45 protein-coding genes, 1 other RNA gene and 2 pseudogenes are annotated in these 43617 nt (G+C 64.1%); 33 read left to right on the top strand and 15 right to left on the bottom strand.

All coding sequences use genetic code 11. The features are described from left to right. Positions 1 to 102 precede the first annotated feature (102 nt). Together ABW22_RS08205 and ABW22_RS08200 are read right to left on the bottom strand one after the other, a co-directional pair. Positions 103 to 696, bottom strand: coding sequence for a phosphoheptose isomerase (locus ABW22_RS08205; RefSeq protein WP_059754643.1), 594 nt, complete (start codon positions 694 to 696; stop codon positions 103 to 105). 8 nt (positions 697 to 704) lie between these two features. Next, positions 705 to 1055, bottom strand: a complete 351-nt coding sequence (locus tag ABW22_RS08200; protein WP_059754670.1) for a YraN family protein — start codon at positions 1053 to 1055, stop codon at positions 705 to 707. Between the two features lie 18 nt (positions 1056 to 1073). Here ABW22_RS08200 and rsmI point away from each other — a divergent pair, with 18 nt between their 5' ends. Both rsmI and pyrC read left to right on the top strand, forming a co-directional pair. Beyond that, positions 1074 to 1952 carry a 16S rRNA (cytidine(1402)-2'-O)-methyltransferase gene (gene rsmI, locus ABW22_RS08195; RefSeq protein ID WP_059754641.1) on the top strand — a complete coding sequence of 293 codons (879 nt, stop codon included), beginning with the start codon at positions 1074 to 1076 and terminating at the stop codon, positions 1950 to 1952. Further along, on the top strand, positions 1949 to 2980 hold the full coding sequence (gene pyrC / locus ABW22_RS08190) for a dihydroorotase (RefSeq protein ID WP_059754638.1): 1032 nt from the start codon (positions 1949 to 1951) through the stop codon (positions 2978 to 2980). Before rsmI ends, pyrC begins: the two co-directional genes overlap by 4 nt. Positions 2981 to 3091: 111 nt before the next feature. Here pyrC and ABW22_RS08185 read toward each other — a convergent pair whose 3' ends face one another. Next, the gene (locus ABW22_RS08185; protein ID WP_059754635.1) at positions 3092 to 3604 is read right to left on the bottom strand and encodes a hypothetical protein; all 513 of its coding nucleotides are present in this window, start codon (positions 3602 to 3604) and stop codon (positions 3092 to 3094) included. Between the two features lie 96 nt (positions 3605 to 3700). Here ABW22_RS08185 and rnpB point away from each other — a divergent pair. The 19 genes from rnpB to ABW22_RS08090 all read left to right on the top strand — a co-directional run bounded on the left by rnpB (position 3701) and on the right by ABW22_RS08090 (position 23530). Beyond that, an RNA gene (rnpB, locus tag ABW22_RS08180) (RNase P RNA component class A) lies at positions 3701 to 3989 on the top strand. A gap of 276 nt (positions 3990 to 4265) precedes the next feature. Then, on the top strand, positions 4266 to 4712 hold the full coding sequence (gene mraZ, locus ABW22_RS08175; protein WP_059754631.1) for a division/cell wall cluster transcriptional repressor MraZ: 447 nt from the start codon (positions 4266 to 4268) through the stop codon (positions 4710 to 4712). Beyond that, positions 4712 to 5644: a 16S rRNA (cytosine(1402)-N(4))-methyltransferase RsmH gene (rsmH, locus tag ABW22_RS08170; RefSeq protein ID WP_059754629.1), complete on the top strand. Its 933-nt coding sequence runs from the start codon at positions 4712 to 4714 to the stop codon at positions 5642 to 5644. Before mraZ ends, rsmH begins: the two co-directional genes overlap by 1 nt. Further along, the gene (gene ftsL / locus ABW22_RS08165) at positions 5641 to 5913 is read left to right on the top strand and encodes a cell division protein FtsL (protein WP_059754626.1); all 273 of its coding nucleotides are present in this window, start codon (positions 5641 to 5643) and stop codon (positions 5911 to 5913) included. Before rsmH ends, ftsL begins: the two co-directional genes overlap by 4 nt. Next, entirely contained in the window at positions 5910 to 7649 is a 1740-nt protein-coding gene (locus tag ABW22_RS08160; RefSeq protein WP_059754623.1) for a peptidoglycan D,D-transpeptidase FtsI family protein, read from the top strand. Before ftsL ends, ABW22_RS08160 begins: the two co-directional genes overlap by 4 nt. Continuing rightward, positions 7649 to 9133 carry a UDP-N-acetylmuramoyl-L-alanyl-D-glutamate--2,6-diaminopimelate ligase gene (locus ABW22_RS08155; RefSeq protein ID WP_082708636.1) on the top strand — a complete coding sequence of 495 codons (1485 nt, stop codon included), beginning with the start codon at positions 7649 to 7651 and terminating at the stop codon, positions 9131 to 9133. The genes ABW22_RS08160 and ABW22_RS08155 overlap by 1 nt, the downstream gene beginning before the upstream one ends. A gap of 2 nt (positions 9134 to 9135) precedes the next feature. Then, on the top strand, positions 9136 to 10518 hold the full coding sequence (locus ABW22_RS08150; RefSeq protein WP_059754667.1) for a UDP-N-acetylmuramoyl-tripeptide--D-alanyl-D-alanine ligase: 1383 nt from the start codon (positions 9136 to 9138) through the stop codon (positions 10516 to 10518). 1 nt (position 10519) lies between these two features. After that, a complete protein-coding gene (gene mraY / locus ABW22_RS08145; RefSeq protein ID WP_059754619.1) occupies positions 10520 to 11605 on the top strand; it encodes a phospho-N-acetylmuramoyl-pentapeptide-transferase in 1086 nt (361 codons plus the stop codon). Positions 11606 to 11741: 136 nt separating this feature from the next. After that, positions 11742 to 13148, top strand: a complete 1407-nt coding sequence (gene murD, locus ABW22_RS08140; protein ID WP_059754616.1) for a UDP-N-acetylmuramoyl-L-alanine--D-glutamate ligase — start codon at positions 11742 to 11744, stop codon at positions 13146 to 13148. Further along, positions 13148 to 14305, top strand: coding sequence for a putative lipid II flippase FtsW (gene ftsW / locus ABW22_RS08135; RefSeq protein WP_059754615.1), 1158 nt, complete (start codon positions 13148 to 13150; stop codon positions 14303 to 14305). The genes murD and ftsW overlap by 1 nt, the downstream gene beginning before the upstream one ends. A gap of 103 nt (positions 14306 to 14408) precedes the next feature. Next, on the top strand, positions 14409 to 15539 hold the full coding sequence (gene murG, locus ABW22_RS08130; protein ID WP_059754612.1) for an undecaprenyldiphospho-muramoylpentapeptide beta-N-acetylglucosaminyltransferase: 1131 nt from the start codon (positions 14409 to 14411) through the stop codon (positions 15537 to 15539). After that, positions 15536 to 16927, top strand: a complete 1392-nt coding sequence (murC, locus tag ABW22_RS08125) for a UDP-N-acetylmuramate--L-alanine ligase (protein WP_059754609.1) — start codon at positions 15536 to 15538, stop codon at positions 16925 to 16927. Before murG ends, murC begins: the two co-directional genes overlap by 4 nt. Further along, on the top strand, positions 16917 to 17891 hold the full coding sequence (murB, locus tag ABW22_RS08120) for a UDP-N-acetylmuramate dehydrogenase (protein WP_059754606.1): 975 nt from the start codon (positions 16917 to 16919) through the stop codon (positions 17889 to 17891). Before murC ends, murB begins: the two co-directional genes overlap by 11 nt. A gap of 5 nt (positions 17892 to 17896) precedes the next feature. Continuing rightward, positions 17897 to 18835: a D-alanine--D-alanine ligase gene (locus tag ABW22_RS08115; RefSeq protein WP_059754662.1), complete on the top strand. Its 939-nt coding sequence runs from the start codon at positions 17897 to 17899 to the stop codon at positions 18833 to 18835. Positions 18836 to 18938: 103 nt separating this feature from the next. Further along, positions 18939 to 19703, top strand: a complete 765-nt coding sequence (locus ABW22_RS08110; protein WP_059754603.1) for a cell division protein FtsQ/DivIB — start codon at positions 18939 to 18941, stop codon at positions 19701 to 19703. Between the two features lie 12 nt (positions 19704 to 19715). Continuing rightward, positions 19716 to 20951 (top strand): cell division protein FtsA, encoded by a 1236-nt coding sequence (gene ftsA, locus ABW22_RS08105; RefSeq protein ID WP_059754598.1) that lies wholly within the window; start codon positions 19716 to 19718, stop codon positions 20949 to 20951. Positions 20952 to 21087: 136 nt separating this feature from the next. Then, entirely contained in the window at positions 21088 to 22233 is a 1146-nt protein-coding gene (gene ftsZ, locus ABW22_RS08100) for a cell division protein FtsZ (RefSeq protein ID WP_059754594.1), read from the top strand. A gap of 203 nt (positions 22234 to 22436) precedes the next feature. Beyond that, the gene (lpxC, locus tag ABW22_RS08095; RefSeq protein ID WP_059754591.1) at positions 22437 to 23351 is read left to right on the top strand and encodes a UDP-3-O-acyl-N-acetylglucosamine deacetylase; all 915 of its coding nucleotides are present in this window, start codon (positions 22437 to 22439) and stop codon (positions 23349 to 23351) included. Next, positions 23348 to 23530, top strand: a complete 183-nt coding sequence (locus ABW22_RS08090; RefSeq protein WP_059754586.1) for a hypothetical protein — start codon at positions 23348 to 23350, stop codon at positions 23528 to 23530. The genes lpxC and ABW22_RS08090 overlap by 4 nt, the downstream gene beginning before the upstream one ends. A gap of 99 nt (positions 23531 to 23629) precedes the next feature. Here the strand turns inward: ABW22_RS08090 and ABW22_RS08085 are convergent, their stop codons facing one another. From ABW22_RS08085 to ABW22_RS08060, 6 genes and pseudogenes are all read right to left on the bottom strand, one after another. Next, a complete protein-coding gene (locus tag ABW22_RS08085; protein WP_162264480.1) occupies positions 23630 to 24172 on the bottom strand; it encodes a DsrE family protein in 543 nt (180 codons plus the stop codon). A 105-nt stretch (positions 24173 to 24277) separates the two neighbouring features. Next, complete coding sequence (gene ahr, locus ABW22_RS08080; protein ID WP_059754659.1) at positions 24278 to 25279, bottom strand: NADPH-dependent aldehyde reductase Ahr; 1002 nt, start codon at positions 25277 to 25279, stop codon at positions 24278 to 24280. A 275-nt stretch (positions 25280 to 25554) separates the two neighbouring features. Further along, positions 25555 to 26581, bottom strand: a pseudogene (locus ABW22_RS08075) (IS1595 family transposase). A gap of 127 nt (positions 26582 to 26708) precedes the next feature. Beyond that, entirely contained in the window at positions 26709 to 27719 is a 1011-nt protein-coding gene (locus ABW22_RS18325) for a c-type cytochrome (protein ID WP_059754576.1), read from the bottom strand. Then, positions 27712 to 28314 carry a c-type cytochrome gene (locus ABW22_RS08065; RefSeq protein ID WP_162264479.1) on the bottom strand — a complete coding sequence of 201 codons (603 nt, stop codon included), beginning with the start codon at positions 28312 to 28314 and terminating at the stop codon, positions 27712 to 27714. The genes ABW22_RS18325 and ABW22_RS08065 overlap by 8 nt, the downstream gene beginning before the upstream one ends. Positions 28315 to 28443: 129 nt before the next feature. Continuing rightward, on the bottom strand, positions 28444 to 28875 hold the full coding sequence (locus ABW22_RS08060; protein WP_059754655.1) for a DUF721 domain-containing protein: 432 nt from the start codon (positions 28873 to 28875) through the stop codon (positions 28444 to 28446). A gap of 122 nt (positions 28876 to 28997) precedes the next feature. On the opposite strand from ABW22_RS08060, the gene secA reads away from it, so the two are divergent. The 10 genes from secA to ABW22_RS08010 all read left to right on the top strand — a co-directional run bounded on the left by secA (position 28998) and on the right by ABW22_RS08010 (position 37567). Beyond that, on the top strand, positions 28998 to 31724 hold the full coding sequence (secA, locus tag ABW22_RS08055) for a preprotein translocase subunit SecA (RefSeq protein ID WP_059754567.1): 2727 nt from the start codon (positions 28998 to 29000) through the stop codon (positions 31722 to 31724). A gap of 9 nt (positions 31725 to 31733) precedes the next feature. Further along, positions 31734 to 31961 (top strand): hypothetical protein, encoded by a 228-nt coding sequence (locus ABW22_RS08050; protein ID WP_059754563.1) that lies wholly within the window; start codon positions 31734 to 31736, stop codon positions 31959 to 31961. 181 nt (positions 31962 to 32142) lie between these two features. Continuing rightward, positions 32143 to 32589 (top strand): hypothetical protein, encoded by a 447-nt coding sequence (locus ABW22_RS08045; RefSeq protein ID WP_059754560.1) that lies wholly within the window; start codon positions 32143 to 32145, stop codon positions 32587 to 32589. A gap of 27 nt (positions 32590 to 32616) precedes the next feature. Continuing rightward, positions 32617 to 33030, top strand: coding sequence for a hypothetical protein (locus ABW22_RS08040; RefSeq protein ID WP_059754557.1), 414 nt, complete (start codon positions 32617 to 32619; stop codon positions 33028 to 33030). A gap of 97 nt (positions 33031 to 33127) precedes the next feature. Beyond that, a complete protein-coding gene (locus ABW22_RS08035; protein WP_162264478.1) occupies positions 33128 to 33430 on the top strand; it encodes a hypothetical protein in 303 nt (100 codons plus the stop codon). 10 nt (positions 33431 to 33440) lie between these two features. After that, complete coding sequence (locus tag ABW22_RS08030; RefSeq protein ID WP_237763273.1) at positions 33441 to 34853, top strand: TolC family protein; 1413 nt, start codon at positions 33441 to 33443, stop codon at positions 34851 to 34853. 11 nt (positions 34854 to 34864) lie between these two features. Next, complete coding sequence (locus tag ABW22_RS08025; protein WP_059754552.1) at positions 34865 to 36250, top strand: multicopper oxidase family protein; 1386 nt, start codon at positions 34865 to 34867, stop codon at positions 36248 to 36250. A gap of 20 nt (positions 36251 to 36270) precedes the next feature. Further along, positions 36271 to 36777, top strand: coding sequence for a cupredoxin domain-containing protein (locus ABW22_RS08020; protein ID WP_202813928.1), 507 nt, complete (start codon positions 36271 to 36273; stop codon positions 36775 to 36777). Then, positions 36774 to 37085 carry a copper-binding protein gene (locus ABW22_RS08015; RefSeq protein ID WP_059754547.1) on the top strand — a complete coding sequence of 104 codons (312 nt, stop codon included), beginning with the start codon at positions 36774 to 36776 and terminating at the stop codon, positions 37083 to 37085. The genes ABW22_RS08020 and ABW22_RS08015 overlap by 4 nt, the downstream gene beginning before the upstream one ends. 134 nt (positions 37086 to 37219) lie before the next feature. After that, entirely contained in the window at positions 37220 to 37567 is a 348-nt protein-coding gene (locus ABW22_RS08010; RefSeq protein WP_059754649.1) for a hypothetical protein, read from the top strand. A 12-nt stretch (positions 37568 to 37579) separates the two neighbouring features. Here the strand turns inward: ABW22_RS08010 and ABW22_RS08005 are convergent, their stop codons facing one another. Genes ABW22_RS08005 through ABW22_RS07985 form a run of 5 tightly spaced genes read right to left on the bottom strand, consistent with a single transcriptional unit; the run spans position 37580 to position 41234 of the window. Continuing rightward, the gene (locus tag ABW22_RS08005) at positions 37580 to 38974 is read right to left on the bottom strand and encodes an ATP-binding protein (protein WP_059754546.1); all 1395 of its coding nucleotides are present in this window, start codon (positions 38972 to 38974) and stop codon (positions 37580 to 37582) included. Continuing rightward, complete coding sequence (locus tag ABW22_RS08000; protein ID WP_059754545.1) at positions 38971 to 39639, bottom strand: response regulator; 669 nt, start codon at positions 39637 to 39639, stop codon at positions 38971 to 38973. The genes ABW22_RS08005 and ABW22_RS08000 overlap by 4 nt, the downstream gene beginning before the upstream one ends. A gap of 9 nt (positions 39640 to 39648) precedes the next feature. After that, complete coding sequence (locus ABW22_RS07995; RefSeq protein ID WP_059754542.1) at positions 39649 to 40179, bottom strand: diheme cytochrome c; 531 nt, start codon at positions 40177 to 40179, stop codon at positions 39649 to 39651. A gap of 10 nt (positions 40180 to 40189) precedes the next feature. Beyond that, positions 40190 to 40603, bottom strand: coding sequence for a DUF1924 domain-containing protein (locus tag ABW22_RS07990; protein ID WP_059754539.1), 414 nt, complete (start codon positions 40601 to 40603; stop codon positions 40190 to 40192). Further along, positions 40596 to 41234, bottom strand: a complete 639-nt coding sequence (locus ABW22_RS07985; RefSeq protein ID WP_059754537.1) for a cytochrome b/b6 domain-containing protein — start codon at positions 41232 to 41234, stop codon at positions 40596 to 40598. Before ABW22_RS07985 ends, ABW22_RS07990 begins: the two co-directional genes overlap by 8 nt. A 209-nt stretch (positions 41235 to 41443) precedes the next feature. On the opposite strand from ABW22_RS07985, the pseudogene ABW22_RS07980 reads away from it, so the two are divergent. After that, positions 41444 to 42568, top strand: a pseudogene (locus tag ABW22_RS07980) (IS5 family transposase). Next, positions 42507 to 42659, top strand: a complete 153-nt coding sequence (locus ABW22_RS17280) for a hypothetical protein (protein WP_237763275.1) — start codon at positions 42507 to 42509, stop codon at positions 42657 to 42659. The pseudogene ABW22_RS07980 and the gene ABW22_RS17280 overlap by 62 nt, the downstream one beginning before the upstream one ends. Positions 42660 to 42681: 22 nt before the next feature. On the opposite strand, the gene ABW22_RS07975 is transcribed toward ABW22_RS17280, so the two are convergent. Further along, positions 42682 to 43434 (bottom strand): tetratricopeptide repeat protein, encoded by a 753-nt coding sequence (locus ABW22_RS07975; protein ID WP_059754534.1) that lies wholly within the window; start codon positions 43432 to 43434, stop codon positions 42682 to 42684. Between the last annotated feature and the right edge of the window lie 183 nt (positions 43435 to 43617).

Here is a 43617-nt window from a genome sequence, read left to right as displayed (position 1 = left end):
GCCCAACCGCCGTACCCGTGGCAGCACCGCCCACAACGACCGCGGCGCAACCATGTAATTGCGACAACGCCACACCCACCAGCGCGATTTTGATCAGTTTGTTCATTCCTCGACTCCTAATAAGACGCTGTCCACCGCATCGCACAGGCAATGGATGATCAGCAGATGGACTTCCTGAATGCGCGCCGTGGATTCGGCGGGCACGCACAGGAAGACGTCGTCCTCCTGCATTTGTTCCGCGAGGCCGCCGCCGCTGCGTCCGGTCAGCGCGATCACCGGCATGCTGCGCGTGTGGGCAGCGGCCACCGCCTGCAACACGCTGGGCGAATTGCCGCTGCTGGAAATCGCCAGCAACAGGTCGCCCGGCTGACCCAGCGCCTTCACCTGGCGCGCAAATACCTGCTCATAGGCGGAGTCGTTGGCAATCGAGGTCAGCGTGGACGTGTCGGTGGTCAGCGCAATCGCGGCCAGCCCCGGGCGTTCCTGCTCGAAGCGGTTGATCATCTTTGAGGCGAAATGCTGCGCATCCGCCGCCGCGCCGCCGTTGCCGCAGGCGAGGATTTTCCCGCCCTGCGTCAGGCAATGCACCATGTGGCGCGCGGCTTGTTCAATCGCCGGAGCAAGTGCCTCGGCAGCATTCAGCTTGGTCTGCGCCGAGGCCTGGAAGTGGCCGGATATTCTGTCGAGTAAGGGCATAAGGGAAATTATCCCATATCGTCAAACGCGTTTTTGATCCAGTCGGGCGGCGCCGTGCCGGTGAGCGCCACCACGTCGAATCGGCACGGTGGCAGCGTTTTCAGCGTGGTCAGGTACTGGCGCGCGGCGGCCAGCAGCTTCTTCTGCTTGGCCGGCGTCACGCTGGCGGCGGCACCGCCGAAATCGCTGCGGCTGCGCAGCCGCACCTCGACGAACACCAGGGTGGGGCCGTCCTGCATGATGAGATCGATCTCGCCGAAGCGGCAGCGCCAGTTGCGCGCTACGCGTTTCAGGCCGTGCGTTTTCAGGAAGGCTTCGGCGCGCGATTCGGCAGCGTGCCCGAGCAGGGATTTCAACATCTGCGACAATGGCGATCCATGAACGAATCAGCCCATCATACCCGCCTGCCGCCCGCGCTCTATATCGTCGCCACGCCGATCGGCAACCTGGGCGACATCACGCTGCGTGCGCTCGACACGCTGAAGTGCGTGGATCGCGTGGCGGCCGAAGACACCCGCGTGTCGGGTCAGCTGCTGGCGCATTTCAATATCAGAAAGCCGCTGGCATCCATCCGCGAGCACAACGAACGCGAAGCGGCCAACAAGATGATTGCGTGGATCGCCGCGGGCGAGGCGGTGGCCTATGTATCGGACGCCGGCACGCCGGCGGTGTCCGACCCCGGCGCGCGGCTGGTGGCTGCGGTGCGCGCGGCGGGCCAGGCGGTGGTGCCGATTCCCGGCGTCTCGGCGGTGACCACGGCGCTGTCGGCCGCCGGCATCGAGTCGGGGCAGTGGCTGTTCCATGGCTTCCTGCCGCCCAAGCCCGGCGCGCGCCGCGCACAGCTGCAAACGCTGGCAGCGCTGCCCTGTTCGCTGGTGTTCTACGAGGCGCCGCACCGCATCGAGGAGACGCTCGCCGACATGGCGGCGGTGCTGGACGATTCGCGCCCAGTGACGCTGGCGCGCGAACTGACCAAGCGGTTCGAATCCATCGTCACGCTGCCACTCGCCGATGCGCCGGCCTGGCTGGCTGCCGACCCCAACCATGTGCGCGGCGAATTCGTCGTCATCGTGCATCCGCCTGCGGCGGCCGCAGCGATGGTCGATACGGAAGCGATGCGGGTACTCGACGTGCTGCTGGGTGAGCTCCCCCCCACCCTGGCGTCCAAGTTGGCGTCCAAGATCACCGGGCGCAGCAAGGCCGAACTCTATAAAATGACCTTGGCACTCAAGCCGCAGGATCAAGGTGACGCATGACCGACACCCTCACGATTACCCGCCCCGACGACTGGCACATCCATTTCCGCGACGGCGCCGCCATGCAGAGCGTACTGCCCGACACCGCGCGCGTGTTCGGCCGCGCCATCGCCATGCCCAATCTGAAGCCGCCGGTGGTGAGCGTGGCCGACGCGGCGGCTTACCGTGCGCGTCTGCTGGCCGCTGCGGTTGGCACGTCGTTTGAGCCCTTGATGACGCTCTACCTTACCGGCAACACGCAGCCCGATGAAATCCGCCGCGCGCGGGCAAGCGGCTTCGTGCATGCGGTGAAATATTACCCGGCGGGGGCGACGACGAACGCCGACTCCGGCGTCACCGAACTCCCCCAGGCCTACCAGGCGATCGCGGCGATGGAGGAAGTCGGCATGCCGCTGCTGCTGCACGGCGAAGTGGTCGATTCCGAGGTTGACGTGTTCGACCGCGAAGCGGTGTTCATCGACCGGCATCTGACGCGGCTGCTGCGCGATTTTCCCAAACTGAGAATCGTTCTGGAGCACATCACCACGCGCCAGGCCGCAGAATTCGTGGCTGCTGCGCCGGCCAACGTCGCCGCGACGGTCACCGTGCATCACCTGCTGTACAACCGCAATGCCATGTTCCGCGGCGGCATCCGCCCGCATATGTACTGCTTGCCGGTGTTGAAGCGCGAGCAGCACCGCCAGGCGCTGGTGGCCGCAGCCATTTCCGGCAATCCCAAGTTCTTTCTCGGCACCGATTCCGCGCCGCATGCGGTGGGCGCCAAGGAAACCGCCTGCGGCTGCGCCGGCATCTATTCCGCGCACGCTGCGATCGAGCTGTATGCCGAAGCGTTCGAGGACGCAGGCGCGCTTGACAGGCTGGAGGCCTTTGCCAGTTTTTACGGCGCCGACTTCTACGGCCTGCCGCGCCACACCGACACCATTACCCTCAAGCGCGAAAGCTGGGACGCGCCGGCCAGCCTCAAGCTGGGCGACGAAACCCTGGTGCCGCTGCGTGCGGGCGAGACGATCCGCTGGCGCGTGGCGTGAAATAAAAAAAGGCAGACCGGGAAAGTCTGCCGTGGTGGAAGTCAGCCAGCGTTTATGCCCGCTGGGTGCTTCCAGGTGTCGCGCAGCATTGCGCTGCGCGGGAGGAGGGGGTTACGGGAACGCCGGAATGGTGGGTTCGACACCCGAACTCATGGCTTCGGGGTGGTGCGCGGCAACCAGCTTCTTGATTTCATCGACCCGCCCTGACGGCACGTCCACCATCATCAGGACATGGCCGGCGGCGATCGCCGACTCGAAGCTTTTCAAGCGCGAGTTGGGGATCGCGCTGGCGACCATGCTGGCGACCCAAGCGCCAAACGCGGCGCCGATCAGCGCGGTGAGCAGGATGGTGACGAGCTGCAGGTCAATGCCGGCGGGCGGGAAAAACACCGCCACCAGACCGGCAATGATGCCTATGCCCCCGCCCACGGCCAGGCCGGTTTCGGCGCCGTGAACAAAATCGGTTTTTTGCAGGACCGAGGCTTCGCGCAGGCCGTCAAGCGATGTGCCATCCTTGGCCATGACGTGAATATGGCCATCTTCGACGCGGGCGAGCAGAAGCTCGTCACGAATCTGGCGGGCGCTGCGGGTGTCCGGTACCATGAAATACAAACGTCTTCTCATGATGAATCTCCTGATAGGGGTCGTGATCCGGCCCGGATACCTTTGAATAGCAGATCGGCCGCTGCAGTCAAGTAAAGGCTTTATAATGCCAATGGGAAAGCCAGTTAGACAACCGCTGCCACGCAAGTGGGAGAGGAAAGTCCGGGCTCCACAGAGCAGGATGCCGGCTAACGGCCGGACGCCGCGAGGCGAGGAATAGGGCCACAGAGACGAGCGTATTCAGTTACGGTGAAACGCGGTAACCTCCATCCGGAGCAACACCAAATAGGCAGACGATGACGCGGCTCGCCGAGTCTGCGGGTAGGTGGCTGGAGCCGGTCAGCAATGACCGGCCTAGAGGAATGGTTGTCCACGACAGAACCCGGCTTATCGACCGACTTTCCCACTTTTCATGTAATTCAAATACTTAGCGTTTTTACCTAAAAAAATAAGCAGAATTAGCCGCTAAGCTCAGGTTTTTCCAGAAACTTATCCACAACTAAAAACCACCCCTAAGTCCTTGAGGCATAGGGGTTTTTTTACGTCTGTCGGCTTGACCCCCACAAAACTATCCCCTATAGTGGGTGCAGGTGGTGATTGGTGGGAGCGTGTGGGAGAATGCACCCGGCCAAACGCAGCCAAATTCGGCTGAATCGACATTCAATAAACTGGGGGGGAGCGCATGTTTCGGGGGGTCGCAACTGTCAATCTGGACAGCAAGAGCCGGCTCGTGGTGCCGGCGCGCTACCGCGACGCCCTTCTGGTCAATGGCGGCGGGCGCGTGGTGATCACCGCCGACCCCAGCCAGTGCCTGCTGCTCTATCCCCTGCCCGAGTGGGAGCCGATCGAGAAAAAGCTCAACGGTCTCTCCGATTTCAATTCCCGCACCCGCAGTCTCAAACAGTTGCTCGTCGGTTATGCGCACGACATGGACATGGACAGCGCCGGCCGCGTGCTGCTGCCGCCAATGCTGCGCAAGTTCGCCGAACTGGATAAAAGCGTGGTGATGGTGGGTCAGGGCAGCAAGGTGGAGTTGTGGAACGAGGCGCGCTGGGAAGCGCAGGTGGCCCAGGCGCTGACGTTCAGCGACGATGCGCTGCCGCCCGAACTGGAAGGCTTTACGTTGTGATGGAGACCGCCCATGTGCCGGTGCTGGCACAGGAGGCGGTGGCGGCACTGGAAATCAGGCCCGACGGCATCTATGTCGACGCCACCTTCGGGCGTGGCGGTCATAGCCGGCTGATCCTGGCGCAGCTGGGGCCGGCCGGGCGACTGATTGCGCTGGACCGTGACCCCGACGCCATCCGCGCCGGCGCGGCCCTGCAGGACGCCCGGCTGACGCTGGTGCAAAGCCCGTTTTCGCGGCTGGCTGCGGTGCTCGACCAATTGGGTGTGACGCAGGTGGATGGAATATTGCTGGATATCGGGGTGTCGTCGCCGCAGCTCGATGACGCGACGCGTGGATTCAGCTTCCGCTTCGATGCGCCGCTCGACATGCGCATGGATCCGGGAAACGGGCTGTCGGCGGCGGACTGGCTGGCGACGGCGGAAGAAGGAGAGATCAGTGAAGTCATCCGCACCTACGGGGAAGAGCGGTTTGCTAAATCGATTGCGCGCGCGGTTGTTGCGGCACGCCAGGAAGCAGCCATCCGCAGCACCGGGCAGCTGGCGAGTCTCATCGCCGCAACAGTCAGGAAGCGCGAGCCGGGGCAACACCCGGCGACCCGCAGCTTCCAGGCTATACGGATTTACATCAACCGCGAACTGGAAGAGCTGAGCGCCGTGCTGCCGCAATGCGTGGACAAATTGAAACCCGGCGGGCGGCTCGCGGTCATCAGTTTTCACTCGCTGGAAGACCGCATCGTCAAGCGCTTCATGCGCGAGGAGGCCCTGGGTGAGCAGGCGCCGCGCCGCTTGCCGATACCGGCCGCCCTGCTGAAGCCGGGGCGGCTGAAACTGGTGGGTCGCGCCCAGCGCGCGACCGGCGCCGAAGTGGCGGCCAACCCGCGCGCGCGCAGCGCCGTGTTGCGGGTGACGGAACGCATGGGCGACGGGACATGAGTCGCTTCAACGTCGTCATGGCGCTGATGTTGGTGGTGTGTGCGCTGGCCGTGATCCAGGCACAGCATCGCTCGCGTACCTATTTTGTGGAACTGGAACGCCTGAAGAAAGAGGCGCGCGTATTGGACGAGCAATGGGGGAAGCTGCAGCTGGAGCAGAGCACCTGGGCCAATCTGGCGCGGGTCGACACGCTCGCGCGCACCCGGCTTGGCCTGGTTGAGCCGGCGCACGATCGTGTGCGCATCGAAATGCTGGCAGACGCGCCATGAACTACCACTCGAGGAAACTGCTCAAGTTGAATCTTGCCTCCTGGCGCATGGCGACGGTGGGCGGCCTGCTGCTTGCCGGGCTGGCGGTGGTGGCCGGGCGCGCGTTCTATCTGCAGGGCCTCAACACCAACTATCTGCAGGGCAAGGGCGATGCGGTGACCAACCGCAACCTCACCCTGCCCGCGCATCGCGGCCAGGTGTCCGACCGCAACGGCAAGCTGCTGGCGATCAGCACGCCGGTCGAGTCCCTGTGGGCGCGCCCGGACGAGCTCAAGCTGTCAAACGATGAGCGCGCGCAGCTGGCCAGGGTGCTCGGCGTGTCGCCGCAGGCACTGGAGAAAACGCTGGCGCGCAAGACGCGTGGCGAATTCAGCGTGCGGCGCCCGGTGACGCCGGAGCAGGCGGTCAGGATCGCCGCCATGGGGGTGCCGGGCCTGCACCTGCGGCGAGAATTTCGCCGCTACTACCCGGCGGGCGAAGTCGCCGCGCACGTGGTCGGTTTCACGAATGTGGACGATCTCGGCCAGGAAGGCGTCGAGCGTGCCTATCAGGACTGGCTGGCCGGACGCGAGGGTCAGCGCCGGATCCAGCGCGACCGCCGCGGCAACACCATCCGCGACCTGGCGCCGATCCAGACCGCGCAGATGGGCGGCAACCTGGCGCTGTCGCTCGATCTGAACATCCAGTATCTGGCGCACCGCGAACTGGCGGCGGCGATTGCAACGTACAAGGCCAAGGGAGGCAGCGTGGTGGTGCTCGACGCCAAGACCGGCGAGATTCTCGCGCTGGCCAACCAGCCGATATTCAACCCCAACAACCGTCGCAATTACTCGCCGGGACCGATGCGCAATCGCGCGGTGATCGATACCTTCGAGCCGGGCTCCACCATCAAGCCCTTCGTGGCGGCGGCGGTGCTGGAGCGCGGCCTGTTTCGTCCCGACAGCGTCATCGACACGCCGGAAACCTGGCGCGTCGGCGCCAAGCTGGTGCGCGACACGCACCCGCATCCCCAGTTGACGGTGAGCGAAATCATCCAGAAATCGAGCAACGTCGGCGCGGTGAAGCTGGCCATGTCGATGACGCCGCAGCAATACTGGGACGTGTTGCACCGCTCCGGCTTCGGCCAGTTGCCGGGGTCGGGCTTTCCCGGCGAGACCGCCGGGCGTCTGCGCGACGCCGCCACCTGGAAGCCGGTCGAGCATGCCACCATGGCGTATGGCTACGGCCTGTCGGTCAGCCTGTTGCAGTTGACCCGTGCCTACATGGCCTTTGCCAACGACGGCGAAGTGATGCCGCTGTCGTTCCTCAAGCGCGAGCCGCAGGAAATTGCCGGCGAGCGGGTGTTCTCGCCGGCGGTGGCGCGCAAAGTGCGCGCCATGATGGAAACGGTGACGCAGGAAGGCGGCACCGGCATGCGTACCCGGGTGCCGGGCTATCGCGTGGCCGGCAAGACCGGCACCGCGCAGAAGCTGGTCGACGGCCGCTACGCGCCCGATCGCTTCCTGTCCTCCTTCGTCGGCATGGCGCCGGCCTCCAACCCGCGCCTTATTGTCGGCGTGGTGATCGACGAGCCGTCCGGCGGGGTGTATTACGGCGGCAGCACCGCCGGCCCGGTGTTTGCGCAGGTGATGGCCGCCAGCCTGCGTCAGCTCGCGGTGCCGCCGGATGCGCCGGAAACCACGACGCGGGTGACGCAGAACGCGCCGCCCGTGGTGGCTGCGGGTGGAGGCGCGTGATGGCGAATCCCCAAAAAGACACAAACAATCTGGCCGCGTCGCAGGCTATTTTGGAATCCGTGCCGCACATTCTGGAGCGGCTCGGCATTGCCGTCGCTGAGCTCGTCAACGACAGCCGCAAGGCCATGCCGGGCACGGTGTTCGCCGCCTACCCCGGAGAGGCGCGCGACGGCCGCGACTTCATCGCACAGGCGGTGGCGCAGCGCGTCGACGGCGTGCTGTGGGAAGCCGACCACTACCAGTGGGATCCTGCGCTCGCCATTCCCAATGCCGGGGTGGCCGGTCTGAAAAACCGCATCGGCGAAATCGCCGCCCATGTCTACGGCGAGCCTTCGCGCGCGCTGCACATGGTCGGGATCACCGGCACCAACGGCAAGACCTCGGTGGCGCACTGGGTCGCGCAGACCTTCTCGCAACTGGGGCGCAAAACCGCCGTCATCGGCACCGTCGGCAACGGCTTTCCCGGCGCCCTCACGCCTGCGCTCAACACCACGCCCGACGCCATCGAACTGCAGCAGCGGCTCGCGCATTTCCGGCAGCAGGGCGCGACCGCGTGCGCGATGGAGGTGTCGTCGCACGGGCTGGCGCAGGGACGGATCAACGGAACACAATTCAGCGTCGCAGTGCTGACCAACCTGTCGCGCGATCATCTCGATTACCACGGCGACATGGACAGCTATGCCGACGCCAAGGCGCGGCTGTTCGGCTGGCCGGGGCTGGAGTGGGTGGTGGTCAATGTCGACGATGCCTTCGGCAAGCGGCTGGAAGCGGAGACGCGGCCAGCGAGCGTCGCCGGCTACGGCTTTCAGCGTGGCACCGTGGTGGGCGAAAAGCTGCGCTTGTCGCAGGCCGGCCTGCATCTCGCGGTGCATACCGACTGGGGCAACGCCGAAGTCGACGCGCCGCTGTTGGGCCGTTTCAACGCCGCCAATCTGCTGGCCGTGCTGACCACTTTGCTGGTTTCCGGCGTGAAGCTGGACGATGCCTGCCAGGCGCTGGCGCACATCACGCCGCCGCCGGGACGGATGCAGACCCTCGGCGGCAACGCCCATCCGCTGGTGGTGGTGGACTACGCCCACACCCCCGACGCGCTGGAAAAGGTGCTCGCCACCCTGCGCGAAATCGTCAGCGGCGGGCGCCTGATCTGCGTCTTCGGCTGCGGCGGCAACCGCGACCGCGGCAAGCGCCCGCTGATGGGACAGGCCGCAGTCGCAGGTGCCGACGAAGTCTGGATCACCAGCGACAACCCGCGCAACGAAGACCCGCGCCACATCATCGACGACATCCTGGCCGGCGCGGGTGACAAGCCGCACGTCGAGCCGGATCGTGCGCGCGCGATTTTCGAGGCCATCGGCGGCGCGCATCACGGCGACGTGGTGGTGATCGCCGGCAAGGGCCACGAGGACTACCAGGAAATCGCCGGCGCGCGGCAGCCGTTCTCCGACTTGGCGGTTGTCAGAAAAGCCCTGGAGGCATGGACATGAGCATGATGCGTTTGTCCGAAGCCGCCGCCATGCTCGGCGTGCCGTTTGATGGGGTGGATGCCGAGGTACTGCGCGTCTCCACCGACAGCCGCAGCGTTCAGCCGGGCGATCTCTTCATCGCGCTGCGTGGCGAGAAATTCGACGGCGGCAGATTTGCCGCGCAGGCGCTAGAGCAGGGCGCGGCCGGCGTAGTGCTCGATGCCGCGCAGGCGCCCGGCATGACGGCGGCCATCCGCGTCGACGACACCCGCCTCGCGCTCGGCAGGCTGGCCGCCGCCTGGCGCCGGTGTTTCGCGATTCCGGTCGTCGCCGTCACCGGCAGCAACGGCAAGACCACGGTGAAGGAAATGCTGGCAGCCATCCTGCGGGTGGAAGCGGGTTCCGACGATGCGGTGCTCGCCACCGAGGGCAACCTCAACAACGACATCGGCCTGCCGCTGATGCTGCTGCGCCTGCGCCAGACGCATCAGTTCGCCGTGCTGGAAATGGGCATGAACCACGCGGGCGAAATCGACTACCTGACGCGGCTGGCGCGGCCGGACGTGGCGGTGCTCAACAACGCAATGACCGCGCATATCGGCTTTCTCGGCTCGGTCGAAGCCATTGCGCGCGCCAAGGGCGAAATCTTCAACGGCCTGTCGGACGCCGGCATTGCGGTGTTCAACGCCGACGATGCGCATGCCGGGCTGTGGCGCGACGCCAATGCGCGGCGCAGCGTGATCGACTTCGGCCTCAGGCAGCCGGCGGCGGTGCGTGGGCAATATCGTCCCGGCACCTTTGGCTCGGCGCTGACCCTCACCCTGCCCAATGCCTGTCTCGACATCGCCCTGCAGGTGCCGGGCGAACACAATGTGATGAACGCACTCGCCGCCGCCACGGCCGCATTCGCCCTCGACGTCAGCCTGCGCAGCATCGACGCCGGGCTGTCCGGTTTCAGCGGCGTCAAGGGCCGTCTGCAAAGAAAACCTGCCCTGCACGGCAGCACCTTCATCGACGACACCTACAACGCCAACCCGGATTCGGTGAAAGCCGCGTTGGCGGTGCTGGCACAGCAACCCGGCCGGAAAGTGCTGGTGCTGGGCGACATGGGCGAACTGGGCGACGACGCTGCGGCACTGCACGCGCAGATCGGCCTGGCCGCGCGCGCTGCCGGGGTCGACAAGCTCCTGGCCCTGGGCGAGCTGACTCGGGAAACCGTCGGCGCATTCGGCGCGGGTGCGATGTACTTCGAGCGTATCCAGGAACTGCTCGCCGAACTCGAAAACGAACTCGCGCCCGACACCACCGTGTTGGTGAAAGGCTCGCGCTTCATGCAGATGGAACGCGTGGTCAACAGTTTTATGGAATGCCCGGTGGCCTCAAGGCCTGGGCACGAGGGACACTGACATGCTGCTGTGGCTGTTCGAATATCTTGGCCAGGACATCCGGGCATTCAATGTCTTCAGCTACCTGACGCTGCGCGCGGTGCTGGCGACGCTCACTGCGCTGACGATTTCCTTCATCGTCGGGCCTGCCGTGATCCGCAAGCTCACCGCGCTGAAAATCGGCCAGTCGGTGCGCAGCGATGGCCCGCAGACACACCTGGTCAAGGCCGGCACACCGACCATGGGCGGCGCGCTGATCCTGGTGTCGGTTACCGTCACCACGCTGCTGTGGGCCGACCTGTCCAATGACTATGTCTGGGTGGTTTTGCTCACCCTGATTGGTTTCGGCGCCATCGGCTGGGTCGACGACTGGCGCAAGGTAGTCGAAAAAAATTCGCGCGGCCTGGCCTCGCGCTGGAAGTATTTCTGGCAGTCGCTGATCGGTCTGGCGGTGGCGGTCTACCTGTGGCAGACCGCCACCCTGCCCGCGCACACCGAGCTCATCATTCCCTTCCTCAAATACGCCACGCTGCCGTTATCGGCGGCGGCTTTCATCGTGCTCAGCTACTTCGTCATCGTCGGTTCCAGCAACGCGGTCAACCTCACTGATGGCCTCGACGGCCTGGCGATCCTGCCGACCGTGATGGTGGCCTCTGCGCTGGCGATCTTCGCCTACGTCGCCGGCAACGCGGTGTTTTCCAAATACCTCGGCGTGCCCTTTGTGCCGGGTGCCGGCGAACTGGCGATCTTCTGCGCCGCGATGGCGGGTGCAGGCCTCGCCTTCCTGTGGTTCAACGCCTATCCGGCAGAAGTCTTCATGGGCGATGTCGGCGCACTGGCCCTGGGCGCGGCACTCGGCGTGGTCGCCGTCATCGTGCGCCAGGAAATCGTGCTGTTCATCATGTGCGGCGTGTTCGTGGTCGAGACGCTATCGGTGATGGTGCAGGTGGCCTCGTTCAAGCTCACCGGCAAGCGCGTATTCCGCATGGCGCCGATCCACCACCACTACGAGCTCAAGGGCTGGAAGGAAAACCAGGTGGTGGTGCGCTTCTGGATCATTTCAATGATGCTGGTGCTGATTGGCCTGTCGAGCCTGAAACTACGGTGAAAAGCATGAACCACAGAGGCACAGAGACACAGAGTAGGGCGCTACGGGCCGCCTTATCCGCAGGGCTTATGAGGCTGCCCATACAAGGGGTTTTCTCGGCGCCTCTGTGTCTCTGTGGTGAAAGGTTTTGCCCGTCATGAACTACGACAGCCTGCAACTCTCCGGCAAGAAGGTCCTGGTGCTGGGCCTGGGCGACACCGGTTTGTCTTGCGCGCGCTGGCTGGCGGCGCGCGGCGCGCAGGTCAGCGTGGCCGACAGCCGCGCGACGCCGCCGCATGCGGCTAGCCTGGCCGAGCTGTTGCCGCAGGTGCCGCTCTACACCGGTCCGTTCGACGACGCAGGCCTGCAGTCAACTGAAATGCTGGTGCTGAGCCCGGGCGTGCCGCTGACCGAGCCGGCGGTCGCCCGCGCCATCGCGGCGGGCATCGAGGCGGTGGGCGACGTCGAGCTGTTCGCCCGCGCCATTCGCGCACTCAATGCAAAGCGCGAGCATCCGATGCGGGTGCTCGCGATCACCGGCAGCAACGGCAAGAGCACCGTCACCGCGATGTGCGGCGACATGTGCCGCATGGCGGGCCTCGTCACCTGCGTGGCCGGCAACATCGGCCTGCCGGTGCTGGATGCGCTGACTGAAATCGAGCAGGGGGGCGAGCCCGCGCCGCAGGTGTGGGTGCTGGAGCTGTCCAGCTTCCAGCTCGAAACGACATCCAGCCTCAACGCCGATGCTGCCGCCGTGCTCAACCTGTCGGAAGACCACATGGATCGCTACCCCGACATGGAGGCTTACGCTGCGGCCAAGGCACGGATTTTCAGCGGCGACGGCGTGCAGGTGTTGAACCGCGACGACCTGCGCAGCCTCGCCATGGCCCGACCCGGCCGCCGCGTCGTCAGCTTCGGCTTCGACCGCGGTCCGCGCGATGACAACTTCGGCCTGTGCGAGGATGAGCTGTGTCTCGACGGCGACATGCTGATGCCGCTGTCCGCGCTGCCGGTGGCCGGGCTGCATAACGCGGCCAATGCGCTGGCGGCGCTGGCGCTGACCCGTGCGCTGGGCCTGCCGATGGAAGCGCTGTTGCGCGGGCTGCTGCATTTCAAGGGCCTGTCGCACCGGGTGGAGCAGATCGCCGAGATCGACGGCGTGACCTGGTATGACGATTCCAAGGGCACCAACGTCGGCGCCACCGAAGCTGCGCTCTACGGCATGGGCAAGCAGAAGGTGGTGGTGATTCTCGGCGGCGACGGCAAGGGGCAGGACTTTAGTCCGCTCAAGGCTGCGGTCGAAGCCAATGCCCGTGCGGTGGTTCTGATCGGGCGCGATGCGCCGCTGATCGCCGCTGCCATCGCGGGAAGCGGGGTCGAAACCCTGCAGGCGAGCAGCCTGCAGGAAGCCGTCGAGGCGGCGCAGCGTCTGGCGCATCCCGGCGACGCCGTGCTGTTGTCGCCCGCCTGTGCCAGCTTCGACATGTTCCGCAACTACATCCATCGCGCCGAAGTGTTTGTCGACGCCGTCAACAGGCTGGCGGCAGAGAGGGCGGCAGGCTGATGCTCTACACCGCGCGCGCGCCCAAGCCCCGTGCCGAACTCGATTTCAGCCTGCTGTGGCTGGCGCTCGGCCTGTTGGCGCTCGGTCTGGTGATGGTGTATTCCGCCTCGCTCGCGATTGCCGAAGCGGCCAAATACACCGGCCACAACGGCGAATTCTATCTGCTGCGGCAGGGCGTGTTCATCACCCTCGGCGTCGGCGTTGGCGTGGCCGCCTTCCAGGTGCCGATGCGGGTGTGGCAACAGGCTGCGCCTTTTCTGTTTCTCGCCGGCCTGCTGCTACTGGTGGTGGTGCTGATCCCGGGTATCGGGCGCGAGGTCAACGGCAGCCGCCGCTGGATTCCGCTCGGCTTCGCCAACCTGCAGCCGTCCGAACTGATGAAATTTCTCGCCGTGCTGTATGCCGCCGACTACACCACGCGCAAGGCCGCCTTCATGCACGACTTCAAGAAGAGCTTCCTGCCAATGGCTGCGGTGATGATGCTGGCGGGCACCCTGTTGCTGAGCGAGCCGGACTTCGGCGCCTTCGTGGTGATCGTCGCGATCGCCATGGGCATCCTGTTTTTGGGCGGGCTCAACTGGAAGGTGTTTGCCGGCCTGGTCGTGGTGCTGATGATCGGGTTTGCGCTGCTGATCTTCACCTCGGAATACCGGATGCAGCGCATCCTCGGTTTCATGGATCCGTTTGCCGACCCCTACGGCAAAGGCTATCAGTTGTCGCATGCGCTGATCGCCTTCGGCCGTGGCGAATGGCTGGGCCAGGGACTGGGCGGCAGCGTCGAAAAGCTGTTCTACCTGCCCGAGGCGCACACCGATTTCCTGCTCGCCGTCATCGCCGAGGAATTCGGCTTCATCGGTGTGGCGGCGGTGATCGGGATGTTCGCCTGGCTCATCGTCAAGGCCTTCCTGATCGGCCATCGCGCCGCCCAGCTCGAGCGCAACTTCTGCGCGCTGGTGGCGCAGGGCATCGGCATCTGGCTCGGCGTGCAGGCGCTCATCAACATGGGGGTGAACGTCGGCCTGCTGCCGACCAAGGGCCTGACCCTGCCCTTCCTGTCGTTCGGCGGCAGCGGCATCGTCGCCAACTGCCTGGCGATCGCGGTGCTGCTGCGCATCGACTGGGAACATCGGCAGATGATGCGGGGGAAGACATTTTGATTTCTGAAAACCATTTCACCACAGAGACACAGAGTCACAGAGAACTGCATTTGAGCGGTTTTCTCTGTAACGCTGTGTCTCTGTGGTTAGAGGTTTTAAAAGCATGACAGCCAACCGCACCCTCATGGTGATGGCCGGTGGCACCGGCGGCCACGTCTACCCTGCGCTCGCAGTAGCCGATGCGCTGCGCGCGCGGGGCTGGGACGTGTTCTGGCTCGGCACCAAAAACGGCCTCGAGGCACGCGTGGTGCCGGCCGCCGGGATCGAGATGGTGTGGATGTCGATGGGCGGCGTGCGCGGCAAGGGCCTGCTGAAGAAACTGCTGCTGCCGGCGATGTTGCTGATCGCCTTCTGGCAGAGCCTGCGCGCCATCATGCAGCGCAGGCCGGATGTCGTGCTGGGCATGGGCGGCTACACAGCCTTTCCCGGCGGCATGATGGCGAGCCTCTTGAACAAGCCGCTGGTCATCCACGAACAGAACTCGGTCGGCGGGCTCACTAACCGCGTGCTGGCCTGCCTGGCCGACCGCGTGCTGACGGCGTTCCCGCAAGCCTTCCGGGGCGAGAAGGACAAGCCTATCCCGTGCCGCCGCGTGGCGACCGAATGGGTGGGCAATCCGGTACGGAGCGACATCGTCGCGCTGGCGAATGAACAGCGTGCGGACATTGCCGCCCTGCCGGCAGATGCGCGCGCCGCCCGCACAGGTCCGCTGCGCCTGCTGGTGGTCGGCGGCAGCCTCGGTGCGCAGGCGCTGAACGAACGGGTGCCGCAAGCCCTGGCATTGCTGCCGGCCGACCGGCGTCCACAGGTGGTGCATCAGTCCGGCCGCCTGCACCTCGACGCCCTGCGCGCGAACTATGCCGCCGCCGGGGTCGCGGCCGAGGTGCGCGATTACATCGAGGACATGGCCGCCGCCTGGCGCGACTGCGACTTCGCCATCTGCCGCGCCGGCGCAATGACGGTGGCCGAACTGGCCTGCGCCGGGGTGCCTGCGGTGCTGGTGCCCTTCCCCCACGCGGTGGACGACCACCAGACGGGCAACGCCGAATTCCTCGCTGACGCCGGCGCAGCCTGGCTGATCCAGCAAAAAGACCTGAGCGCGGAAAAGCTGGCGGCGCTGATCGGTGGACTCAACCGCGCCACGCTCGCCGCCATGTCGGACAAGGCGATGAAACTTGCCAGGCCCGATGCGACCCAACAGGTGGCAGACATTTGCGAGGCACTGGCGAAATGAAACACGCCGTCAAACACATCCATTTTGTGGGCATCGGTGGCGTCGGCATGAGCGGCATCGCCGAGGTGCTGCTGAATCTGGGCTACGCTGTTTCGGGTTCGGACCTGGCCGACAGTGCGGTGACGCGGCGGCTGACGGGTCTGGGTGCGCGTATTCATCGTGGCCACGCCGCTGACCATATCGGCGGCGCTGACGTGGTCGTCGTCTCGACCGCCGTGACCGACGACAACCCGGAAGTCGTCAGCGCGCGCGAGAACAAGATTCCCATCGTGCCGCGCGCGCTGATGCTGGCCGAGCTGATGCGGCTCAAACAGGGCATCGCGGTTGCCGGCACCCACGGCAAGACCACCTCCACCAGCCTGGTCGCCAGCATTCTCGGCGAAGCGGGGATGGACCCGACCTACGTCATCGGCGGCAGGCTGACCGCCGCCGGCACCAACGCAAAGCTGGGGCAGGGCGATTTCCTGGTGGCCGAGGCCGACGAATCCGATGCCTCGTTCCTCTATCTCACGCCGGTAATCGCGGTCGTCACCAATATCGACGCCGATCACATGGAGACCTATGGCCATGACTTCGAGCGGCTGAAGCAGGCCTTCGTCGACTTCTGCCAGCGGCTTCCCTTTTACGGGATGGCGGTGCTGTGCATCGACGACCCGCACGTGCGCGAAATTATGCCGCGCATCACCAAACCGATCACCACCTACGGCTTCGACGAATCGGCCCAGGTGCGCGGGTTGAATCCTCGTTTCGAGCACGGCCGGATGCATTTCGGCGTCAGGCGCGAGGGCATGGCCGATCTCGACGTGGTGCTGAACCACCCCGGCATGCACAACGTGCTGAACGCGCTGGCTGCCATCGCGGTGGCGACCGAGGTCGACGCCAGCGACGCTGCCATCGTCAAGGCGCTGGCCGAGTTCCACGGCGTCGGCCGGCGCTTCCAGCGCTATGGCGAAATCGCGGCCAAGGATGGCGGGCATTACTGTCTGATCGACGACTACGGCCACCATCCGGTGGAAATGGCGGCCACTCTGGCCGCCGTGCGCGGCGCCTTCCCCGGCCGTCGGCTGGTGCTGGTGTTCCAGCCGCACCGTTTCACCCGCACCCGCGATTGCTTCGAGGACTTCGTGAAAGTGCTGTCGGAAACCGACATGCTGGTGCTGACCGAGGTCTACCCTGCGGGCGAAGCACCCATCGTGGCGGCGGATGGCCGCGCGCTCGCACGTGCGGTGCGGGTGGCGGGCAAGGTCGAGCCGGTGTTCGTGGAAAACGTCGCCGATGTGCCCGCAGCGGTGTGTGATCTGGCGCAGGCGGGCGATGTGGTGCTGGTGATGGGCGCCGGCAGCATCGGTCAGGTGGCGCCGTCCCTGGGAGAGTCCCATGCGGCATGACTACCGGATGAGCGAGATTGACGTGGCGGGTGGCGGTGCGCCGGTGCTGCGCGGACGATTCTTCTACAACGAGCCGATGAAAAAGCACGTGTCGTGGCGCGCCGGCGGCGCCGCACAGCGCGTCTACATCCCGGCCGACCTGGAAGACCTGGGCTGGCTGGTGCGCTCGGTGCCCGCGCACGAGGACATCCACATGGTGGGGCTGGGCAGCAATCTGCTGGTGCGCGACGGCGGCGTGGCGGGGGTGGTGATCCTGCTGCATGGCGTGCTGAAAAAACTGGCGATCGAGAGCCGCACCCACGGCCTGCCCCCTGCGCCGGCGGATATCGATACTGCGCTGGTGTATGCCCAGGCGGGGGTCGCCGCGCCCAAGCTGGCGCGCTTTTCCGCCAACCACAACCTGGTCGGCGGCGAGTTCTGGGCCGGCATTCCCGGCACCGTCGGCGGCGTGATTGCGATGAATGCCGGCTGCTTCGACAGCGAAACCTGGGACAAATTGGTCCAGGTGCAGACGCTGGATCGCCAGGGCCAGCTGAACGAGCGCTTGCCGGACGAATACGTGACCGGCTACCGCCATGTCGCATTGCGACACGCACGCGAAGAGTGGTTCATCGGCGGCTGGTTCCGGCTGGCCCGCGGCGACGGCGCGGCCTCGCGCGAGACGATCCGCGAACTGCTGAAAAAGCGCATCGCCACGCAGCCGCTGAACCTGCCCAACGCCGGTTCGGTGTTCCGCAACCCGCCGGGCGATTACGCCGCGCGGCTGATCGAGTCCTGCGGCCTCAAGGGCTATCGTGTCGGCGATGCGCAGGTGTCGGAGAAGCATGCCAACTTCATCGTCAATCGGGGGCATGCCACGGCGACCGACATCGAGCGCTTGATCGAACATATTGAAGACAGCGTGGAGGCACACACCAATGTGCGCCTGTTACGCGAAGTACGGATTATTGGAGAGCGGCGGTGAGCCCGATTGATACCGCTTCGATTAATGCGGCGAAAAAATACGGCAAGGTCGCGGTGATGCTGGGCGGCATCTCGGCCGAGCGCCCGGTGTCGTTGAACAGCGGCGCGGCTGTGCTGGCGGCGCTGACCCGGCAAGGGATCGATGCGCACGCCTTCGATCCGGCCAACCGCAATCTCGGCGATCTGATCAGCGGGGAGTTCGATCGCGTGTTCATCGCCCTGCACGGACGTTACGGCGAGGATGGCTGCATGCAGGGCGCGCTCGAACTGCTGGCCATGCCCTACACCGGCAGCGGCGTGATGGCCTCGGCCATCGGCATGGACAAGTGGCGCACCAAGTTGTTGTGGCGTGCCGCCGGCCTGCCCACCGCCGACTGGGCGATCCTCGACGCCGCCAGCGATTTCGCCGCGGTGGAGAAGAAGCTCGGCCTGCCGATTTTCGTCAAGCCGGCGCGCGAAGGCTCCAGCATCGGCATGAGCAAGGTGACCGAGGCCGGCACGCTTGCGGCCGCCTATGCAACCGCCGCCGAACACGACCCGCTGGTGCTGGCGGAAAAATTCATCGATGGCGCCGAGTTCACTGTCGGCATCCTCGGCGACGCCGCGCTGCCGCTGATCCGGCTGGCGCCCGCGCCGGACAAGGCTTTCTACGACTTCGAAGCTAAATATATTCGCAACGACACCCAGTATCACTGCCCGGCAGGTCTTTCCGACGAGCAGGAAATGGCGCTGCGGCAACTCGCGCTGGACGCCTTCCGCCTGGTGGGCGGGCGCGGCTGGGGACGGGTCGACCTGATGCTCGACAGCCTCGGCAATCCCTACCTGCTGGAAGTGAACACCTCGCCCGGCATGACCGACCACAGCCTGGTGCCGATGGCTGCGCGCGTGGCCGGGCTGGATTTCGATGCCCTGTGCATGAAGATTCTGGAGCAGACGCTCGTATGAAACTTAAACCATTAACCACAGAGGCACAGAGGCACAGAGAAACCCGGGTGAGCTTCTTGTTGTTCTCTGTGGCTCTGTGCCTCTGTGGTGAGTGGTTTTCAAAATGACCAATGAACTCGCCGCGCATCCCTTGACCCAGGTCGCCCGCGTGCTGACCTGGGGCGCGCTCGGCCTGCTGGCCTATGGCACCACCAGTTGGGTGGTGGCGCAGCCGTGGTTTGCGCTGCGCAACATCGAGGTGAAAACCCCGGTGGCGCACGTCACCGAAGCGCAGATCCGGCTGGTGGCCGAGCGCCAGGTGCGCGGCACCTTCTTCACCGTTGATCTGGAAAGCGTGCGCAACAGCCTGGAAAAACTGCCCTGGGTGCGCGAAGCACGGGTGGAGCGCCGCTGGCCCGACACCCTGGCGGTGTCATTGACCGAGCACGTGCCGCTGGCGCGCTGGAATGACAACGCGCTGGTCAACGAAGCGGGCGAGGTGTTTGTCGCTGCAGCGAACACGCGTCTGCCGCGGCTGTCGGGCCCCGAGGACAGCAGCGCCGAGGTGGTGGCCGCCTATCGCCGCCATCACGCCGCGCTCGCCCCGCTCGGCATGGCGATCGACGAACTGCGATTGTCGCCGCGCCGGGCCTGGCGGCTCAAGCTCGGCAACGGCATGACGCTCGCGCTCGGACGCGAGCAGACCGACGCACGTCTGACGCGCTTCGTCGCCCTCTACCCGCGCCTGTTCGGCACGCAGGCGACCGCCCAGGCGGACGCTGCCCCCCCCGCCCCGATTACACCTGTCACCGTCGATCTGCGCTATCCGGATGGCTTCGCCGTGCGGATGCCGGACGGCGTATCCCCCTTCAAACCGAATGAAACATGAGCGCGACGCAACATGAGTAAGCCAAGAGACTCCAAAAACCTGGTCGTCGGCCTCGACATCGGCACCTCCAAGATCGTCTGCATTGTTGCGGAAATCAACGACGAGGACGAACTCGAGATCATCGGTATGGGCACGAGTCCGTCGCGCGGCCTGCGACGCGGTGTGGTGGTCAACATCGAAGCCACCGTCAATGCCATCCAGCGCGCACTGGAAGAGGCTGAGTTGATGGCCGACTGCAAGATCCGCGAGGTCTATACCGGCATCGCCGGCAGCCACATCAAGAGTTTCAACTCGCACGGCATGTTCGCCATCAAGGACAAGGAAATCAGCCAGATGGATGTCGACCGCGTGGTGGAAACCGCGCGCGCGGTCAACATCCCGACCGACCAGCAGATCCTCCACACCATCCCGCAGGAATTCATCGTCGACGGCCAGGAAGACGTGCGTGACCCGCTCGGCATGAGCGCGATGCGCCTCGAGGTGAAGGTGCACATCGTCACCGGCGCGGTGTCGGCGGCGCAGAACATCATCAAGTGCGTGCGCCGCTGCGGACTGGAAGTCTCCGACCTGGTGCTGCAGCCGCTCGCCTCGGCAATGGCGGTGCTGACCGAGGACGAGAAGGAGCTTGGCGTCTGCCTGGTCGACATCGGCGGCGGCACCACCGACATCGCCGTATTCACCAACGGCGCCATCCGCCACACCGCGGTGATTCCGGTGGCCGGCGACCAGGTCAACAACGACATCGCGGTGGCGCTGCGCACCCCGCCGAAAGAGGCCGAGGACATCAAGATCCGTTTCGGCTGCGCGCTGCGCCAGCTGGCCGACGCGCGCGACATGATCGAAGTGCCCGGCATCGGCGACCGCCCTTCGCGCACGCTGTCGCGGCAGACGCTGGCCGAGTTCATCGAGCCGCGCATGGAAGAGTTGTATTCGCTGGTGCAGGCCGAATTGCGCCGCAGCGGCTTCGAGGAGCTGCTGTCGTCCGGCATCGTCATCACCGGCGGCTCGGCGGGGATGCAGGGCATGGTCGAACTCGGCGAAGAGGTCTTCCACATGCCGGTGCGGATGGGCTGGCCGCGCTATGAAGGCGGGCTGTCGGACGTGATGCGCAACCCGCGCTTCGCCACCTGCATGGGCCTCTTGATGGCCGGGCTGGAGGCACGCGGACGCGATGCGCCGAAGCTGTCCGGCAGCAGCTTCAAGGATGTACTGGAACGCATGAAAAGCTGGTTCAAGGGAAATTTCTGACGCCGCTCCGCAGGGGTTGAGCGAGCGACGTCGAAACGGGATTTGGCGGTTGTGCCGGATGGATTAAACACATCGCGGCAAACACGCCAAAGGATTTGTAAGTGTGGTTTTGTTTTGGGCAAAAGAGGAGAGCAATATGTTTGAACTGATGGATGTAGACACCCAGGATGCAGTAATCAAGGTCATCGGCGTGGGCGGTTGCGGCGGCAACGCAGTCGATCACATGATCAGCTCGGGCTTGACCGGCGTGGAATTCATCGCCATCAACACCGATGCGCAGGCGCTCAAGCGCAACCAGGCCAAGCTGCAGCTGCAGCTGGGCAATGGCGTGACCAAGGGGCTGGGCGCCGGCGCCAACCCCGACATCGGCCGTGAAGCCGCGCTGGAAGACCGTGAGCGCATCGCCGAACTGATCGACGGCGCCGACATGCTGTTCATCACCGCCGGCATGGGCGGCGGCACCGGTACCGGCGCCGCCCCGGTGGTGGCCGAAGTCGCCAAGGAGCTCGGCATCCTGACGGTTGCGGTCGTCACCAAGCCCTTCATGTTCGAAGGCAAGCGCGTGCGCGCGGCCAACGCCGGCATCGAGCAGTTGGCGCGTCACGTCGATTCGCTCATCATCATCCCCAACGAAAAGCTGATGCAGGTGCTGGGCGACGACATCTCGATGCTCGACGCCTTCAAGGCCGCCAACGAAGTGCTGCACGGCGCCGTCGGCGGCATTGCCGAAGTCATCAACTGCCCCGGCCTGGTCAACGTCGACTTTGCCGACGTGCGCACCGTGATGAGCGAAATGGGCATGGCGATGATGGGCTCGGCGCAGGCCAGCGGCGAAAACCGCGCACGCATCGCCGCCGAACAGGCCGTCGCCAGCCCCTTGCTGGAAGACGTCAACCTCGCCGGCGCGCGCGGCGTGCTGGTCAATATCACCGCCTCGTCCACCGTCAAGATGCGTGAAATCCACGAGGTGATGAACACCATCAAGGAGTTCACCGCAGAGGAAGCCACCGTCATCGTCGGCCAGGTGCTCGACGACAGCATGGAAGATGCCCTGCGCGTCACCATGGTCGCCACCGGCCTGGGCAGCCCCATTGCCCGCCAGCAGGTCAAGCCGATGCAGATCATCCGCACCGGCACCGACGATGCGCCGATGATGGTGGGCGGCAGCGACGAAGTGCCCAGCGTGATGACCAGCCGCCGCTCGCGGACCATCCAGGCGATGACCGATTCCGGCATCGACACCCTGGACATCCCGGCCTTCCTGCGCCGTCAGGCCGACTAAGCGTGGTTGTTGTCGCATACGATTCCACATGGGCTTTAGTCCATAGTGGATCGGAGTCCTTTAGGGCTTTAGCGGCTTTACAACCACGGCCTGCCCTTTGCGGGTAGCGCGCGGGGGCGGGTGAGCCGTTTGCCCGGGAATCGGCCACAGGCCGGTTCCCGGGCAAACGGCTGCCTGTCCTTTCGACCGGTTAAAATGACAAGATGATCAAGCAACGCACTCTGAAAACGCCGGTCAAGGCGGCCGGCGTCGGCCTGCATTCTGGCGTCAAGGTCGAGATGACCCTGCGCCCGGCCGGCCCCAACACCGGCATCGTGTTCCGGCGCATGGACCTTGAGCCGCCGGCTGAACTCAAGGCCGACCCCTATCTCGTCACCGACACCCGGCTGTGCTCGATGCTCGAATCCGGCCCCGCCAAGGTGTCCACCGTCGAGCACCTGATGTCCGCGCTCGCGGGGCTGGGCATCGACAACCTGCTGGTGGACCTCACCGGCCCCGAAATTCCCATCATGGACGGCTCCTCGGCGCCGTTCGTGTTCCTGCTGCAGTCCGCCGGCATCGTCGAGCAGGATGCGCCCAAGCGCTACGTGCGCATCAAGCAGCCGATCGAAGTACGCGACGGCGACAAGTGGGCGCGCTTCGTCCCGCACAACGGCTTCAAGGTCGAATTCACCATCGACTTCAAGCACCCCGTGTTCGACAAGAGCGGCAAGACCGTCAGCATCGACTTTGCCGATACCTCCTACACCAAAGAAGTCGCGCGCGCCCGCACCTTCGGCTTCATGCACGAGGTCGAGGCCCTGCGCAACAGCGGCCTCGCCCTCGGCGGCTCGCTCGACAACGCCATCGTCATGGACGAATACCGCGTGCTGAACCAGGACGGCCTGCGCTACGACGACGAGTTCGTCAAACACAAGGTGCTCGACGCCATCGGCGACCTGTACCTGCTGGGCCACCCCGTCATCGGCGCCTTCGAGGCCTACAAATCCGGCCACGCCCTCAACAACCTGCTGCTGCGCGAGCTGCTGCAGCACCAGGAATCCTGGGAATTCGTCAGCTTCGAGCACGACGAAGACGTCCCCGCCGCCTTCCTGCGCCTGCACCCCCTCACCGCATGATCGCCATCCGTTTGATGATCGTCGCCCTGCTGATTGCGGTGGTGGCGCTCGGACTGACGTGGCTGTTCACCGGTGACCGCAAGTACCTCCGCACCCTCGGCCGCGTGCTGCGCTTTGCGATCGTGGTCGGCTTCATCGCCGCGCTGTTTTATGTAGTGGAGCGGGTGGTGCTGCGGTAATTGGAGGATTGACAGCCCGCATTGACCCTATTTCTCTTCTGTTTCTCTGTTTTAGCCTGGCTTGCGAGACGGGCTCTTTAGCAGATGCCCGCGCCGCGCTCAGAACCCGCCGATGTAAGCGTAGCCGTCGTTTTGCAATTTGATCAGGCGCGTGTAGCCGTCATGCACGAGGGTCACACCGGGCAGCACGTCGTCGGGCGTCCAGCCCTTTGCCTTCATCACGCTGTGGCAGATTTCAACATGGACGCCCAGGTTCAGCAGATCCTGCGTGATTTTGGCGTTGAGATTTACCGCGAAGGGATCGCCCACAGCTTTCTGATAGGTGTTGTCAATTAGCAGAAACTGCGCCGCCTCTCCGTGCAGCACCAGATGAAGATCGAGCTGCACAGGCTTGACTCCCTGCTTGCCGTAGGCTTCGATCAGCCCGCGCGCATAGAACAGCCCCTTGCTGATGCCCGCCCCGTCCCCGCCGAGTGGATGTCGTACACCGCCTTGTAGTGGACGCGCGAATCGACCTTTACTATCGGTCGCGAAGCTGACGGCGCCGCCCACGCCACGGGTGCGGCCACCAGACCCCATGCGCACAACGCGATACCCACAATTGTGCTCAGCTTCATGATCGTTCTTCCGGTCCGGTTGCACACCCGCCTCATTCTACCCAAGCCCGCATCACGCGCGCGGTTCCATTCAGCCAGCCAATTTTCAGATCCCGCAGCCGACTGCTTGAGTTGCGCAAGTCATCCGCGCTCAACGATGCAGCACAATCCGATAATGTGCTTTGCCACTGCGTAATCTGTCGATCGCCTCGTTAATCCTGTCAAAGCTGAATTTCTCGATGACGGGTTTGATGTCATGGCGTTGCGCAAATTCCAGCATCTTGGAGATGGTTGCCGGGCTGCCCACCGGTGAACCCGATATGGTCCGTTGCGCCATGATGAGAGCGAACACATTGATATCGAGCGGCTCGAGCGTTGCTCCGACAAAATGCAAACGTCCGCGCGGTTTCAAGGTGCCCAGATACAGGTTCCAGTCGAGTTTGACGTTCACCGTGGAGATGAGCAGGTCAAAGCGGCCTGCCGCCGCCTCGATCGCTTTCGCGTCGCGGGAATTCAGCGTGTGATGTGCGCCCATTTCCATCGCTTCCTGCTTTTTGTCATCGCTGGACGTAAACGCGGTGACTTCACAGCCCCAGGCATTCAGAAATTGCAGCGCCATATGACCGAGCCCGCCGATGCCAATCACCGCCACCTTGTCGGTCGGTTGAATATTGAACTGAACCAGCGGGTTGAACACCGTCACCCCACCACAAAACAGCGGCCCAGCCGATTCCAGATCGATGCCCTGCGGGATCGGCACCACGCTGTTGGCCTCTGCCCGCACTTTGTCGGCGAAGCCGCCATGATGGCCGATGATGGTGGCCTGCGACGCCGCGCACAGGTTATGGTCGCCGGCGTGGCACGGCGCACAGACGTTGCAATAGCCGGCATGCCATCCCAAGCCCACTGTTTGCCCTACTTTCAAATCCTTAACATGATCACCGATCTGTGAAATGGTCCCCACCACCTCGTGTCCTGCCACCACGGGATACTGGGTCATGCCCCATTCATTATCAATCACGCTCAGATCGCTGTGGCAGATGCCGCAAAACTGGACATCGATTTCAACCTCGTGGGGCTGTAGCGCACCGGGGTCATACTCAAAGGCTTGAAGTTTTCCTTGGGGTTCATGTGCTGCATAGGCTTTGATCATGCTGAACATCCTCCTGGATTAAGGTGGGGCACGGGGAGCACCCGTAACAAAGGTTTGCGACGCGAGATCACGCGCGGTATGGAGGTGATCAAATGACGCCACTTGGAGTGAGGAAGACGCTTTTCAGCCCCACAAGTTGCCGAGATCCATAAAATAAAACAAAACGACTGCGCCGCCAGAACATCGCCCGTGCAAATTCGAAGTGCAACTAATTACCGGGTTGAGTGTGCGCTTGGTTATCCTCCCATCTGGAAGGATAGATCGTGCTTATCCGGTTAGCTCCCAAACCTACTACCGGTAGTAGGTCGTGATTTTTTTTGCATAAAGTTCGGCATAGGTCGGCGCGGTGACATCGCCAGCAATGCCAAGCAGGGAGCGGAAAGCGTTGAATGGGTAGAAGCGGCGATTGAAGCGGAACGTGAATTCGTTGAGATAGTCTTGCAGGTGTTGCGGGCTGACGCCGTGGTGAATGCCACGTAGCCATGTTTTGAGATTGGAGAACACGAGGTGAATGATGGGCAGGAAGGTCTCGGCAACTTGCATGTCGCCGCGTTCCGCAACGGCGGGATGAAGATACCCTCGACTTTCAAGCGTCGCGTAGCCATTCCAGTCATCGGTAACAATGGTCGCGCCTGGCGTAACGATGCGCTCGATGAAGCCGCCCAACGATTTGGCGCTTCGGTCTGGCGACACCGCGAGCCGAACACGTCCGGCGTACCGCCCAGTCCTCCGCTTGTTGAGGCTGCCCCCGTGCTTGCGCTGTTTAGCCTCGACCGCACCGGCGACGAGAACCCTGTCGTGAACGCCTCGGCCCTTGCCGCGAGGTCGGCCGCCGACGTAGGTTTCATCGGCTTCGACGGAATCGAAGGGGTTGCCGCCAATCCGATCCTGGTCGGGGCGGACCATGCCGGCCCGCAGTTTGTGAAGAATCTGGAAAGCAGTCTCGTAACGCGGTAGTCCGAGTTGCCGCTGGAACTGGGCGGCCGACATGCCGGGCGTCTGGCTGGCGACCAGGTAGGCTGCCCAGAATCACACCGAGAGCGGTGTGTGCGTGCGTTCCATGACGGTGCCCGCAGTGAGGCTCGCGTCGCGGTTGCAATGACGGCACCGACAAACGCCGGGGCGATTGGCGAAGCGATAAGGCTCTCCGGGCGAGCCGCAGTGGTCACAAACGAACCCGTCGCCCCATCGGGCGCGCTCAAGGTAGGCCGCGCAGGCCGCTTCGTTCGGAAACATGCGCTGGAACTCCGGCAGCGAGCGCGGGAACAGCAGATCGCCTCGCTCAAGCACGTCGATAACCATGGTCGCCCCAAGTTAGCGCAGATGCTCAACCTACCTACCGGTAGTGGATTTGGGAGACAACCGGATAAGCACGGTGCTAACGATGCCGCAGGCTGCCGCTTCAGCGGCTTTGCAAGCTCAGCCTTTGTTAATGCGAGATTGCCGGAGAGTACCCTTCCAATTGTTCAGGTGCCGGCTTGGTTTTTTCGGCAGCAGTTCCGGCTTCTGCCTGCTTCTCGAGGGAAGCCGCCAGTTCCTCGGGGGTGCGCCCATACAGACAGTTCTCGTCGTGATGCTTGTCACGCGTCTGCGCAACACTGCCTGAAAAACGCGGATCCTGTGGGCGTTCATGGCTATTCATGAACAAGGCCACATCCCAGGCTTCCTGATCGCTCAGCGTGCCGCCGAGCCCGTAGGGCATGTTGGCCTGGATAAAGCCCGCGGCGGTGTCAACGCGATGCATGCCGGCACCCCAATTGAATGAATCCTTGCCCCATAAAGGCGGGAACGCATATTCGCCGCGTGCTTTGATGCCCTCGCCGTTGGCGCCATGGCATATCGCGCAATTGTTCTCGTATACGTTTCTTCCGCGCGCAATCTCCGGTTTTTGCGCCGGCTTCGGTACTTTGAGATAACCCTGCCCGGGCAATTTGACGCCGGTCGGTGCGCCCTTGGCGAGCCAGTAATGATAGGTCACCAAAGCGGTCATTTCCTTGCTGTCCAGGGCGGGCGGCTTGCCATTCATGCTGTAGAGAAAACACCCCTGGATGCGGCTTTGAATGGTGTCGATCTGGCCCGTTTTTTGGCGATATGCGGGATAGAGGACATAAGCAGCCCATAACGGGGCGGAATCGGCTTTTCGGCCATTATCCAGGTGACAGTTGGCGCAGTTCATGCCATTGCCGACAAAGCCCTTGGCATATTGCTGGGTATTCACAAAAATATTCTTGCCCAGCAATACCGCCTCGCCAAACTCGTTTTTTGGAATTTCGCTTTCGGCAGGCGGGGTGAATCGGGCTGGGTCAACGGCAACTGCAACGGGAGCGGTTGCCGCAGGCGCGGCTTCGGTGGTCTCGGGGGGCGGCGGCGGCTTGCCGCACCCGCCGACGATGCCGCCCAATGCGAGCGCACACAACACATACCCGATGGGTTTATTCATTTCCCTTCTCCCGGGTTCCGAGCGTTGCCAGATAGCCGGCGACTGAATGGATGTCGTCATCGGTAAGATTCTCCGCAACCGTCTTCATCAGCTTTTGCGGATCATTGGTGCGGGCGCCGGTTTTCCAGGCCTGCAATTGACTCACCGTATAGGCGGCGTGTTGTCCCGCTATCGGTGGGAATGCAGGCGCTACGCCAAGGCCGTCCACGGCATGGCATTTGAAACAGGGCGGCACGTGCCGGTCCCAGGCGCCATTGATCGCCAGATTCTTGCCACGCGCAATGACCGCGGGATCCACCGTGGTTGCCTCGCTTTTCGGGCGAGCCTGACTCGCATAATGGCGTGCGCTGGATTCGATATCTTCGGCACTCATCGCCATCGCGATGGGTGTCATGATTGGATGGGTGCGGGTACCGGCCTTAAAGTCAGCGATCTGTTTGGCGAAGTGTGCGGGCGGCAGTTGCGCCAGCACCGGAAACCCGGCCTGGGCGTTGCCGGCTCCATCCACACCGTGGCAGCTTGCACAGGCAATCGCCGCCCCCTTGCCTTGAGTGATGATGGAAGGCGGTGCGGCCGCAGCGGTTGAAGCTGCCATGACCATAGTCCCCATGAATATGAGGCGGGTGGCTGATCGCATCTTGCGCTCCAGGAGAATTCAGTAGGGAGCCAGGCAAACCGGGAGTCTGGCATGCACCCCAGTATAGGTGGTGATGCCAAAGTCGCCTCAGTCGTGTCGGTGATGGCGCAACAGGCGGTCAAGGGCCTCTTTCAGCGGCCCGTCTTCAATTGCCGTGTTCAGGTGCGCCAGTTCGTTCAGCGCGGCGGGCGGCAGGCCGTGTTTTTCGACGGGGTGGACGTAGCGCGCGAGCAGTTCCGGGTTGACGCTGATCCGCACCGCCGTCACCACGATTTCGCGCTTGCCGAGGCTGACCAGCAGCGCATCGGCCTGCTGGCGCAGGCGGCTGGCGACGGCGCCGCTGTCGCAGGCAAGGCTCAGCACGGCGTTTTCCAGCTGCATGACGCGGACGTGCCCGGCCAGCGCGGCGGGCAGGGCGCGTTCGAGTGCGGCCTGGGTGTTGAGCAGGGCGCGGGCACGCACGGCGAGGCCGTGCGGCAGCTGGCTGGCGAGCAGATCGGCGAGGCTTGCGGCGCTCATGCGGGTAACACGCGGGCGCCACGGCAAGCCTGCGACGCTGTCTTGATGGCGTCACAGGAAGCCTGCGACGCTATGTTAAAATTCAACGATTTACCGCGACCTGCGGGCATTTCGGATTCCTCATGCTGCAATCCCTGTTCAAAAAAGTCTTCGGCAGCCGCAACGAGCGGCTGGTCAAACAATACCTGCAAAAGGTGAAAGCGATCAATGCGCTGGAACCGGCGATGGAAAAACTGTCCGACGCCGAACTGGCTGGCAAGACCGCCGAATTCAAGTCGCGGCTGGGCCAGGGTGGAACGCTCAACGCGGGCGAATCGCTCGACAAGCTGCTGCCGGAAGCCTTCGCCGTGGTGCGCGAGGCATCGAAGCGGGTGCTCGGCATGCGCCATTTCGACGTGCAGATGGTGGGCGGCATGGTGCTGCATGACGGCAAGATCGCCGAGATGCGCACCGGCGAGGGCAAGACGCTGATGGCGACGCTGGCCGCGTACCTGAATGCGCTGGCCGGCAAGGGCGTGCACGTGGTGACGGTGAACGACTACCTCGCCAGCCGCGACGCCGAATGGATGGGCCGGCTGTACGGCTTTCTCGGCCTCACCACCGGGGTCAACCTGTCGCAGATGCCGCACGACGCCAAGCAGGCCGCGTATGCCGCCGACATCACCTACGGTACCAACAACGAATACGGCTTCGACTACCTGCGCGACAACATGGTCTACCAGATGAGCGAGAAGGTGCAGCGTCCGCTGGCCTACGGCATCATCGACGAAGTCGACTCGATCCTGATCGACGAGGCGCGCACGCCGCTGATCATTTCCGGGCAGTCGGAAGAAAACATCTCGCTGTACCAGCAGATCAACGAGGTGCCGCCGCGCCTGACCCGGCAAAAAGACGAGGAATCCGAGGGCGATTACTCGGTCGACGAGAAAACGCGCCAGGTGCTGCTGTCCGAAGCGGGACACGAAAAGGTCGAGGCCATCCTCACCGAAATGGGTCTCCTGCCGCCCGGCGGCAGCCTCTACGACGCCGCCAACATCATGCTGATGCACCATGTGTACGCCGCCTTGCGCGCGCATGCGCTGTTCTTCAAGGATCAGCATTACGTGGTGCAGAACGACGAGGTCATCATCGTCGACGAATTCACCGGCCGCCTGATGAGCGGGCGCCGCTGGTCGGAAGGCCTGCACCAGGCGGTCGAGGCGAAGGAAGGCGCGGCGATCCAGAAGGAAAACCAGACGCTCGCCTCGATCACCTTCCAGAACTACTTCCGCATGTACGAAAAGCTGTCGGGCATGACCGGCACCGCGGACACCGAGGCCTTCGAGTTCCACAGCATCTACGGTCTGGAAACCGTGGTCGTCCCCACCCATCGCACGATGATCCGCAAGGACGAGCACGATCAGGTCTTCCGCACCGCGGGCGAACGCGACCAGGCGGTGATCAACGAGATCCGCGCCTGCTATGAGCGCGGCCAGCCGGTGCTGGTGGGCACCACCTCGATCGAGTCCAACGAAAAACTCTCCGCCGAACTGAAAGCCGCCGGGCTGCCGCACAACGTGCTGAACGCCAAGCAGCACGAGCGCGAAGCCGAGGTGATCGCGCAGGCGGGGATGACGGGCGGGATCACCATCGCCACCAACATGGCGGGTCGCGGCACCGACATCGTGCTGGGTGGCAGCATCCAGAATGAAATCGACGCCATCAGCCAAGACGCGGCGCTGTCCGACAGTGAGAAGGTGAGCCGCCTCGCCGCGCTCAAGGCCGACTGGCAGGTGCGCCACGACGCCGTGGTGGCGGCCGGTGGCCTGCACATCATCGGCACCGAACGCCATGAGTCGCGCCGCGTCGACAACCAGTTGCGCGGCCGTTCCGGACGCCAGGGCGACCCCGGCTCCAGCCGCTTCTTCCTGTCGCTGGAAGATCCGCTGCTGCGCATCTTCGCCTCCGACCGCGTCGCCGCGATCATGAACCGCCTGAAGATGCCCGAGGGCGAGGCAATCGAGCATCCATGGGTGACGCGCGCGATCGAAAACGCGCAGCGTAAGGTCGAACAGCGCAACTTCGACATCCGCAAGCAGCTGCTCGAATACGACGACGTCTCCAACGACCAGCGCAAGGTGATTTACGAGCAGCGCAACGAGCTGCTGGCGAGCGCCGACATTGCCGACACCATCCGTGCCATGCGCGACGACGTGCTGAACGACGCCATCAACCAGCACATCGCGCCGGGCAGCATGGACGAACAATGGGACGTGGCCGGCCTGGAAAAAACGCTGGCCGCGCAGTTCTCGCTCGACCTGCCGCTGCAGCAATGGCTGGACGAAGACAAGACGCTGAACGAGGACGGCCTGCGCAAGAAGATCATGGATGCCGCCGACGCGGCCTACCAGGAGAAGGAAGCGCAGGTCGGCGCCGAGGGCCTGCGCCAGTTCGAGCGCGCGGTGATGCTACAAAGCATCGACAGCCACTGGCGCGAGCACCTGTCGGCGCTGGATCACCTACGCCAGGGCATTCACCTGCGCGGCTACGCGCAGAAGCAGCCCAAGCAGGAATACAAGCGCGAGGCGTTCGAGCTGTTCTCCGGCATGCTCAGCGCGATCAAGGCCGAGGTCACGCAGACCACCACCACCGTGCAGATCCGCGCGCCCGAGGATGTGCAGATCGAGTTGCTCGAAGAGCCGTCCAACGTGCAATACCAGCACGCCGGTTACGACGAGGCGCAGGATTTCGCCGAGGCCGAAACCGCCAAGGCCACACCGGCTGACGCCTATCCCAAGGTTGGCCGCAATGACCCCTGCCCGTGCGGCTCGGGCAAGAAATACAAGCAGTGCCACGGCAAGTTGAATTAAGGAGCGATCATGCCTTATTACGTTTTCCGGATGGGAATGTTCAAGGTGCTGGAAAAGCAGGGCGAGTGGGCGAGCTTCAAGGAAGCCAAGGCCCACACCAATGAACTGCGCAAGACGCTCGATCCCAAGAGCGGCGACAAGTACAAGATGATCTTCGCCGAGAATGAAATCGCCGCGCAGGAAGCGCTCACCGCCGAGCGCGCACTTGAAAAGACCCTGTTCGGCGACGACTGGTAAAAGTTTGGTTGTTCGGGTATTGGCTTAAGGGCACTTCTATAAATCCGTCATTTCTGTCATTGCGAGCGAAGCGAAGCAATCCAGCGCATTGATTTAGCAGGAATTTCTGGATCGCCACGTCGCTTCGCTCCTCGCGACGACGATTTATAGAAGTGCCCTTAAGTAAAGGTGAGGTTGGCCGATGGCCGAGTACAACGAAGACGCCTACAAACTGGCCCGCAAGGCCTACATCGAACACAGCTGCCCGTTCGAGCGGGCCTTGCTGTCGTGTTGTGTACGCTGTAACCGTTCGCGCAAGCTCAACCTGGCCGAGCGCGAGGCCATCGCCTGCGGCGACCCGGCGGTGCGCGAGCATTGCCTGACGTTCTATCGGGCGCTGCATGACAACGCGCAGTTCGCGCTGAAGATCAATCCCGATGCGCCGTGGCCGTTCGGCAAGGAAATCCGCGCCCAGTGCGGTGGCGTGCGCGGGCTGGCGGAAGCGCTTGCTGGCGCGGGGGATGAAACCACCGACATCGCCGCCACCGTGCTGCAGGGCAACGAACACTTCGGCGGCAGCGCCGGGTACCCCTATTCCGAAATCATGCGCACCGTGGTGCATTACGAGCCGCGCAAGCGGCGAACGTAGTGCAATAGGACTGGGCGGGGAACCTGAATGACCCTGCCGCTGTCTTTTGAACAGCCTTCATTTTTTGATTACACTGCCCGCGTGCGCACTCACTTCCACCGATTCCTGCTGCTGCTGATGCTGGCCCTGCCGGTGCAGACGTTTGCGTCTGCCGCCATGCTGGGCTGCACGTTTTCGAATCAGGCGATGGTGGAACCGATGGCGATGGCCGGCGAGATGATGGCTGGCTGCCACGAGCCGGAACAACCGGACAGCCCGTCCACACAACACAATTGCAAGCACTGCGCCGCGTGCGCGCTGGCGTCGGTGCTGCCGATCCCAGCCACCGATCGCGCTGCGGTCGTGCCGCTTTCAATCCATTTCCTTTCCCAACCTGCCGCATCCTTCAGCGGCTTCGTCCCCAGCGGTCCCGAGCGACCGCCCCGACGCTTTCTCGCCTGAATCCCGTGCCGGCTCACGGCGCGCCATGCTGATTTATATTGAAGTCAGCCGATTCTGACTGCGGCGTTTCGCCGCGTGGTTTGCGAGGTTCATTATGTTGAATGTTTTTTCCCGTCACACGGCGCCGCCGGCGCGCGCCCGATTATTTGGCGCGACGGCGCTGGCATGCGCATGGCTGCTGGGACTGCCCACGGCGCATGCTGCCGAGGTCAAGCCGCCCGAGCCTGCCGCGCTTACCCCTTTCAAACAGTACCAGGGCTGGCGCGACGAACCGCTGCAGGACTGGCGCCAGGCCAACGAGCGGGTCGGCGAAATCGGCGGCTGGCGCACCTATCTGCGCGAATCGCAGCCAGGCGGCGACGGCACAGATCCGGCCCAACATGGCCGCCATGGACAATGAGGGGATCACCATGAACAAGATGCCTTTTCCCGCGCGCGCGCTTGCCCTCGCCGTGGTGTCTGCCGCGCTGCTCGGCGGCTGCGCGAGCTTTTCGCCGGACGGCGGGTTCGATGCGGTTCAATCCGCCACGCGCTCGCATATCGAGAAAGACGTGGTCTGGGCGCGCGACGACGCCCGCCGCAGCCAAACGCAGGCACGCGTCGGCGCGCTGCTCGAAAAACCGCTTTCCGCCGACGATGCGGTGCAGATTGCACTGCTCAACAACCCCGGCCTGCAGGCGGCATTCAACACGCTGGGCATCGCCGAAGCCGATCTTGTCACAGCACAGCGTTTGCCCAACCCGGGATTTTCCATCGGCCGCCTTACTCGCGGTTCTGAAGTGGAATGGGAGCGCAGCCTGCATCTCAATCTGGCACGCTTGTTGACCATGCCGATGCGGATCGAGATTGAACAACGGCTGTTCGAGCAGACGCGTCGTGAACTGGTTCTGAACGTGCTGCGACTGGCGGCGGATACCCGCAAGGCCTGGATCATTGCGGTCACGGCCAATCAAACGGCGCAATACCAGCAACAGGCAATGGATGCAGCCGAAGCGGGGGCCGATCTCGCCCGCCGCATGGCACAGGTAGGCAACTGGAGCAAATTGAGACAGGCGCGCGAACATTCGTTTTATGCGGATGCCGCGTTGGCGGTGGCGCGTGCCGAGGCGGCAAAACTGCAGGCGCGGGAGCGTCTGGTTCGGCTGATGGGCCTGCCCAATGCCAGCAGACTGCAATTGCCCGAGCGGCTGCCCGATCTGCCGGAGTCCTTGCCGCAACTTCCGGATGTCGAGCAGCAGGCGATGGATTCGCGGATCGATCTTCAGATGACCCGGCTACAGACCGAGGCGCTGGCGAAAAATCTTGGCCTTACGCGCAGCACGCGCTTCATCAACGTGCTGGAGCTCGGCATCATCAACAACGGCTCGAATGAAAAGCCGCAACAGCGCGGTTACGAAATCAGCTTCGAGTTGCCGCTGTTCGACTGGGGGCAGAGCCGGGTGGTCGCCGCCGAGTCGCGTTATCGGCAAGCGCTTGAACGCGCCCGCGAAACCGCGGTGAACGCGCGTTCCGAAGTGCGTGAAGCCTACGCCATGCAGCAGGGGCAATACGCCATTGCGCGCCATCTGCGCGATGAGGTGGTGCCGCTCAAGCAGCGCATTTCCGAGGAGAACATGCTGCGTTACAACGGCATGCTGATCGATGTGTTCGAACTGCTGGCTGACGCCCGCTCGCAGATAGCGTCGGTCAACGCCGCCATCCAGGCGCAGCGAGACTACTGGCTGGCCGAATCCGATCTTCAGATGGCACGGGTCGGCACCCCCGGCATGATGGCCGCACCCTCCGCTTCATCCGCCCCCGCCGAAGCTGCGGGCGGGCATTGAAAGGACTACTCATGACTTCACGACGCGATTTTTTCAAGTTGACCGGCGCGGCCGCTGCCGCCACGGTGACGCCGGCTGCGCTGGCGCGCTTGCCCGAGATTGTCAGCATGGGCACGCCCGACACCCAGCCGCCGCTGCCGCCGCCGAACGGACGCCCCTACAACCCGGTGGTGACGCTGAACGGCTGGACCCTGCCATGGCGGATGAAGGATGGGGTGAAGGAATTCCACCTGGTCGCCGAGCCGGTGGTGCGCGAGATCGCGCCGGGCATGAAGGCGCATCTGTGGGGTTACAACGGCCAGTCGCCCGGACCCACCATCGAAGTGGTGGAAGGCGACCGCGTGCGCATTTTCGTCACCAACCGCCTGCCCGAGCACACCACCATCCACTGGCATGGCCAGCGCCTGCCCAATGGCATGGACGGCGTCGGCGGGCTCAACCAGCCGCATATTCCGACCGGCAAGACCTTTGTCTATGAATTCGTCGCGCGCCGCCCCGGCACCTTCATGTATCACCCGCACGCCGACGAAATGACGCAGATGGCGATGGGCATGATGGGTTTCTGGGTGACGCATCCGAAGGGCAAACACCCGCTGATCGAGACCGTCGACCGCGATTTCTGTTTTCTGCTCAACGCCTACGACATCGATCCCGGCAGTGCCACGCCGATGGTCAACACCATGCTCGACTTCAACCTGTGGACCTGGAACAGCCGCGCGTTTCCCGGCATCGACAGCCTCAACGTGCGGCTGAACGACCGCGTTCGCGTCCGCATAGGCAACCTCACCATGACCAACCATCCGATGCACCTGCACGGCGTGGAATTCGAAGTGACCGGCACCGACGGTGGCCCCACGCCCAAGGGCTCGCGCTGGTCCGAGGTGACCGCCGATGTTGCAGTTGGGCAGATGCGCCAGATCGAGTTCATTGCCAGCGAAGAGGGCGACTGGGCCTTCCACTGCCACAAGAGCCACCACACGATGAATGCAATGGGCCATGCGACGCCGACCATGATCGGGGTCGATCACACCGGGATCATGAAAAAAATCAACAAGCTGGTTCCAGACTACATGGTGATGGGCGAACGCGGCATGGCCGACATGGCCGAGATGGAAATGCCGCTGCCCGACAACACCCTGCCGATGATGACCGGACAGGGGCCATACGGCCCGGTGGAAATGGGCGGCATGTTCTCCATGATGAAGGTGCGGCGCGAGCAGAAGCGGGGCGATTATTCCGATCCCGGCTGGTACAAGCATCCGCCCGGCACGGTGGCGCGCGAAGTCAGCGAAGCCGTGGCCGAGCCAGTGCGCGCGCCGCAGGCCGCCTCGCCTCAGGGCGCGCCGGGCGATATTGAAGTGACTGTACGCAAACCCACCGGCCATGCCGGCCATTGAATGAAATGAAAGGACAAAAAATGAAACTTACTCTGTTGCTGACCGCCCTGCTGGCCGCGCCGCTGATCGCCCTGCCGGCCCATGCCCATGGCGAAAAGAAACACGCTACGACCGCGCCGACCGTCGCCGAGCAGACCGCCTGGGGCATCGCGGGCAAGCCCGCGCAGGTCATCCGCACGATCACCATCGACATGACCGACAGCATGCGTTTCACCCCTGACGCCATCAGCGTGCAGGAAGGCGAAACCGTGCGTTTCGTCGTCCGCAACAAGGGCCGTATGCTGCACGAAATGGTCATCGGCACCCCGGACGAACTGGCGAAGCACGCCGCCATGATGGCCAAGTTTCCCAACATGGAACACGACGAGCCCTACATGGTGCACGTCGACCCCGGCAAAACCGGCGAAATCGTCTGGACCTTTAACCGCGCCGGCAGCTTTGAACTGGCCTGCCTGATTGCCGGTCATTACGAAGCCGGCATGCGCGGCACCATCACCGTCACCCCGAAAAAAGGAGCTGCAAAATGAAGAAACTGATTCCCCTGCTGGCCGCGCTGGCGCTTGCCACGCCACTTTACGCCCAGCCCGTGACCCCGCCCGCCGTTCAGTCCAGCGCAATGAGCGAAGGCGTGGTGCGCAAGATCGACGTCGCGAACGGCAAGATCACCCTGCGCCACGGCCCCCTCGTCAACCTCGACATGCCGCCCATGACCATGGTTTTTCGGGTGCAGCCGCCCGCGCTACTGAGCGGCATCAAGGTGGGCGACAAGGTGAAATTCCATGTCGAGCAGATCGACGGCACCTACACGGTGACGGCGATTCAGGCCGCGCCATAGCGGCTGCCGGCGCGCTTGTCCGGCAGCTGAAGGAAAAGTCTGGACAAGGGGGATTTTTGTACTAAACACAGGGCTTCCCCGGCACTGCGAGAAGTTGAGAGTGCCGGCTGTTCACCGTTACACAGGAGACCATGATGAAACACTTGTCCATGTTGGCGCTTTCCCTTTGCATGGCGCTGGGCATCGCCGCACCGGCCGCGGCCCAGATGCAGAGCCGTGACCCAATGCCGATGCAGGATGGCGATCGCGTTTATGGCTATGAACTGATGACCCCGCAGGAGCGCAACGAATACCAGGCCAGGATGCGCGCGACGAAAACCGAGCAGGAGCGTGAAACCTTGCGCCTGGAGCACCACAAGCAGATGCAGGAGCGCGCCAAGGCGCAGGGCAAGACCCTGCCCGACATGCCGCCTGCTGGCATGGGCCCTGGGATGGGCCCGGGCGGCGGGAAGGGAATGGGGCCAGGCGGGAAAGGCTACTGAGAGGCTGTATGTTTAGCCGGCAAGATCGCTTCGGGCTTGTAGGGTTGCGTCGCTGAAACGTAGCGTAGCTGCGAATCCGTGTCCGCCATCCGCGCGCGGCAGGCCGTCACCCAGTTCCAGTTGGGCATGCGACAGGGCCGCGACGCGGGCCACGATGGACAGTCCCAGCCCGCAGCCTTCGCCTTCTACTTCGCCGCGCACAAAGCGCGCGCTCAGTTGCGCGCGCAAGGGGGGCGCAACTCCCGGGCCATTGTCCGCGACGGTGATTGCACAGGCTGGTACACTTCGCGCGAGGCGTACCTCGATGTGCGCACCTTCGCCGGCATAGCGCAAGGCGTTGTCGATCAGGTTGCGCAGCGCAATCTGCAGCCAGGCTGCGGTCACCGCAATCGTGCATCCCGGCGCGGTATTGACCACCAAGGATTGCGCCTGCCGCTGGGCCTGCGGTTGCATATCGGCGCATACAGCAGCGATGATCTCGGCCGGATCCAGTGGCCGGGGTGTGCTGCTCTGGCTGGCCGGGTCGACACGCGCCAGCGTAAGCAATTGCTCGACCAGGTGTGTCATCCGGTCGACGCCCGCGATCACCTGAGTCAGCGCGTGTTGCTGGCTGTCGGCCGTTTGTGCGCGTAACGCCACCTGCGCCTGGACCTTGAGTGCCGCCAGCGGCGTGCGCAGTTCGTGGGCGGCATCCGCCGTGAACCGGCGTTCATTTTCAAAGGCCTCGGTGACGCGTTGGATCAGCGTATTGAGCGCTGCACGCAGGGGTGCGATTTCACTCGGCAGCGGCTTGTTTGCATCGAGCGGCAACAGTTTCCGGGGATCGAGTGCGCCGACCTGTCGAGCCACCGCATCCACCGGCCGCAAAGTACGGCCGACCCCCCACCACACCGCCAGCGCCATCAGCGGCAGCGCCAGCATGGCCGGCAGCAGCAGCGACAGGCCGATGCCGCGCGCCAGGTCTTCGCGCGCGGCGTGCGCCTGGCCGACCACCACCTGGTATTCCGCGTCGGCATCCTGCACCACATAAAAGCGCCAGCGTTCCCCCTGATGCGGGTTTTCGCTGAAGCCGTCCGGCATCCCGGTCGAAAATGCGTCGTGGCCGGGCGAGGCCGCCAAGCGCCGCATTTTACCGTCATTGGTGTGCCAGATCTCGAAAGCGATCGGCACCGGATTGCGTTCCCCGCCCTCGTGCAGTTCCTTGACGAAATGCTCGACCTCGCCCCCTGCCACGATTGCCAGCAGCGTTTCCGCCACCTGGGTCATCTGGCCGTCGAGCAGCTCGTCGGCTTCGTGGTGCGCACGCTGGTACACGACCAGCGCGGACACCAGCCAGATCGCCGCCACTGTGCTGGTCAGCAGCCACACCAGGCGGCGGCGCAGCGAGTAGGACGCGGTTTTGCTCATGCGTGTGGCGTTTCCGACGCCACATAGCCGACGCCGCGCACGGTGCGGATCAGCGTGTTGCCGAGTTTGCGACGCAGGTGGTGGATGTGGACTTCGAGCGCGTTGCTGTCGACTGCGTCGTTCCAGGTGTAGAGCTGCTCTTCTAGCGTGCGCCGCGTCAGCACGCGGCCTGGATTTTGCAGCAGCACATGCAATAGCTCGAATTCGCGGGGCGTCAGTTCGACCGGCTCGCCGGCCCGCGTCACCGTGTGTGCCGCCGGGTTGAGCTCGATTCCGCCCAGCGTCAGCAGCGGCTCCGGGCGGCCGTGGGCACGCCGCACCAGCGCGCGCAGGCGGGCAGCAATCTCATCCAGATCGAATGGCTTCAGCACGTAGTCGTCGGCGCCCAGGTCGAGCCCGCGCACCCGGTCTTCCAGCTGGTCGCGCGCAGTGAGAATCAGCACCGGTGTGGCGTCATGGCGCCCGCGCAGCCATTGCAGCACCGACAGGCCGTCGCGCTTGGGCAGGCCTAGGTCGAGCACCACCGCGGCGAAGGTTTCGGTTGACAGGGCGGCTACCGCCGCCTCGCCGTCGCGCAGCCAGTCGACCGCATAGCCGGCCTGCGTCAGCCCGGCCTTGAGGCCGTCGCCCAGCATTCGGTCATCTTCCACCAACAATATGCGCATCGTGTCCTTTTATTTCGGAATCCTGATGTCGTGTTCGTTGAAAACGCCCTGTTCGGCCTGCCGGTGGCAGGCCGCGCAGTTGGCGGCGGATCCCACCGACTTGCGCGACCAGGTGGCGCGCGGCACCTCGTCGTGCTTGCGCACGAACCAGCGGGTTTCGGTGATGCGCAGCGGCGCCTCGTTCGCGCCCATGCGCTGCATCACCTTGTTACCCATCCGGCTGTTGCCGGCATCGGCGGCATGGGCTTCGAGAAACTGCAGGATATCAGCCTGGGTTGCCGGATCAAGGCTGGCGTTCTCGCCAAAGTGCTGCTCGAGCCCGCCCATCACGCGCCGCCAGGATGCCTGCGGCAGCATCGACGGTGGGTAGGCGAGATGGCAGCTCGCGCATTCCTGCTGCCAGTTTTTGTGCGTCAGCCGCGGCAGGGTATCGCCGCCGCCATCGCCGCGCGCCTCACCGCCCGAGGGCAGCGAAAACGCCAGCATGCTGATTGTGCCGACCGTCGCCAGCACGCCGATGCCACGCAATAGATAGTTCATGGTTCGCTCCTTATTTAATCTGGTTCAGCCAAGCAATGAAATCGCCCTTTTCCTGCGCGCTGCATTCGCGTTGCAAGACGTCCGTGCAATTGCGCCGGAACCATTTCTCGACCTTGGCGGCATCGGTAAAACGCCCGGGATTTGCCGCCGGCGCCAGCGGTTCGATGCGTTTGCCGACGCGGGTTTGTCCGGCCTGCTTCGGATTCGCGGTGTGGCAGCTGGTGCAGCTGACGGTTTTGCCATCCCGTCCGCGATGCTCGCTGCGGTACAGCGCTTCGCCGCGCGCAGGCGACAACGCGCTCACTGCCACGCCGGACTGCTGCGCATAGTTCGCCATGAAGCCTGCGGAGGTGTCGGCGGCCCCGGCGACGGCCGAGATCATGCCCAGCATCGCCAGACCGTTGCAGCAGAGGCGCTTAATCATGCTGCACCCCGCTTTCTGCATTGAGGTACTGCTTGCCGGTGACCATGCTCTGCGCCACCCGTTCGCCGCGGAACTGGTGAAACACCAGCGCCGCCACGTGCAGGCCGATAAAGCCGAGCATCAAGGCGAAGCCAAGCTCGTGCGGCTCGCCCAGCACGTCCTCCAGCCAGTCCGCGTTGCCCAGCCATCCGGCGAGCGGGCCCGTCTGGAATTCGCTTGCAGCGAGCCCCAGGCCGCTAACGACCATCAGCGCCATCACGCCGTAAGCAAACAGGTAGGCAAGGCTGGCGACGGGATCGTGGCCGACACGGTGGGCACTCGGCAAGCGCAGTTTTTTCAGGCTGTCCTTCCACACGGCGGGATGCCACAGATCGTGCCAGCGGGCGCTCGCCGGCCCGACCACGGCCCACAGCAGCCGCGCAAGCAAGCCCGCCGTCAGGACATAGCCGGTGAGAATATGCAGATTCCACAGCGTCTTTTCATAGGGGCCGTGTTCGAACCAGTCGGCCAGCTGGCTGGTGACGATGAGCGCCACAATCGCCAGGGCAATGACCCAGTGCAGCAGTCGCAGCAAGGGATCGAACACGCGATGCGGCTGCGTGGATGAATGTGGCGTGGAAGGATGCGGCATGACAGTCTCCTCAGAGTGGAATGCAGCAGACTGTATGCGCGCCAGCTTAGGGAAACCTTAAGGGGGAGATTCATTCCCCATCAGGTAGCCGGAATGATCGCCCCCCGCGACTTAACAGGCTGCTGAAATACCCCCCATCCCCCGCACGCCACCAGTCCCTCAGAAGTTAAACTGTTACCCATTCACTGATCCCATCCAGAGCCCACTTCATGCGCGGATCCGACACCTTCACCGAGAGCCTGTTCACCCTGCACAAGCTGGAGGACTTCGTGCCAGCCGACCATCCCCTGCGCCCCATCCGTCAGATGGTCAACACCGCTTTGGTGAAGATGGATGCATTGTTCTCCGGCATGTACGAAGCCGACATCAAAGGCGGGCGCCCCAGCATCGCCCCCGGGAAGCTTCTGCGCGCCATGCTCCTGCAGGTGTTCTACAGCATTCGCTCCGAACGCCAGCTCATGGAGCAGACCCAATACAACCTCCTGTTTCGCTGGTTCATCGGCCTGTCCATGGACGACGCCGTATGGGTGCCCACCGTCTTCACCGAGAACCGCGAGCGTCTGATCGAGCACGACGCCGTTATTGAGCTCTTCAATCGGGTGCTGGAGCAGGCCGACGATAAAGGCCTGCTCTCGGGCGAGCACTTCAGCGTGGACGGAACGCTCATCCAGGCGTGGGCCGGACACAAGAGCTTTGTGCGCAAAGACGGCAGCGACGATGACGGCGACGGTGCCAACTTCAAGGACAAGCGCCGCGGCAACGACACGCACGTATCGAACACCGATGCCGATGCACGGCTGTACTGCAAAGGCGACAACGCCAGCCGGCTGCGCTTCATGGGCCACCCCCTCACTGACAACCGTCACGGACTGGTGGCCAACGCCATGGTCACCACCGCCGATGGCTTTGCCGAGCGCGAAGCAGCCAAGACGATGATCAACGACGCTCGGCAGGCGGTGGACAACCCGCAGGCAGAAATCACGCTGGGAGCCGACAAGGGCTATGACGCCCAAGAGTTCATTGATGCGCTGCAGGAAATGAACGTCATCCCGCATGTCGCGCAGAACACCTCGGGGCGCCGCTCGGCTGTACCCGACGCCATCGCGGCCAGTGAGGGCTACGCCATTTCGGTGTAAAAGAGAAAGCTCATTGAGCAGGGCTTTGGCTGGGCAAAGACCGTCGGGCCTATCCGCCAAGTGATGGTGCGCGGGTTGAAGAAGGTCGATCAGATGTTTGTGCTGACCATGGCGGCTTACAACCTCACGCGATCAGGTGCTGGTCAATCGTCGACTGGCGCTGGAGGGTCAACTCATGGCGCAGCAGGCGCAACTTGACGCGCTGGCTGCGCAAGCCCGCCTCAAGCTGGATTCGCACCAGCTATGGCCGCTGGACGTGGACGAGGATGGCGCGCACGCCTACCCGTAAAAGCCGAAAAAAATCAACCCGTTCAGGGCGTGTCGGCGGGCGCTGCCTGGGTCGGGGGCGACGCTGACGATGACATGGCATGGCTCATCCGCCGCGCCTCTTCCTGCATCGCCGCAATCTGCTCGGGCTTCAACTGCCATACCAGATTGTCGCGCGCCTTGGCTGCGACATCTACGCCCTGTGCGGCGGCGAGGTTGAACCACAGGTACGCCCGCGCCTTGTCGGGCGCGGTGCCGGTGCCGTAGCGGTAGAGTTCGCCCAGGCTGTATTGCGCCCGGGCGTAGCCGCGGTGTGCGGGTTTTTCGATCCAGCTGAAGGCCGCCTTGTAGTCTTGCACCACGCCGCGTCCCCGCAGCAGCGCAAGGCCGTATTGATATTCCGCTTCGGTCAGCCCTTGCTTGGCGGCCAGCGCTAACCACTTGGCGGCTTCCTTGTCGTTCTGGATGACGCCATCGCCCTCGGCGTAACGCATGCCCAGTTGCAACTGGGCTTCGACATCGCCTTGTGCCGCGCGGGCGTGCGGTACGCTGGCGGGTGCCTGCGCGGCGGGCATGCTTGCGTGTTGATCGAGTGCCAGCCAGGCGGTCACGCCAACCAATGCGCCGACCGTGACCAGCAGCAGCAAGGGCTTGAACGGACTGAACACCCAAAAGCGATGATGGCATTTGCGGCAGCGCAGCGGCTTGTGCAGCAGCATATGATGCACGCCGTCATGGCCATGCAGCGTGCCGCTGCGGATCTTATCGCTCCCGCATTGTGGGCAGACGAGCGACATGGCAAGACCTAGCGCGACTGCGCGATCATGTAGTCGACTGCGGCATTGACGTCGGCATCCGACAGCGACGGGTTGCCGCCCTTGGCCGGCATCGCGCCCTTGCCGCGAATGGCGGCGGTGTAGAGCGCATCCATCCCCTGCGCCAGACGTGCGTTCCAGGCGGCAACGTCGCCGGTTTTCGGT

The organism is Thiobacillus denitrificans, assembly GCF_001530125.1.
In the GTDB taxonomy this organism is placed as follows: domain Bacteria; phylum Pseudomonadota; class Gammaproteobacteria; order Burkholderiales; family Thiobacillaceae; genus Thiobacillus; species Thiobacillus denitrificans_C.
Note: the sequence above shows the minus strand (reverse complement) of the source record. Positions and strands in the feature narration are given on the sequence as shown.

Bases quoted from the DNA above. Each gene is read 5' to 3' on its own strand.
- mraY (WP_059754619.1), top strand. From the start codon at position 10,520: ATGCTGCTGTGGCTGTTCGAATATCTTGGCCAGGACATCCGGGCATTC.
- lpxC (WP_059754591.1), top strand. From the start codon at position 22,437: ATGATCAAGCAACGCACTCTGAAAACGCCGGTCAAGGCGGCCGGCGTC.
- rsmI (WP_059754641.1), top strand. From the start codon at position 1,074: ATGAACGAATCAGCCCATCATACCCGCCTGCCGCCCGCGCTCTATATC.
- ABW22_RS08050 (WP_059754563.1), top strand. From the start codon at position 31,734: ATGCCTTATTACGTTTTCCGGATGGGAATGTTCAAGGTGCTGGAAAAG.
- ftsZ (WP_059754594.1), top strand. From the start codon at position 21,088: ATGTTTGAACTGATGGATGTAGACACCCAGGATGCAGTAATCAAGGTC.
- ABW22_RS08160 (WP_059754623.1), top strand. From the start codon at position 5,910: ATGAACTACCACTCGAGGAAACTGCTCAAGTTGAATCTTGCCTCCTGG.
- ftsA (WP_059754598.1), top strand. From the start codon at position 19,716: ATGAGTAAGCCAAGAGACTCCAAAAACCTGGTCGTCGGCCTCGACATC.
- ABW22_RS07990 (WP_059754539.1), bottom strand. From the start codon at position 40,603: ATGATTAAGCGCCTCTGCTGCAACGGTCTGGCGATGCTGGGCATGATC.
- ABW22_RS08030 (WP_237763273.1), top strand. From the start codon at position 33,441: ATGAACAAGATGCCTTTTCCCGCGCGCGCGCTTGCCCTCGCCGTGGTG.
- ABW22_RS08005 (WP_059754546.1), bottom strand. From the start codon at position 38,974: ATGAGCAAAACCGCGTCCTACTCGCTGCGCCGCCGCCTGGTGTGGCTG.
- ABW22_RS08040 (WP_059754557.1), top strand. From the start codon at position 32,617: ATGACCCTGCCGCTGTCTTTTGAACAGCCTTCATTTTTTGATTACACT.
- secA (WP_059754567.1), top strand. From the start codon at position 28,998: ATGCTGCAATCCCTGTTCAAAAAAGTCTTCGGCAGCCGCAACGAGCGG.
- ABW22_RS08000 (WP_059754545.1), bottom strand. From the start codon at position 39,639: ATGCGCATATTGTTGGTGGAAGATGACCGAATGCTGGGCGACGGCCTC.
- pyrC (WP_059754638.1), top strand. From the start codon at position 1,949: ATGACCGACACCCTCACGATTACCCGCCCCGACGACTGGCACATCCAT.
- ABW22_RS08045 (WP_059754560.1), top strand. From the start codon at position 32,143: ATGGCCGAGTACAACGAAGACGCCTACAAACTGGCCCGCAAGGCCTAC.
- ABW22_RS08015 (WP_059754547.1), top strand. From the start codon at position 36,774: ATGAAGAAACTGATTCCCCTGCTGGCCGCGCTGGCGCTTGCCACGCCA.
- ftsL (WP_059754626.1), top strand. From the start codon at position 5,641: ATGAGTCGCTTCAACGTCGTCATGGCGCTGATGTTGGTGGTGTGTGCG.
- ftsW (WP_059754615.1), top strand. From the start codon at position 13,148: ATGCTCTACACCGCGCGCGCGCCCAAGCCCCGTGCCGAACTCGATTTC.
- murG (WP_059754612.1), top strand. From the start codon at position 14,409: ATGACAGCCAACCGCACCCTCATGGTGATGGCCGGTGGCACCGGCGGC.
- ABW22_RS08205 (WP_059754643.1), bottom strand. From the start codon at position 696: ATGCCCTTACTCGACAGAATATCCGGCCACTTCCAGGCCTCGGCGCAG.
- ABW22_RS08010 (WP_059754649.1), top strand. From the start codon at position 37,220: ATGAAACACTTGTCCATGTTGGCGCTTTCCCTTTGCATGGCGCTGGGC.
- ABW22_RS08090 (WP_059754586.1), top strand. From the start codon at position 23,348: ATGATCGCCATCCGTTTGATGATCGTCGCCCTGCTGATTGCGGTGGTG.
- ABW22_RS08110 (WP_059754603.1), top strand. From the start codon at position 18,939: ATGACCAATGAACTCGCCGCGCATCCCTTGACCCAGGTCGCCCGCGTG.
- murC (WP_059754609.1), top strand. From the start codon at position 15,536: ATGAAACACGCCGTCAAACACATCCATTTTGTGGGCATCGGTGGCGTC.
- ABW22_RS08150 (WP_059754667.1), top strand. From the start codon at position 9,136: ATGATGCGTTTGTCCGAAGCCGCCGCCATGCTCGGCGTGCCGTTTGAT.
- mraZ (WP_059754631.1), top strand. From the start codon at position 4,266: ATGTTTCGGGGGGTCGCAACTGTCAATCTGGACAGCAAGAGCCGGCTC.
- rsmH (WP_059754629.1), top strand. From the start codon at position 4,712: ATGGAGACCGCCCATGTGCCGGTGCTGGCACAGGAGGCGGTGGCGGCA.
- ahr (WP_059754659.1), bottom strand. From the start codon at position 25,279: ATGATCAAAGCCTATGCAGCACATGAACCCCAAGGAAAACTTCAAGCC.
- ABW22_RS08065 (WP_162264479.1), bottom strand. From the start codon at position 28,314: ATGGCAGCTTCAACCGCTGCGGCCGCACCGCCTTCCATCATCACTCAA.
- murB (WP_059754606.1), top strand. From the start codon at position 16,917: ATGCGGCATGACTACCGGATGAGCGAGATTGACGTGGCGGGTGGCGGT.
- ABW22_RS08185 (WP_059754635.1), bottom strand. From the start codon at position 3,604: ATGAGAAGACGTTTGTATTTCATGGTACCGGACACCCGCAGCGCCCGC.
- ABW22_RS08020 (WP_202813928.1), top strand. From the start codon at position 36,271: ATGAAACTTACTCTGTTGCTGACCGCCCTGCTGGCCGCGCCGCTGATC.
- ABW22_RS08060 (WP_059754655.1), bottom strand. From the start codon at position 28,875: ATGAGCGCCGCAAGCCTCGCCGATCTGCTCGCCAGCCAGCTGCCGCAC.
- ABW22_RS08155 (WP_082708636.1), top strand. From the start codon at position 7,649: ATGGCGAATCCCCAAAAAGACACAAACAATCTGGCCGCGTCGCAGGCT.
- ABW22_RS07975 (WP_059754534.1), bottom strand. From the start codon at position 43,434: ATGTCGCTCGTCTGCCCACAATGCGGGAGCGATAAGATCCGCAGCGGC.
- ABW22_RS08200 (WP_059754670.1), bottom strand. From the start codon at position 1,055: ATGTTGAAATCCCTGCTCGGGCACGCTGCCGAATCGCGCGCCGAAGCC.
- ABW22_RS07985 (WP_059754537.1), bottom strand. From the start codon at position 41,234: ATGCCGCATCCTTCCACGCCACATTCATCCACGCAGCCGCATCGCGTG.
- ABW22_RS18325 (WP_059754576.1), bottom strand. From the start codon at position 27,719: ATGAATAAACCCATCGGGTATGTGTTGTGTGCGCTCGCATTGGGCGGC.
- murD (WP_059754616.1), top strand. From the start codon at position 11,742: ATGAACTACGACAGCCTGCAACTCTCCGGCAAGAAGGTCCTGGTGCTG.
- ABW22_RS08025 (WP_059754552.1), top strand. From the start codon at position 34,865: ATGACTTCACGACGCGATTTTTTCAAGTTGACCGGCGCGGCCGCTGCC.
- ABW22_RS07995 (WP_059754542.1), bottom strand. From the start codon at position 40,179: ATGAACTATCTATTGCGTGGCATCGGCGTGCTGGCGACGGTCGGCACA.